The 45,840-nt window shown below is 62.4% G+C and carries 35 protein-coding genes; 29 read left to right on the plus strand and 6 right to left on the minus strand.

What is annotated here, in order from left to right; genetic code table 11:
• From VFW93_RS13720 to VFW93_RS13840, 25 genes are all read left to right on the plus strand, one after another.
• The coding region (locus VFW93_RS13720) for an alkaline phosphatase (RefSeq protein ID WP_329694549.1) at window positions 1-655 on the plus strand (655 nt) is incomplete at its 5' end.
• Between the two features lie 27 nt (window positions 656-682).
• A complete protein-coding gene (locus VFW93_RS13725) occupies window positions 683-1,363 on the plus strand; it encodes a PEP-CTERM sorting domain-containing protein (protein WP_329694550.1) in 681 nt (226 codons plus the stop codon).
• 192 nt (window positions 1,364-1,555) lie between these two features.
• Window positions 1,556-1,972 carry a type II secretion system major pseudopilin GspG gene (gene gspG, locus VFW93_RS13730; RefSeq protein ID WP_329694551.1) on the plus strand — a complete coding sequence of 139 codons (417 nt, stop codon included), beginning with the start codon at window positions 1,556-1,558 and terminating at the stop codon, window positions 1,970-1,972.
• Window positions 1,973-1,993: 21 nt separating this feature from the next.
• A complete protein-coding gene (locus VFW93_RS13735; RefSeq protein ID WP_329694552.1) occupies window positions 1,994-3,076 on the plus strand; it encodes a type II secretion system F family protein in 1,083 nt (360 codons plus the stop codon).
• A complete protein-coding gene (locus tag VFW93_RS13740; RefSeq protein ID WP_329694553.1) occupies window positions 3,073-4,635 on the plus strand; it encodes a GspE/PulE family protein in 1,563 nt (520 codons plus the stop codon). Before VFW93_RS13735 ends, VFW93_RS13740 begins: the two co-directional genes overlap by 4 nt.
• Before the next feature lie 5 nt (window positions 4,636-4,640).
• The gene (locus tag VFW93_RS13745; RefSeq protein ID WP_329694554.1) at window positions 4,641-5,393 is read left to right on the plus strand and encodes a hypothetical protein; all 753 of its coding nucleotides are present in this window, start codon (window positions 4,641-4,643) and stop codon (window positions 5,391-5,393) included.
• Entirely contained in the window at window positions 5,390-6,004 is a 615-nt protein-coding gene (locus tag VFW93_RS13750) for a hypothetical protein (protein WP_329694555.1), read from the plus strand. The genes VFW93_RS13745 and VFW93_RS13750 overlap by 4 nt, the downstream gene beginning before the upstream one ends.
• Entirely contained in the window at window positions 6,001-6,573 is a 573-nt protein-coding gene (locus VFW93_RS13755) for a hypothetical protein (protein ID WP_329694556.1), read from the plus strand. The genes VFW93_RS13750 and VFW93_RS13755 overlap by 4 nt, the downstream gene beginning before the upstream one ends.
• Window positions 6,570-7,196: a hypothetical protein gene (locus VFW93_RS13760; protein ID WP_329694557.1), complete on the plus strand. Its 627-nt coding sequence runs from the start codon at window positions 6,570-6,572 to the stop codon at window positions 7,194-7,196. Before VFW93_RS13755 ends, VFW93_RS13760 begins: the two co-directional genes overlap by 4 nt.
• Window positions 7,197-7,198: 2 nt before the next feature.
• A complete protein-coding gene (locus VFW93_RS13765; protein ID WP_329694558.1) occupies window positions 7,199-9,346 on the plus strand; it encodes a secretin N-terminal domain-containing protein in 2,148 nt (715 codons plus the stop codon).
• Between the two features lie 10 nt (window positions 9,347-9,356).
• On the plus strand, window positions 9,357-9,839 hold the full coding sequence (locus VFW93_RS13770) for a type II secretion system protein (protein ID WP_329694559.1): 483 nt from the start codon (window positions 9,357-9,359) through the stop codon (window positions 9,837-9,839).
• Window positions 9,840-9,846: 7 nt separating this feature from the next.
• On the plus strand, window positions 9,847-10,248 hold the full coding sequence (locus VFW93_RS13775; RefSeq protein WP_329694560.1) for a type II secretion system protein: 402 nt from the start codon (window positions 9,847-9,849) through the stop codon (window positions 10,246-10,248).
• The gene (locus VFW93_RS13780; RefSeq protein ID WP_329694561.1) at window positions 10,242-10,691 is read left to right on the plus strand and encodes a type II secretion system protein; all 450 of its coding nucleotides are present in this window, start codon (window positions 10,242-10,244) and stop codon (window positions 10,689-10,691) included. The genes VFW93_RS13775 and VFW93_RS13780 overlap by 7 nt, the downstream gene beginning before the upstream one ends.
• 78 nt (window positions 10,692-10,769) lie before the next feature.
• Window positions 10,770-11,597: a LuxR C-terminal-related transcriptional regulator gene (locus VFW93_RS13785; protein WP_329694562.1), complete on the plus strand. Its 828-nt coding sequence runs from the start codon at window positions 10,770-10,772 to the stop codon at window positions 11,595-11,597.
• Window positions 11,598-11,606: 9 nt separating this feature from the next.
• Window positions 11,607-12,479 (plus strand): ankyrin repeat domain-containing protein, encoded by an 873-nt coding sequence (locus tag VFW93_RS13790; RefSeq protein ID WP_329694563.1) that lies wholly within the window; start codon window positions 11,607-11,609, stop codon window positions 12,477-12,479.
• A gap of 386 nt (window positions 12,480-12,865) precedes the next feature.
• A complete protein-coding gene (locus VFW93_RS13795) occupies window positions 12,866-13,747 on the plus strand; it encodes a PEP-CTERM sorting domain-containing protein (protein ID WP_329694564.1) in 882 nt (293 codons plus the stop codon).
• A gap of 76 nt (window positions 13,748-13,823) precedes the next feature.
• The gene (locus tag VFW93_RS13800; RefSeq protein ID WP_329694565.1) at window positions 13,824-15,122 is read left to right on the plus strand and encodes a hypothetical protein; all 1,299 of its coding nucleotides are present in this window, start codon (window positions 13,824-13,826) and stop codon (window positions 15,120-15,122) included.
• A gap of 109 nt (window positions 15,123-15,231) precedes the next feature.
• Entirely contained in the window at window positions 15,232-16,857 is a 1,626-nt protein-coding gene (locus VFW93_RS13805; RefSeq protein WP_329694566.1) for a ShlB/FhaC/HecB family hemolysin secretion/activation protein, read from the plus strand.
• Between the two features lie 34 nt (window positions 16,858-16,891).
• Window positions 16,892-27,775 (plus strand): filamentous haemagglutinin family protein, encoded by a 10,884-nt coding sequence (locus VFW93_RS13810; RefSeq protein ID WP_329694567.1) that lies wholly within the window; start codon window positions 16,892-16,894, stop codon window positions 27,773-27,775.
• A 170-nt stretch (window positions 27,776-27,945) separates the two neighbouring features.
• A complete protein-coding gene (locus tag VFW93_RS13815) occupies window positions 27,946-29,652 on the plus strand; it encodes a DUF2341 domain-containing protein (protein WP_329694568.1) in 1,707 nt (568 codons plus the stop codon).
• Window positions 29,653-29,665: 13 nt separating this feature from the next.
• Window positions 29,666-30,073 (plus strand): ExbD/TolR family protein, encoded by a 408-nt coding sequence (locus VFW93_RS13820; protein ID WP_290694723.1) that lies wholly within the window; start codon window positions 29,666-29,668, stop codon window positions 30,071-30,073.
• Window positions 30,074-30,086: 13 nt separating this feature from the next.
• Window positions 30,087-30,488: a biopolymer transporter ExbD gene (locus tag VFW93_RS13825; protein ID WP_329694569.1), complete on the plus strand. Its 402-nt coding sequence runs from the start codon at window positions 30,087-30,089 to the stop codon at window positions 30,486-30,488.
• Between the two features lie 9 nt (window positions 30,489-30,497).
• Window positions 30,498-31,187: a hypothetical protein gene (locus tag VFW93_RS13830; protein ID WP_329694570.1), complete on the plus strand. Its 690-nt coding sequence runs from the start codon at window positions 30,498-30,500 to the stop codon at window positions 31,185-31,187.
• Window positions 31,188-31,212: 25 nt separating this feature from the next.
• Window positions 31,213-32,889: a putative porin gene (locus VFW93_RS13835; protein ID WP_329694571.1), complete on the plus strand. Its 1,677-nt coding sequence runs from the start codon at window positions 31,213-31,215 to the stop codon at window positions 32,887-32,889.
• Complete coding sequence (locus tag VFW93_RS13840) at window positions 32,876-33,547, plus strand: hypothetical protein (RefSeq protein WP_329694572.1); 672 nt, start codon at window positions 32,876-32,878, stop codon at window positions 33,545-33,547. Before VFW93_RS13835 ends, VFW93_RS13840 begins: the two co-directional genes overlap by 14 nt.
• A 106-nt stretch (window positions 33,548-33,653) precedes the next feature.
• Here the strand turns inward: VFW93_RS13840 and VFW93_RS13845 are convergent, their stop codons facing one another.
• Window positions 33,654-34,913, minus strand: a complete 1,260-nt coding sequence (locus tag VFW93_RS13845; RefSeq protein WP_329694573.1) for a glycosyltransferase WbuB — start codon at window positions 34,911-34,913, stop codon at window positions 33,654-33,656.
• Window positions 34,914-35,269: 356 nt separating this feature from the next.
• Between VFW93_RS13845 and VFW93_RS13850 the strand changes: the two genes are divergently transcribed.
• A complete protein-coding gene (locus tag VFW93_RS13850; RefSeq protein ID WP_329694574.1) occupies window positions 35,270-35,695 on the plus strand; it encodes a putative colanic acid biosynthesis acetyltransferase in 426 nt (141 codons plus the stop codon).
• Window positions 35,688-36,545 carry a glycosyltransferase family 2 protein gene (locus VFW93_RS13855; RefSeq protein ID WP_329694575.1) on the plus strand — a complete coding sequence of 286 codons (858 nt, stop codon included), beginning with the start codon at window positions 35,688-35,690 and terminating at the stop codon, window positions 36,543-36,545. Before VFW93_RS13850 ends, VFW93_RS13855 begins: the two co-directional genes overlap by 8 nt.
• An 11-nt stretch (window positions 36,546-36,556) precedes the next feature.
• Here the strand turns inward: VFW93_RS13855 and VFW93_RS13860 are convergent, their stop codons facing one another.
• Window positions 36,557-37,723: a glycosyltransferase gene (locus VFW93_RS13860; RefSeq protein WP_329694576.1), complete on the minus strand. Its 1,167-nt coding sequence runs from the start codon at window positions 37,721-37,723 to the stop codon at window positions 36,557-36,559.
• 386 nt (window positions 37,724-38,109) lie between these two features.
• On the opposite strand from VFW93_RS13860, the gene VFW93_RS13865 reads away from it, so the two are divergent.
• Both VFW93_RS13865 and VFW93_RS13870 read left to right on the plus strand, forming a co-directional pair.
• Window positions 38,110-39,723 (plus strand): DUF1800 domain-containing protein, encoded by a 1,614-nt coding sequence (locus VFW93_RS13865; protein WP_329694577.1) that lies wholly within the window; start codon window positions 38,110-38,112, stop codon window positions 39,721-39,723.
• 83 nt (window positions 39,724-39,806) lie between these two features.
• The gene (locus VFW93_RS13870; RefSeq protein WP_329694578.1) at window positions 39,807-41,171 is read left to right on the plus strand and encodes a DUF1501 domain-containing protein; all 1,365 of its coding nucleotides are present in this window, start codon (window positions 39,807-39,809) and stop codon (window positions 41,169-41,171) included.
• Here the strand turns inward: VFW93_RS13870 and VFW93_RS13875 are convergent.
• From VFW93_RS13875 to VFW93_RS13890, 4 genes are all read right to left on the minus strand, one after another.
• Window positions 41,151-42,761 carry a hypothetical protein gene (locus VFW93_RS13875; protein WP_329694579.1) on the minus strand — a complete coding sequence of 537 codons (1,611 nt, stop codon included), beginning with the start codon at window positions 42,759-42,761 and terminating at the stop codon, window positions 41,151-41,153. The genes VFW93_RS13870 and VFW93_RS13875 overlap by 21 nt on opposite strands.
• Window positions 42,751-43,944: a glycosyltransferase family 4 protein gene (locus VFW93_RS13880; protein WP_329694580.1), complete on the minus strand. Its 1,194-nt coding sequence runs from the start codon at window positions 43,942-43,944 to the stop codon at window positions 42,751-42,753. The genes VFW93_RS13875 and VFW93_RS13880 overlap by 11 nt, the downstream gene beginning before the upstream one ends.
• A 3-nt stretch (window positions 43,945-43,947) precedes the next feature.
• A complete protein-coding gene (locus VFW93_RS13885) occupies window positions 43,948-45,006 on the minus strand; it encodes a glycosyltransferase (RefSeq protein WP_329694581.1) in 1,059 nt (352 codons plus the stop codon).
• Window positions 44,978-45,840, minus strand: an 863-nt coding sequence (locus tag VFW93_RS13890) for a glycosyltransferase family 4 protein (protein ID WP_329694582.1), incomplete at its 5' end; no start/stop codon positions are given. The genes VFW93_RS13885 and VFW93_RS13890, both read right to left, overlap by 29 nt.

Raw genomic sequence — 45,840 nt, forward strand, 5'->3', positions numbered from 1 at the left:
GGTGGAAGGTGCTTCGATCGACAAGCAGGCTCACCTGATGGACAGCGACCGCTGGATCCTCGAGACCATCGAGTTTGACCGCGCCGTGCAGAAGGCCAAGGACTTCGCCACGGCCAACCCTGACACCATCGTCATCGTGACTGCGGACCATGAGTGTGCAGGTGCCGCGATCATCGGTGCTTCCACCGCATCGGCCGCCACCCTGAACTCGATCGCTGCGGGCACGACCCACACGACCGCTGCCCAGCGTGACGCCGTGGTTGGTACCTATGATTCGGCCAAGTTCCCCAAGTACACCATCGCGGCTGACGGCTATCCGGTTGCCACGGACATCGACGGCAAGATGTTGATTGGCTACGGTGCCAATGCTGATCGCTATGAGACCTGGTTGACCAGTGCGCAACCTACCCAGGATTCGCAGCAACCTTTCGTCGGTACGACACCATTGAACGGCTACCCGCTGAACCCGAACGTGCGCAACAGCGCCACCGGCTATCTGGTGACCGGCCAGGTTCCCGCGGACCAGGCTACCCACACGGCCACCGACATCCCGCTGTCGGCATTCGGTCGCGGCGCTTCCTTGTTCACCGGCGTGTTTGACAACACCGATGTGTTCTTCAAGCTGAGCCAGATCGTCATTGGTGGCGCCAAGTAAGCGCGCGGACCACACAGGAGCATTCTCATGAGCAAGTTTTCTCTGCGTGGTCTCGTGGCTGCTGTCGCACTGGCTTCGGCCAGTGTGGCGGCCCACGCTGACATCGCGATCAACACCGCCTTGAACTTTGATTCGGTGGCCGACGGCACCAGCGCCAACAGCTATCTCGCCAGCCTGGGCCTGGGCGGCGTGATGTCCTTTGGCAATGGTGATGTGGTCGACGACGTGGACGCCTTTGGCGATCTGACCGGCACCCATCATTGGGTTGACGCCAGCGCGACCTATGGCGACGTGCTGGTGAGCAGCAGTGCCGCAGCGGTGTCTGGCGGCAATGTGCTGTCCAATGGCTTTGCGCCCATCCTGTTGCAGTTCGCCGCTCCCGTGGACCTGGCCTTGTTCTCGGTACAGTTGGACAACAACACATGGAGCAACTTCGCCAACGTGCTGCAGTTCCTGGATGCCAGCGGTCATGCGATCAGCGGTACCGACGTGAGCTTTGGGGCGCTGAACCAGCCTGGCTACACCGTGGCCGCCACAGGCCCGGTCTACGGCGTGTCTTCGGTGTTGTTGAGCTTCGGCAGTCGCAACTTCGACAACCTGCAGGTGACGACCATGGCAGCGGTGCCCGAGCCTGAATCGTGGGTGCTCATGGCTTCCAGCATGGCCGTTCTGGGTGCCTTCGTACGTCGCCGTCAGAACCAGCGTTAAGCCGCACGTTCTTCACGTGCCAATGCCCGCCGGGCTCTGCCTGGTGGGCATCTTTCATGTCGGAGCATCCCTTCATCAAGTGCCAATGTGACAGGGATGCCGCGGCGTTGTCATAAAGCTGTCAGCACTAGCCCAATAGGATCATGCCCAGTAGCTTCGATGAAGCCTGACGAAGCTGGAAGGATCCTTTTGATGAATAAGTGGCAAGCCCAACGGGGCTTCACCTTGCTGGAACTGTTGGTGGTGCTGGTCATCATCGGCTTGCTGGCGGGCTATGTGGGCCCGCGCTTCTTCTCTCAGATCGGCAAGTCGGAAGTCAAGACGGCCATGGCGCAGGTCGATGCACTGGGCAAGGCGCTGGATCAGTACCGACTGGATACCGGGCACTACCCCAGTACCGAGCAAGGCCTCAATGCCTTGTGGGTCAAGCCCGGTGATGAGGCACGCTGGTGGGGGCCCTATCTGCGCAAGGCGCCACCCAATGACCCCTGGGGCAAGGCTTATCAATACAAGGCGCCAGGTGAGCACGGCGACTACGACCTGTTCTCGCTGGGCAAGGATGGCCGCGAGGGCGGTGACGGTGAAGACCAGGACATCACCAACTGGTGAATGAGGCGACCAGGAAGCAAGATGCGTCGTTCTGTTTCACTCGTCTCAGTCAAGCCTGCAAGCAAGCGGGCTCGTCAGGAGGCATTCCCGCGCAGGCTGTTCTGTCAGGAGCTGGCCGTGCTGCTGGATGCCGGCATACCCCTGTACGAGGCCTTGATCACCCTGCGTGAAAAGGAGTCGTCCACATCCGTGGCCCATGTGCTGGACACCTTGACCACGGCCTTGTCACAGGGCAAGACCTTGTCGCAAGGCATGCGCATGCAGCCATCGGCGTTCAGTTCATTGCTGATCGCGTCGATCGAAGCCAGTCAGCGTACCGGCCAGACGGCGCAGGCTCTGCGCCAGCACGCCGCTTACCTGGCCTGGCTGGATGGCTTGCGCGACAAGCTGATCAGTGCGGCCATCTACCCAGCGATCCTGATCGGCGCCAGTACGCTGGTGATCGCCTTCCTGACCGTGTTCGTGGTGCCGCGCTTCGCGGAGATCTATGAAGACATGGGCGGTGATCTGCCCTGGATGTCGGCGGTCTTGCTGGATGTCGGGCGGGGTGTCGGTGCACATCCCTGGCTGGCGATCGGTGGCTTGCTTGGTTTGATGGCGGGGATCTGGGCGGCATGGACCTCGCCCGTGACGCGCGCCCTGGTGTCAGCGCAACTGTGGCGTACCCCTGTGATCGGGCCACGTTTGCGGCTCATCGAATTGGCCTCGCTCTACCGTACCTTGGGCCTGTTGTTGCAGGCAGGGGTGGCTGTGGTGCCCGCGTTGGAGGCCTCGGCTGAATTGGTGGGGCCGTCGCTGCGCGGGCAACTGGAGCAGGCCACGCGCCGTGTACGTGAGGGCGTTCGGCTGTCCGAGAGTCTTCATCAGAACGACTTGAGTACGCCTGTGTCGTTGCGCATGGTGCGGGTGGGCGAACAGACAGGCGAGCTGGGCAGCATGCTGGAGCGTGCGGCTACGTTTTACGACGAAGAGCTGGCGCGTTTCACCGAGTGGGTAGGCAAGGTGGTGAGCCCGGTGTTGATGTTGATCATGGGCGTGCTCATCGGTGGCATCGTGGTGCTGATGTATCTGCCCATCTTTCAGGTGGCGGAGCAGATTCAATGAGTGCCGTGCTCAAGGCCGTGGTGGCCGCACCTGACCCCGTTTTGTCTTGTGTGCCTGACTGGACCATCTGGCCCCTGGCCAAGGCCATGCGCTTGCGTGTGGTGGTGGCACGCGATGAGCTGGCGCATTGGTGTGTGCTGACTCCCGTGATGGATGACGTGCTGCTGCGCGAGGCGGTGGCGCGGGCCGTGCCTCATGCGCTGTCGTGGCGCCAGGTCGGTGAAGAGGCGCTGTCCTTGCTGCTGGCGCAGGGCGAACAGGCATTCGAGGCGCGTGGAGCCTTGCTGTCCGGTGAAGACGGCTCTGCCTTGCAGGAGGGCACTTCGGCCCTCCATTTGCTGACGGTGGATGCCATCAGCCGCCAGAGCAGCCCCGTCATCAAGTTGCTTGACGCAACCTTGTTTGACGCCCTCAAGGCCCAGGCCAGCGACTTGCATCTTGAATCCACGGCCACGGGCATGGTGATTCGCCATCGCCTGGATGGTGTGATGCGCCATGTCGGCGATGTGGGCTCGCGTGAGATCGCCGAGCAACTGGTGTCACGCCTGAAGGTCATGGCCGAGCTGGACATTGGCGAGCGACGCCTGCCTCAGGATGGTCGGTTCAAGTTGCGCGTGCTGCAGTCGGCTGAAGAGGGGCTGCGCGAGGTGGACTTCCGTGTTTCCATCATGCCCAGCAGCTTTGGTGAAGACGCCGTGCTGCGCATCCTGGACCGCAGTCGGCTTTCGTCTCAGGCTGAAGCCTTGAGCCTCGAGGGCCTGGGCTTTGATGCCGATGATGCTGCCGTGGTGCGCCGCCTGGCTCGCAAGCCCTATGGGATGTTGCTGGTCACGGGCCCTACCGGCAGTGGCAAGACGACGACGCTGTATGCCGTCGTGCAGGAGATCAATGACGGGACGGACAAGATCATCACGATCGAGGACCCGGTCGAGTATCAGCTGGGTGGCGTGGTGCAGATCCCCGTTAATGACAAGAAGGGGCTGACCTTTGCGCGTGGCTTGCGCAGCATCCTTCGCCATGACCCGGACCGCGTGATGGTGGGCGAGATCCGCGATGCCGAAACAGCCCAGATCGCGTCACAGGCCGCATTGACCGGTCACCTGGTCTTGTCGACCATCCACGCCAACAATGTGTTCGATGTGGTGGGCCGCTTCATGCACATGGGGGTGGACCTGTACAACATGGTCTCCGCCCTCAATGGGGTGGTGGCTCAGCGCCTGATGCGCAAGCTGTGCACGCAGTGTGCGCAGCCGTGGCAGCCTGCGGCCTCCGACCTCAAGGCGGCGCAGCTGCCGCTGGACACGCACGGTCACTTTCATCGTGCCGTGGGGTGCCCGGCTTGCAGGCAGACCGGCTATCGAGGCCGCCGAGCGGTGTCCGAGGTGCTGCTGATGGACGACACCTTGCGTGACCTCATCGTGAGCCGCGCATCGCTCATCAAGATCAAGGCGCATGCTCGTGCCAGCGGCACGCGGCTGTTGCGCGAGTCCGCGCTGGCCTGTGTGCTGCGAGGCGAGTCCACCCTGGATGAGCTCAACCGCGTGACCTTGGTGGAATGAGCCGCATGATCGATGTTCAAACCATGTGGCGGCGTATACAGGGCCGCTGGACCTCCTTGCGCCAGGTGCCGGCCCTGTACCTTTTTGCACCGACGAGCGGGACTGAGGACATGGCACTGGCCTTGTCGGCGTTTGCTCAGTGGTGCGAGGCGCACCCTGGGGTGAGGTGTCGAGTCGGCTTGTCAGGGTGCTGGTTGCTTCACAGCGTGCCGGGGCCAACTGGCGATGCCCAGTCTGCGCAAGCCTTGGCCCTGCAGCAGTGGGCGCACTACCTCGATCTGGATGAATCGACGCTGCTGCGCGACTGGGTCTTGCGCGAGGTGGCCGTGTCCAAGGTGGCGCTGGTTTGTGCGGTGCCTCGAAGCCTCATCGAGGGCTTGCATGAGCAAGCAACGGCTCACGGCGTCCGGCTCGAATGGGTGGGCCCCTGGTGGGCTCAAGGCGTTCAGTTCTGGCTGGCCGATCTGGCTGCAGACGTGACTCGGCCTGAGGGCATCAGGACCTTGCATCTGGTTGAACCGGACCTGGTCACGCATGTGCAGGCCACTGGCCAACCGGGGAAGACCGCTTCCCTGCAGCGAATCTGGTCCGACAGGCATGACGCGTCGCGCCTTGCGCCTGGTGATGGCCGTGTCGTGCTTCAAGCGCCAGCCTCTGACGGCCAGGCCAATACGGCCGTCCAACACGGTCTGTGGGATCACACGGCCTTGCAGCCGGTGCTCTCGGGTGTGGACAGTTGCTGGAAGGCGCAGGCATGAACAAGGTCTGGCAATCCTGGCGCTACCCGGCCTGGGCCGATGAACTGGACTTCGTGGGGCCCCGTGTGCGCACGGCGCCATGGGCGTGGGCGATCCTCCTGTGTGGCTTGCTGGCTGCTGCCTGGACATGGACCTGTGTCTCTCGCCTGGACAATGATCTGGCCGATGCGCAACAAGTCGTCAAACGGTTGCAGCGCGCGGCGCATCAGGCGCAGGTGAACAGCATGGCGAGCCGCCAGACAGGCACGGCAGGGTCGACCGCACCGGCACTGACGCCTGATGCGGCGCGCCACGCCGCGCAACTGGCGCAGTTTCTGTCCTATCCATGGGTGAGCGTGATGGAGCGGGTGGAGCAGTCGGCCAAGGCCGAGCAGGCTGTGATGTTGTCTTTCAGCCTGGATCTGGCGCCTCTGGCAACGCAGGCACAAGCAGCGCCGGAAGTGCGCGTGGTGGCAGCCATCAAGGATGATGACGCCGCGCTTCGCTGGGCCCATGCACAGGGCACCTCTGCGCAGTTGCTCAACCGTGAGCGCCTGGCGGCGCCGTTTGTGACGGCAGTGGGCCGCTATGACTGGCGAGCCGAGGCATCCTGGCCGGGAGCGCAGCCATGATGGTGCGCACGCTGAAGCGCCTGGGATTGGCCGGTGGCATGGGCATCTCGCTGTTGGTGGGGGCGGCCTGGGTCTACCTTGCCTGGTTGCCTGCACAACAAGAAGCTGTGGACAAACTGGGCTCGCAGGCGCGGCGCATGCGCCATGAACTGCAGGCTGCTTCAGGTGGCGCGCAACAGCGTGAGCGATCGGCCGATGTCCGGTCGCCAGAGGCCGCCTGGGATGCACTGTGGCATGGCCTGCCTGTTGCCGATCAGCGTGTGCCCTTGCAGGCAGCTGTCCTGGCTGCAGCGCGCGACAACGAGGTGATGGTGAGCAGCGTGCAGTACCAGGGCCGCCGTGCGCCTTGGTCGGCGCGAGAGGGCGCCGTGTTGTGGCGCCAGCGCATGGTCATGCCGGTCAGCGGCAGCTACCCTGCCTTGAAGGCCTGGATGGCACAGATGCTCAAGGAGCCCGCACTCACCATTGACGAGGTGGCCATGCAGCGCAGCGATCCCGCCCTAGACCAGTTGCAGGCGAGGGTGACCGTGTCGCTGTGGTGGCGCAAGCCGGAAAAGGCGCAGCCATGAACCGACCCTTGTTGATCGTGTTGGCCTTGGTGGCCGGCCTGGCGGTGTATCTGGGCAGCCAGGGCGATGACGAATTGCTGGCATCGCCCAAGGCTGGTCAGGCACAACGCAAGCGGGGGAAGGACACTGCACCCGGCGGGCCATCGACCGAACGCAGGTCTGCGCCGGTTGGCGGCAAGACCGACCTCGTCGAACCATGGGTGGCGCAGGCCTTGATGGATGGCGTGAACCGATGGCAACAGCGCGAGCGCGCGTCGGCACAGGAGGGCTCAACTCATCAGACAGTTGTAGCGTGGGCCGGCGTCAATCCGCCACCGCCCCCCGCGCCTCCGAAATCTGTTGCGGAGGGGGCACCACCGCCGCCTCCGCCGCCCATGGCGCCTCGCTTTCCCCACGCGTGGGTAGGCCGGTTCAATGATGAGAGCTTGCCTCAGGCTTCTGGTGCCTCTGCGCCAGCCCTGGCGGTTGGGGCGCGCGCCGTTTTGACCAGCCCACAAAGCACCTGGGTGGTGCGCGTGGGCGACGTGATCGAGGGCCAGTGGCGCATCGATCGAATTCAGGACCGAACCATGAGTCTGACTTACCTGCCTTTGCAGCAACAGCAGACTGTTGTGATGAGATGAACATGATCGATTTGTCGGCGCTGCGTGCGCAGCTTGTACTGGCGATGATCATCATCGCGACGCTGGTGGCCGGGTGTGCCAATCCGGCGATCGAGGACGCCCATCGCCTGGCGGGCATGGGTCAACATGAGGCCGCCCTTCAAAAGCTGGATGAGGCGGCGCGCAAGGATCAGGCTGACCGCCAGCTGCGCAATGAGGTGCTCATGCAGCGCGATGCCACGGTCGGTTATCTGGTCTACCTGGCCGACGCAGCACGTGCGGCAGGCAGGCTCGATGAGGTGGCCAATGTGCTCAAGCGCATGGAGGCGGCCGCGCCGCAGCATCCGCGTGTGGCGTGGTTGCGAAGCGAGTTGAATCGGCTGGAGCGGCATCAGCGCCTGGTGGCGGATGCTCAGCAGCAGCTGGACGCGAGGGCTTTCGACAGGGCGGATGCCGCCTTGCAGACGGTGCTGTCGGAAGACCCCGGCAACGGCAAGGCGCGGGCCATGATGAACAAGTTGTCCGAGCTGCGGGAAACGCAGAGCCGCAAGCAGGCCACCTTGCAACTGGCCACGGCCACCAAGCCCGTCACGCTTGAATTCCGCGAGGCGTCGGTGCGCACGGTGTTCGAGACGCTGGCCCGGGCAGCTGACGTCAACTTCGTGTTCGACAAGGATGTGCGCAGCGATGCCAAGGTGACCTTGTTCCTCAGGAACACGACGGTGGACGAGGCCATGCGCGTGATCCTCAGCACCCAGCAGTTGAGTGCGAAGCTGCTCAACGACAACACGGTGCTGGTCTTTCCCGCGACCCAGCAGAAACAGCGTGATCTGCTGGACACGGTCACGCGAACCTTCTATCTGGTCAATGCCGACCCAAAACAAGCGTTGTCTCTCGTTCGCACCGTGGCCAAGACGCGCGACATCTTTGTGGACGAGCGTCTGAACCTGCTGGTCGTGCGCGACACGCCGGAGGTGGTGCGCCTTGTCGAGCGCCTGATCCAGAGTATCGACCTGGCCGATCCGGAAGTGATGCTGGAGCTGGAGGTGATGGAAGTGTCCAACAACCAGTTGAACTCGCTGGGGTTGTCGTGGCCCACCACGGTGTCTTATGGCGTGCCTGGATCAACTGCACCCTTGACCACGCTCACGGGCCTGCAGTCATTCACGACCAACCCGCTGGCCATTGCCACCTTGCGGGCTACGCATGACACGACCAACATCCTGGCCAATCCCAAGATCCGTGCGCGCAACAGAGAGAAGGCCAAAGTGCTGCTGGGCGAAAAGCTGCCTGTCTTCACGACCACCTCCACACCCAACAATGGCAGCATCTCGAATGCGGTGTCCATCAATTATGTGGACGTGGGGCTCAAGCTCGATGTGGAGCCTCAGGTGCAACTGGACAACGATGTGACCATCAAGGTGGCGCTGGAGGTCAGCAGCATCACCAACAAGATTACCGGCCCGAACGACTCTTTCGCCTACCAGGTCGGTACCAGGCAAGCCACCACGACGCTGCGCTTGCGTGATGGCGAGACGCAGATACTGGCCGGTTTGATCAATGACAGTGAAAGCCGCAGCTCGGCGGGCATCCCAGGCCTGCATGACATGCCGATTGCCGGGCGCCTGTTTGGTCTGACCACCAACGAGCGCAAGAAGTCCGAGATCATTCTGCTGGTGACGCCGCACATTGTGCGCAATGTGATCCAACCTGGTTCCGCTGCATCGTTCATGCCGTCTGGCACGGAGAGTCAGCCGGGTGCACCCGCCTTGATCTTGCGTGACGAAGCCAGGATGTCTGGGTTGGCTGCGGGGGGCGGCGGCCCCACGACAGCCAGGCCTGCCAAGGGAACGGGCGACGGTGTCACCATGAGCGGGCCTGAGGAGGTCAGCCCTGGTGCGAGCTTTCAGGTCACGCTGACCAACCTGAAGGCGCAGGCTGCACCTGTGATGCTGGTGATCGACCCCACTGTGCTCGAGCTGGAGGGAGGGGCGAACGGAGATGGTCGTCTGACAGTGACCTTGCCCCCCAATGGCTCACATGCCGTGAACGTCCGCATGCGTCCGGACACGCCACAAGGTGAGGCGTTGCTTGTGTTGGAGCCGTCCGGCGCTTCGTGGCGGATCAAGGTTCGCAACGAGGCGGCGTCATCGGAAGTTGAAGATCATTGAGGGGTAGAAGATGCGCCTCTCTGTTGATCGTTCAGGTGGCTTCACGCTCATCGAGATGGTGGTGGTGGTACTGATCGTCAGCATCCTGGCCAGCGCGGCCATGCCACTGGCAGCATTGCACAAGCGGCGCACGCAGGAGGTCGAGTTGCGGCAGAGCCTGCGTGTATTGCGCACCGCGCTGGATGACTACAAGCGTGCCTGGGACCAGGGGCGCATCGAGAAGAAGGCCGACGACTCTGGCTATCCGCCTTCGCTGGATGTGCTGGTCAATGGTGTCAAGGACGCCAGTTCTCCCAAAGGCTTGCGCATCTACTTCTTGCGACGCTTGCCACGAGACCCTTTTGCAGACCCCATCCTGCCCGCTGCGCAGACCTGGGGTTTGCGCAGCTATGCCAGCCCACCGGATGCGCCAGCATTTGGCGCTGACGTGTTCGACGTGTACTCCACCAGCGACGGCGTGGGGCTGGACGGTACGCCCTATCGGCAGTGGTGATCAAACCATGAGTAAAGCTGGCATGCATCCTCATCGCAATTCGGGCTTCACGCTGATCGAATTGATCGTCGTCCTGGCCATCATCGGCCTGCTGGCCAGCATCGTGGCACCGCGCTATGTGCGCACGGTGGACAACGCCCGTGAAGCATCCCTGCGCACCTCGCTCAACGTGATGCGCGATGCCATTGACAAATACGTGGGCGACAAAGGGCGTTACCCGGACTCGCTCGATGAGCTGGTCAACCAGGGGTACATTCGACAGATTCCTGAAGACCCCGTCACGGGGCGCCGGGACAGCTGGCAGATGCTGCCTCCACCTGTCGATGGCAGGGTGAACGGCAAGATGGCCGATGTGCGCAGCGGCGCAGCAGGCAAGGGGCAGAACGGTGTCCCTTTCGCATCATGGTGAGTACCCCGAGAGGTCGGCCCGTACAGGGCGGCTTCACCTATCTCATGCTCATCTGGTGGGTGGCCATATCAGGCCTGATGTTGGCAGCACTGGCTGAGAACTGGTCGCATGCGATGCGCCGCCAACGCGAAGCCGAGCTCGTTTTCCGCGCCGGGCAGATCAGGCAAGCCATCGAGGGCTATCACAAGGTGATCACGCCTGGTGGGACCGCCCAGTGGCCTACCCAACTGGAAGACCTGCTGGACGACCGACGAGGGCCGACGCCCAGGCGCCACCTGCGTCGCATCTGGCCTGATCCCATCACCGGTGATGGGAAGTGGGGCTTGATCAAGGAGGGGGCTGGCATCAAGGGGGTGTACAGCAACTCCGAGGCCCAGCCTCTGGCTGCGCCTGACGGCGTCGATCAGTACAGGCAATGGCTTTTTGTTGCGACAAACGGATAAAGGTCGTTTCATGGATGTTTCGTCAACAAACCGTCATTGACCATTCATAGACTACGGCCGCTACCCCTTCTACCCACCATGCCATATCCCAACATCGCGCCAGAGCAATCCGAGTGCTTGCTCCGTGTCGTTGAGGCTGCGCCTCAAGTTCGCCGAAGACACCAGTACTTTGTCTGGTGTCAGGGCGACTTCCAGCGCTGGCTACCTCACAAGTTCAGCGTGTGTGGCAGCTATGACCGCGATCTGCGTGAAGTGGTGTTCGACCTCTTCAACAGCATTCCGGTGCCTGAGGATATCGCCGAGCGATTGAAGAATGCGCGAGCACCGTTGATGACCGCCGCCTTGCAGTGCTGGCGACGCGCTCGCTATCAGGCTTGTCGACTGGATCTGGTCTTGTTGGACAAGGCCGATCAGGCCGTGCGCATTCTGCTGGACATGGGCTACCAGTATCTGTTGATCCATGGAGTGACCAGGCCAGGTCGCCCTGAAGAGCTGGAGAGCTTCTTCGTCTTCGGGCAGCCTCAACGTACCTATGATGACGCCGACATCCTGGCGCTCGAGATGCTGCTGCCTTGCCTGCACACGGCATACCAACGGGTGTGCGTGACCGAGCGTCAGATGGTCTCCGCCAGGTTGCCCATGGCGGGCACCAGTGCCATGCTGCCGCAGCAGCGCTCCGCGCCGATCACCGAGCGAGAGAGGGAGATCCTGCTTTGGGTGCGGGATGGGCTGAGCAATCAGCAGATCAGCGAGAAGCTGGGCATCAGTGCCCTGACAGTCAAGAACCACGTCCAGAAGATCCTGCGCAAGTTGGGTGCCGCCAATCGCGCTCAGGCCGTTGCCAAGGCCATGACCATGAATGCCTTTGGCGCGATGCCTCATGGCTCGGGTGAGGCCTATTACTGAAACGACAGCATGAACCATGTCCATTGTGGCCGCGCCCTTTGCGCGGTTTTCTTTTGCCTGCTCAGTGTGGCCAGCCGGGCCCAGGGCATCAGCAGCGCTGACCAGACGGAATGGTCATCTTTCATGCCTGCCGGCAATCAACCTGAAAGAGCAGGTCCGGTGCTGGATCAGGTCTATCAGGACGTGCGCCGCGATGGACCTTGGTCCCGTCAGTCCGAGGTGGCCTTGTCGGCCTCGGAGCGTACCTTGCTGCAGTTGCTGAGCGAGCGCAACTGGCGCGATGCCCTCGCGTGGCTCAAGCAGCATCAACCTGATCTCAATCGCCGCGATGATGCGGGGCGAACGCCCTTGACCATGGCTGTGCAGGGTGACCAGTTGGAGCTGGTCAGGGAGATGATCAAACGTGGCGCAGATCCGGATCAGGCGGGTGCCTCTGGCATGACGCCTTTGGGGGCCGCAGCCTTCTTCGGGCGGGAGACCATGGTGCGCGATCTGTTGAGAGCCGGTGCGGACATCGACAAGCCCAATAACATGGGGCAGACCGCCTTGCATCTGGCCTGCGTGAGTGGGCAGATCCGCACCGTGGCCTTTTTGCTCGAACGCGGGGCCGACTGGCGATTGACGAACAAGCAAGGGCGACACGCCTTGGCGGAGGCCGCGCATACGGGGCAGTTGCCTATCCTGCAATTGTTCAAGGCCAGGGGCATGGACTTGTCGACCCCCGACTTCTACAGACTCAATGCCGTTCATGCTGCGGCCATGGGTGAACAGAGAGAAACCGTGGCCTGGCTTCGAGCCCAAGGTGTGCCGGTGAATTCGGTGTTGACGCAGTTGATCATCGATCAACTCAACACCGAACGGGGGCTTGTCACCGGGCCTTGAAGTCAGTCGATTCGCACCATTTCAAACAACGCCACGTTCCCGAAAGGGTCGTGGCGTTGTTCCTTGCGAACGCGTTCTTTCGTGCCCACTCAAACAAGGGGGGGCAAGGCGCATGGGACCAGCTGACTTGCATGCGTCACCTCACTTGATCCTTTCGGATCACGCCTGGTGCCATGGGAAGGCGCCATCGGTGTCACGCCGACTGACTATCGTGAGCCGAGTTGAGAAGGGCGAGCAGGCGGCAGTCTGAACGGCTCATGTGTGATCAGGGTTGACCCGGAACGCCTGTCACACGTGTTTTTGACACTGCAGGCACTTCGAGGAGCAGTTCGCTCGGGGTTCCAAAAATTTTCCTTCTTATCTGACTTCCTAAACGGAGCAAGCACATGAAATTGCAAACTATCGTCGCCGCCCTGGCACTGGCTGCCACCGGCGCCGCCAACGCCAGCCTCAACGGCATGGACACTGGCACCTCCAGCTCGGTCGCCTTCATCGCTCAAGACACCGTCGGCGGCACACAAGGTTCCGTGTTCGTGGACCTGGGCTTCTCGTTCGCCGACTTCATGCCTGCCTCGCAAGGCGGCCCCGCCAACCTGTCCGCCGTGAACAACACGGTCGTGTGGAACTTCGCCAACAACACCATCACCCGCAATGGCGTGGCCGTGAATGCCACGAACGACTTCTCGGCTGTGGCGCCTTTCTTTGCCTCGGCTGGTGCCGATGCCAAGTGGGGTGTGATCGCCGGTGACACCGTCGGTGTGGACTTCATGACCCGCTACCTGACCACTGGTACGCCCACGCCTGCCAACCTGACCAACCAAGGCGACTCTTCCGCTTTGCAACTGGTTGCTCCGCTGTGGGACCTGACCGGCGCTGCCATCACCAGCTCGGCTGACAACGGTTCGTACTACGCCTCCTCCAACACCGACCCAGCCTGGACCGGCAGCAACGCCACGGGTATCGGTACCCTGGGCAAGTGGCAGAACAACATCACCTGGAACGCCCTGACCGCAGGCACGCAAACCAACTTCGTGTTCGCCAACGGCGACGGTACTGAAGAGTTCGTTGGCGCAGCACCCGTTGGTTCCACCACCACCGGCCTGCTGAACGCCCGCGGCACCTTCACCTACAGCGCTGCTGCCCAGACGCTGACCTGGCAAACCGCCACCGTGACCGTGATGCCTTCCGTTCCCGAGCCCAGCACCTACGGCCTGGGCCTGGTGGCCCTGGCCATCATGGGCCTGACCGCTCGTCGCAAGGCCAAGTAATGCGTGAAGGGCGTGGCGTGAGCCGCGCCCTTTTTATGCCCCCGCTTCAACCTTCTGCTTTAACTGGATGCCCAAAATGAAATTCTCCAAGCTGATGATCGCCACCATCGCCGTGTGCGGTGCTTCGCAAGCCATGGCCGCTGGCGTGACCCGCCTGACCGGCTCTTCCGCTTCCTCCGTCAACGTGGTTCGCGGGGCCGTGAACATGTGCGTGGCCAACGGTGGCTCCGCCCTCGTGTACAAGACTTCTTCTTCCACGAGCGCACTGGGCAACCAGTTCACCGTGACCTGCTCGACCGATTTCGACGCCAGCATCCCCGTCACTGCCAATGAACTGCGCGTGAACGTGGCCAACGGCTCTGAAACCGCCGTCACCAACGCTGCTGCTAACCCTTCGTCGACCGCTACCGGCTTCCTGGTTCCTACTGGTTCGTGCACCCCGCTGGCAGCCGGCACCGAAGCCCTGTCTTTCCTGGGCGCTGGTCAGATGCTGAATTGCGGTACCGCTCTGGCCGACACCAGCAAGTCTGATGGTGGTTTCCTGGACGTGGAAGGCCCGATCTTCAACGCCAACTACGACGCCGGTGATTTCGCTCCTGCAGGCTTCAGCCAAGTGTTCGGCATCGCCGTCAACGCCACGCTGTACAACGACCTGCAGGCCTACCAGAAGACGGTCGCTGGCGGCAGCGTCGTGCCCGCTTCCTGCGCTGTTGGTGACACCACGCCCACTTGCCAGCCCAGCCTGAGCCGCGCTCAGATCACTTCGCTGATCAACTCGTCCACGACCAACGGCGCCAAGACCGGTGGCCTGGCTTACCTGGTGGGTGCTGGCAGCCAGACTGCTGGCCTGACCAACAAGATCACCTACTGCAAGCGCCCTCAGTCTTCGGGTACGCAGCAAAGTGCTCAACTGTACTTCCTGAACTACGACGCGCTGGGTTCGCTGGGCGGCAAGGAGCCCATCATCGGCAACGTGACGCTGTCGAAGTACGCTGCAGTTGAAAACTCGAGCTCCGGTAACGTCAAGAGCTGCCTGAACGCCAGCGCCACAACTGACGGCTACAAGTTCGGCGTTCTGTCCCTGGAAAACAACCCCATCGGTGGTTCTGACACCTATCGCTTCGTTCGCCTGAACGAAGTGGCCGCAACCGAAGGCGTGGCTGGTTCTACCCAGACCAGCACGGCCATCTCTGGTCGTTATGACTTCGTGTACGAACTGTCGGCTTACTGCCCCGCCGGTACTTGCGCACCTGTCATCGACGGCATCAAGGCCAACGTGGGTGCTGGTGCTTCCAGCCCCGGCCTCTTCGTGACCGGTGTCGAGTCGAAGTTCGGCCGCGGCGGTAACTCCAACAAGCCTTACGCCTCGCGTTAATTGGTGAAGGTGCCCCCGAGCGCTGGTTCGGGGGCCGGATACCCGGGCTTTTACAGCTCTTTTGCACACAGTCCCCACTTGGGGACTGTTGCTTTGTGTGCATTCCCAAATGAAAAAACTGGCTTCCTTGTTTGTGTTGTCCGCTGTGGCTGCCTTGGCGCAGGCTCAGGCGCCCGCCACCGTCACTTTCGACGTCATGGAGTTCGTGGTCGAGGGCAACACTGTGTTGCCACCCGAGCAGGTCGAACGTGTGGTGTCTCCCTTCATGGGCCCAGGCAAGACATTCAAGGACATGGAAGCCGCCCGTACGGCGTTGGAAAAGGCCTATCAGGATGCAGGCTACCTGTCGGTGTTGGTCAACCTGCCTGATCAACGCGTGGACTCAGGCGAAGTCAAGCTGGAGGTCATCCAGTCCAGCGTCGAGAAACTCAAGGTCAGTGGTGCGCAGTACCACCGTCCCAGTCTGATTGCCGACAAAATGTCGGCGCTGGCACCTGGCCAGGTGCCCTACTTCCCCGAGGTGCAGGAGCAACTGGTTACGGTGCAGCCCCAGGAAGTGGAGGTCACGCCTCTGATCGGACCTGGGCAGGACCCTCGGAAGATTGAAGTAGACCTGAAGGTCAAGGACAGCTTGCCGGTGCGTGGATCGCTGGAGGCCAACTCCCGTCAGAGCTTCAACACCACACAGGGCCGCATCGAGGCCCTGCTCTCATACGGCAACCTGTTCCAGCGTGACCATTCCATTGGTGTGGGCTGGGTCTACGCTCCTGCGCGGCCCGCAGATGCCAACACGCTGGTAGCACTCTACAGCGTGCCGCTCACCACGGTGGACAGCGTGGATGTCTACTATGCCCGCAGCAACACCGACACGCCGACCAAGTCTGGCCTGGGCGGCTCCACCTTTACGCGTGGCCGTTACGGTGGCCTGGTCTACCACCATGATCTGCCTGCGCGCCAGTGGCCCGTGACCCACGCCTTTGACCTGGGTTTGGACTTCAAGCGCAGCAGTGACCGCAACATCGACATCGCCGGCGTCACCACCGAGAAGCCCAGCCTGCACTACGAGGTGCTGTCGGCCCGCTACAACCTGAGCTGGCGCGGCGAGAACGACAACGTCACCAACTGGCGCGCGGGCCTGTATTCATCCATCCGCTCCATCTCGGAGCGACAGGTGGACTGCAACGGCGTCAGGCTGGAGCAGTTCGCCTGCAAGCGCAGCGGTGCTTCTGCAGACTTCAGCGTGTTCAAGCTGGGCATGGGCCGCGTGCAGAACCTGCCCGATAACTGGCAAGTGAAGTTCGACATCGACGCACAACTTGCGTCAGGCCCCTTGGTGCCTGCCGAGCAATACAGCCTGGGCGGTATGGACTCCATCCGCGGTTATTACGACTACGAGCAATCGGCCGACCAGGGCTGGAACACACGCCTGGAGCTGATCTCACCGGCCTGGCTCAAGCTCAAGGATGACGAAGGTGTGCACGCCTTGCTGTTCTGGGATCGAGGCGAGCTGCGGCTGATCAAGTCGCTGGCCACAGAGATACCCAAGGTGCAGATGGGCAGCTATGGCCTGGGGCTGCGCCTGGACAACAGCAAGGGCCTGACGGCTCGCCTGGATCTGGCTTTCCCTATTTTCGACACGAGCAAACCCACCGAGTCTGGCGGCCAGGAGGCCGCAACAGGCAGTCAGAGCGCGCGCCGCTGGCGTGTGGACGCGGCCTTGCGCCAGTCCTTCTGATCTTGCCCTGTAGTGAAACCCTGGAGCAGTTGACATGAACAAGCACATCCACCGTCTGGTTTTTGATCGCAAGCGTGGCATGCGCGTGCCTGCCGCCGAGAACGTGCGTGCAGCAGGCAAGGCCGCAGGCGGACAGACTCGTGCCCGTGCCGTCGCCGGCGTCACCCTGGTGTCCATGGCCCTGACTGGCGTGGCCGGTGCGCGGGATGCGACACCCTCGGCGAATCGCAGCATCGTGGATACCATGATGCGCGCGTCGACCTTCAGCATTGCACGCGGTACCGGCCCCGTGTGGAGTGCTGCGCGCGATGCGGGCAAGGCGTCGCAGTTCAAGGTCACCAACCCAGACGGCCTCACCACGCAGATTGACCAGTACGACAACCGCGTCATCATCAACTGGGACAGCTTCAATGTGGGTGCCGACTACAGCGTGCTGTTCAACCAACCCAAGGGCGGTTCGGCCTACAACCGCATCTGGGACCTGAACCCGACCGTCATCATGGGCAAGATCACGGCCAATGGCGAGGTGATCCTGGAGAACACCCATGGCGTGATCTTTGGCGCTACAGCCCGTGTACAGACCGGTCGTTTCGTGACCACCGCCTTGAAGATGACCGAAGAGGCCATCACCAAAGGCCTGCGTGCCAACCGTGATGGCCAGGTGATGTTCGGCGGTGACGACGCCAACCCGAACGGCTTCATCACGATTGAGCGTGGCGCAGAGGTGAAGGCCCTGGCTGGTGGTGATGTGTTGATGATCGCTCCCAAGGTTTACAACGAAGGTACGATCGAGACGCCCAAGGGGCAGGCTGTATTGGCGGCTGGCAAGAAGGTCTACCTCTACAGTTCACTGGACCCGGCACAACGTGGCCTGTTGGTGGCCGTGGACCCATTTGCATCGGGCCCGGCCGGTGTCAATACCGTGGAGAACGCCACAGCGGCCGAGTACCGCACGGTGGATGGCAAGACGGTGGACCGTAGCACGCCAGACAACACGGAAGGTCTGGCCAAAAAGGTCAACCAGATCGTGGCCGAGCAAGGCTCCATCAACCTCGTTGGGCTGACTGTGCGCAACAACGGCGTCCTCACGGCCACTACGGCGGTGAAGGGGCAGAACGGGGCGATCTACCTGCAGGCACAGAAGTCGACCACTGTTTTCAGTGGTAAAGCGCCGGTTGGGGATAACGGTGCGACACCGCGTATCGCAGCGCAGTTGGGTACCGTCGAGCTGGGATCGGGCAGCGTGACCCAGGTCACACCATCTACTGCACAGGCCTATAACGAGGACACCAAGAAATTTGAAACGCCGACCCAGACGGACGCGGAAACGTTCAACCAGTCGCGCATCGAAATCAATGGCGCCAACATCCGTGTGCAAGCAGGTGCTCAGGTGCTGGCACCCTACGGCAAGATCAATTTGTTGGCCGCAGAGGATGCGTCGCAGTCGGCCTTGCTCAGCACGGCTTCAGCCACCTTGAGCAAGGACAACAGCAGCATCGTCGTGGAAGACGGTGCGCTGATCAGTGCCGCTGGTCTGCGTGACGTGTCGCTGGCGATGAGCCGCAACCAGTTGAACGGTCGCCTTTTCGCCAATGAGTTGGCCGACTCTCCCGTTCAACGGGGGGGCGTGCTGTACCGCAGTGAGGTGTCGGCAGACGCTCGCAGCCTGGTCAAGGTGGCCAATGTCACGGGTTTCTATAACCTGGTCGGCCGCACTGCTGAAGAAATTTCCACCAAGGCCGGTACCGTCAAGGTCCAGGCGCAAGGTAGCACCGTGGTGGCCGATGGCGCCAGGATCGATGTGTCCGGCGGCAGCGTGCGCTACGAGGCCGGCAGCATCACCAGCAGCCTGCTGCGCAAGGGCGACACGCTGATCAAGCTGGAGGACGCCCAGGCGGGCGTCAAGTACGACGAGCTGATATCCGGAACCGGTCGTGGCACGGCCACCCTGCAAGCGAGCTACGTGGAGGGAAAGAATGGCGGTGAGATTCAGCTGTTTGCGCCGCAGTTCTACGTTGGCGACGGCACACTCAAGGGCGATGTGGTGGTCGGCCCATATCAGCGGGGCGGCCTCGTTTCGTCCAGGGTGGACCTTTCAAAGCGGCCGGACCTGTATGGTTTGGTTCGGCCCTTGGGGGCGCGCCTGACGCTGGGCTTTTCCGATGAACTGGCGCACGCCATGGATGGCGTCACGGTGAGCGGGGCGCGTTCAAGTACGCTGGAATCGGTATCTGGTCTGGACGCCTCAGCCATGGCTCAACTGGTAGGTGCTTCATCGCTGCGCAACCAGCTCACTGCGGACACCTTGAACAAGGGCGGCTTTGCCGACCTGTCGGTGTATGCCGCCGGGTTGAACGTGGACAGGAACGCCCGCCTGGACCTGGGTCCTACCGGATCGTTCATCGCCAATAAAGCCACGCACATTCAGATTGATGGTCAGATCAAGGCAGCGGGTGGCAGCGTCAACCTGTCGTCCATCGGTGACGTGGTGTTGGGGCAGGAGGCGACGATAGATGTATCGGGCAACAAGCTCGATGAACTGGGTGTGGCCACGGGCTCCGTGCCGGTAGACGTGAACGGTGGTTCTGTGACGCTGAAAGCGGGCGGCTCGGTGCGTCTGAGCGGGGCTAGCCAGATCGATGTATCCGCAGGCGCATGGCGTGCGAGCACGGGTGGCATCACCACCGGCAAGGCCGGTTCTGTGGCCCTGGAGGCCAATGTTGATCAGACCAATACCTTGGCTGGCACGGTGACCTTGGATGGGCGCCTGAGCGGCTATGACTTCCAATCCGGCGGCAAATTGAGTGTCAAAGGTGTGCCAGGCGTGTCCATCGGGCAGGGCGGCAAGGCCGACGATTTGCAGCTGAGCACAGCCTTCTTCAGTGACAACGGCTTTGGTAGCTTTGAGTTGGCTTCGCTGGGTGATGTGGACGTGGTGGCTGGCACGATGCTGACGCCGCGCTTGAAGAATTACCAGCTTGACGCGGCGCGTGTAGGTGGCGGTAATGGCTCTGCCTTGTTCCTCACCACGGAAGTCAATGATGCACAACGCGCCCCCGTCAACCTGACGCTCTCAGCCGTCAAACCGAGCCTGGACAATCGCGAGGGCTACAAGGAAGGCGGACGCGTGCGCATCGGCGCCAGTGCCCAGCTTGATCTGGGCGCAGGTGGACGCCTCACGGTATTGGCGGGGCGCCAGATCGTTCTGGGGCAAGAGGCCGGCATCACAGCGCACGGCGGTTCAGTGGCCATGACCCTGACGGGGCGTCGCGGTAGCAGTCAGCCCGAGGAAAAGAATTCAGCCGATGCTGTGGGCTATGTGGCCGACAACGAGGTTCGCCTGAGCGCCGGCTCTCGCATCGATGTGTCAGGTGTGGCCCGTACGTTGACGCAAACCGTGGGTGGTCAGGAGCGCGTGACCGGTACCGTGTTGGGTGGAGGCACCATCAGCCTGAACTACAACCCCACTGATGAGGAAAGTGGCCAACGCGGCCGCGTGATCACGGAAGCGGCCACTGACAAGCTGGCGGCCTCGTTGATTGATGTCAGCGGGCAATCGGCGCAACTGAATCTGGGGCGTGGTTCACGTCGCACCACAGTGAGCCAGGGGGCGGGCAGTGTGAAGGTGGGCGGGGCGGACGGGTTTTCGCTCATGGGGGACATTCATGCCCAGGCACCTGATGCTTCGGTGGGTGGAGGTGAGTTCATCGCGTCGGTCAGTCGCGAGGGCAAGGGCGATGCGACCCTTAACAAATCGAAGTATCCAGGTGCCGATCGCGTGGTCCGCCTTACTGCCACGCAAGGTGAGGTGGCCTCACATGCAGCCGCCTATGGCGAAGGCGTCGTGTCGGCTCAGCAACTGGCTGATGCCGGCTTTGACCGCATCAGCCTGCGGGCCGATGACCGCGTGCTGCTGGACAAGGGTGCCAGCATCGGCACCTCCGATGGACAGAAACTGCGGGCCATCACCGTGTCTTCGCCCGTCTTGAAGGCCGAGGATGGCGGTACGCATGAGTTGCGCGCCAGCTATGTGGCGCTCGGCGATGTCAATCTGAGCAACAAGTTTGGCACCACCGTCGACAGCCGCCCGGCTTCCGCAGCCGGCAACGCCACGCTGGCGGTGAACGCTGGCCTCATTGAGGTGTACGGCAAGTCGGCCTTCCAGGGTTGGCAGTCTGTCGACCTCAATGCCACGCTGGACAAGTCCTTTGGCAACACCCGCCGTGATGGCGAGATCCGTTTCATTGGCCGCACTTTCGACAACAACAGCGTCGTTTTGACCGGCTACCTGGGCTTCGATGGTGTGCTGACCTTGCGCGCAGGCCAGAGCTATGCCAGCACCCTGTCCAACTTCACGGTGCAAGGTGTATTGGGGCATTCCACGCTCAAGACGGCACAGCCATCTGCAGGCGGATCGACCAGCGACACCCCGCTGAGTGCACTGGCCTCGCTCACGCTGAACGCCGATGAGATCGCGCACGACGGTGTCCTGCGACAGCCTTTTGGCGCGCTGACGCTCAATGCCGTCAACAAGGTGGCGCTGGGTGCTGGCAGCACACTGTCCGTGTCAGGTGATGGCGTGACGGTGCCTGTGGGTACCACGGTCAATGAGCGCAGCTGGGTCTACACGCCCAACCCTACCGATTCATCGGCGACCACGCCAGTGGTCAAAAATCTGGAGGGTCTGCCGGTGGCCAAGGGCATCGAGATCAAGGGCCAGGGCATCAGCCTGAGCAACACAAGCCTCATCCAGGCGCAGGCCGGCGGCGATCTGCAAGCCTGGGAATTCATCCGAGGTGTAGGCGGCAGCACTGACACACTGAACCGAGCCGGTTTGTTCGCGGTTCTGCCCAATTACCAGTACGACTTCGCGCCGTATGACACCGAGATTGCCAAGTCCAATGCGCTGAACGGCACGACGCTGCAAGCGGGCGACAAGATCACAATCACGACGGCCAATGGTGTGTTGGCGCAAGGAAGCTATACCTTGCTGCCCTCTCGCTATGCCTTGTTGCCGGGGGCGGTGCTGGTGTCTGCCGCCAATGTAGGTGCAGGTGGAATCTTGAGTCAGGCCATCACGCAGGATGATGGCAGTGTGTTCGTGTCGGGCCAGCGCGCTGCTGCTGGCACGGGCATAACGGGTGGTGACCCTCGTCAGACCTTCATGCTTGAATCGGCGGCCACCTTCCGTGCCAAGTCCGCCTACGCGTTGACTTCCATCAACAAACTGCTGACAGATCGCGCCGTGCAACTGGACAACTTGCTGCCCAGCCTGGCTGGTGACGCCGGCCGCATCTCCCTGAGTGCCAATGGCGCATTTGACCTGCTGGGACAGTTCAACCTGGCGGGCCGGGGTGCGTTCTCCGCTGGTCAGCTTGACATCACCATGCCATCGATGACCGTGGTTGACGATGGGGATAAAGCAGTTCTGGTGGAAGCCGGTTCGGCGCGCGTATCTGCGCAATCGCTCAATGACACACACGCAGGCAGCATCATGCTCGGCGGCACCCGCACTGGCACCGTGGAGGGGGCCACGGCCTCAGTCGCGGCCAGCACGGTGCGCGTGGCCAGCAGCGGCTTGTCCGCGGGCGAAGTGATCGCCGTGGCCACGGACACTGTCACGGTGGACGATGGCGTCAAGCTGACGGCCGCAGGTGTGGTCAGCAACAAGGCCAACCTGCTCACGATCAAGGGGCAGGGTGCGGCGGTTGTGGTCAGCCAAAATACCAATACCGACATCAGGCGTGACTTGAGCGGCGTGACCGTCAACCAGGGTACGCTCAACATCGGGCAGGCTACCCTTACGGGCCAGGCCGTTCAACTGGATGCATCCAACAGCCTGAACCTGAGCGCCAAAGCCTCGATCAACGCCAAACAGTTTGGCCTGGGTGCGCCACGTATCGTGGTGGGTGGCGCAGCGGACACGGTTGGCGCGGTGGCGCTGGATGGTGTCTTGCTGAACTCGCTCAAGGGCGCCGACAGCATGCAGCTGCGCAGCTACAGCAGCATCGATTTCAAGGGCTCGCAGGCCTTTGATGCACGTGCCTCGGATGGCAAGCCGCTGCTGCGCAAGGTGGTGCTGGATGCGCCGCAACTGCGTGGCCTGGGCCAAAACGGTGACGTGGTCAGCGTGACGGCCCAGAGCGTCGTCTTGCGCAACACATCGGGCATTGCCCCCTCGACGACTGAAACCGGTACGTCGACGCTGGCTATCCAGGCTGAGCCCGTGCTGTCAGACAAGACCACGGGTGGCATCACCATTGGCGAAGGCTCACAGCGCCTGGCCTTTGCCAACAGCAGCCTGTCATCCAAGGGCGACATCGTCTTCGACGGAAAGGGCAAGCTGGGCACGCAGGGTAACGTCACCCTGGCCGCGGCCCGCGTGACCGCTACGGGTACAGCCGACCATGGTGTCGACAGCGCTGCCACATTGACCATCACATCGACAGCCAATGCACGCACGCTGGGCGAACGTGTCGGTGCCGGCGGCGCCTTGAGTCTGAGTGGTGAGCGTGTGGTGCAGGACGGCCTGCTGGACGTGGCCTCTGGCAAGATCAACATCACAGGCAAAGGCAACAGTACGCAACGCCGTGATACCGTGACCTTGACCGAGCGGTCGGTCACCAAGGCAGCGGGCTGGACGCAACCAGTGGGCAAGACGTGGGCGGTCGATGCACCTGGTGGCGATGTCACCGTGCAAGCGGTGCAGGGTGACCTGATCTGGCGCGGCCAGATCGATGTGTCGGCACCGGTGGCCAGCAGCAAGCCTGATCAAGGGCAAGCCGCGGGCACCGTGACACTGCTGGCAAATGGATACAACCCGACCGATGGCTACCGCGGCCAGTTGGTTGTGGGTGCCGACGCCAGCCTCAAGGGCGGTGCTGGCAGCGATCGGTTGTCTGCAAGCCTGACGGTGGATGCACAAGGACTCAGGAACGAGCCCGCCTCAGGCCTGTCGGAAGCAGCACAGGCGGTGGCGATCACGCATGGCACGCTGGACCGCCTTGCCGACATCGCCAAGGCAGGCGGCGTGCACCGCGAGGTGGACTGGCGCATCCGCGAAGGTGCGCAATCGCTCAACACCGAGCTGACGGCACAGCGCGTGTTCATCAGCGCCGACGCCGGCAGCCTGTCGCTGGGCCAAAGCCGGACGCTGCAAGGCAACGGCCAGATCGCCACGCACAAGGGCACCATTGATGCCCGTGCACCACAAGGTGGCGTGGTGCAATTGGCAGCCGGGCAGGATCTGATCATTGGTGCAGACGTGCTGGCCGATTCTTCACGCATCGGTGCCAATGGTGGCGACATTCTGCTTGCCTCGTCCGAGGGACAGGTCCGCATCCAGGACGGCGTGACGCTGTCTGCCGGGGGGGATGACGACAAAGATGGCCGTGTGGTCATTCGTGCCCAGCGTAATGACGATGGCAACCTGTCCGATGAGTTGCGCGTCAACGTGGACGCCATCGGTCCCAACACAAAGGTCAGGGCCGGTGAGTTCACCGTGGAAGCCGTGCGCATCTACACCGGCACCAGATTGACGACAGGCGCGAGCTCCGGCACCACGCTGGGCCAGATCAGCCTGATGGCCGACAACGACGACTTCATGGCCAGCAAGGACGCCATCGCCAGTGCATTGGGCCTGGGTGGCTTCGCCAACGCGCACCTGCGCTCGGGCGTGGAGATTCGATCCGTTGGCAACTTCGAGGTCAGCAAGGACTGGAACCTGTGGAATGACGAGCGTGCCGGTGGCGAGCCTCTGAACCTCACCATCCGTGCAGCTGGCGACCTCAACATCAAGGGCAGCTTGAGCGATGGCTTTGCCACCGCCACGCGCATTGGAGCGGGCGACAGCGAGCCCACCGAAGTCAAGGTCGGGCCGGCCGCATCCTTCCGCCTGGTCGCAGGTGCGGACTTGACTGCAGCCAATGTGCTCAAGACTGATGCCAAGGCGGCCACAGGCAACCTGCGTATCGATGGCGGCAAGATGGTGCGCACTACCGCTGGCTCTATTGAACTGGCCGCGGCGCAGGACATTGAACTCAAGGCCGGCACGGGCACTTCACCCGTTCAGGCGGTGGTGTATGTGGCGGGGCAACGCGCCGAGATGCCATCCGGGCAGTCATTCTCAGCCAACAAATGGGCACAGTTCACGGATCATGGTGGGCGTGTGTCGCTGGTGGCTGGCCGCAACATCGTGGCGCCAGCAGCAGCGCAAGTGATCAACAACTGGTTCGAGCACACGGGGGCCAGCGAGGATGCTGGTGGTTCGTGGTTCAGCTTCTTTGACAGCTTCAAGCAGGGCGTGGGCTCATTTGGTGGCGGCAACATCGACGTGCGCGCTACCCAATCCATCAGAAACCTTGGCGTGGTGGCACCCACCTCCATGAGGCAGGTAACGGACGATGCAACGGGGCAACGCATCACGCTGGTTGACAACGGCGGCGACATCAACGTGCGCGCTGGACAGGACATCGCTGGCGGTGTGTACTTTCTGGGACGCGGCAATGCGCTGGTTCAGGCAGGTGGGGCCATTACCAGAGGTGACAGCCTCAACGCCAAGGTACCGCAGGTCGGTACCCTGGTTGGCCTGATAGATGGTCATGTGGCCTTGCAGGCGAGCAAGGATGTGACGATGGCGGCCGCATACAACCCGACGATTCTGCCTGCATCCAGCCGCATGGAAGCGGATCAGTCGGCCTACTTCAGCTATGGTTCAGACGCCGGCTTGTCCGTCACCAGCATCGCGGGTGACGTGAAATGGACACCTGAAAACGACGGCTACAAGGAGTACCTGAATCAACTCGACAAGATCGCGGGGCTGGACAAGCTGCCAACGGCATTCGGCGTCAACTACAGGCTGACCATGATCGCGCCCCCTTCGCTGGCTCTGTCTGCCTTGTCGAAGGACGTGATCTTCAGCATGCCCTCCGGCGGTCTGATGTTGACCTTGTTCCCGTCACCGCAAGGTCAACTGGAGGTGTACGCGGGGCGCGATGTGAAGATGAGCGAGAAAGCCCGCGTGACGATGGCCGACGGCAGTCTGGATCTGTGGCCGAGCTTGCAGTCAGCGGTCGACGTACAAAAGCTGAATACTTTGTCAGACACAGCGGGACAGTTTGCGAGCTATCGAGTTGGCGGCGCACCCAACGCTTCCTCTGGCGCGGGTGGGTTGACATCGTCCACGCTGCACGAAGCTGACACAACCGTGGTGCACGTTCATGCCGATCGTGACATCGGCAGCACGGAGTCGGGTTGGGCCGGCGCTGCGTTCAACCTGCCGAAAGCTGCTCAGATCACGGCAGGCCGCGACATCAACCAGCTGACCTATGTGGGCCAGCAATACCACGCTGGCGATATCACGGTGATTGAAGCGGGGCGCAATATCATCGGCAAGAACACGGGCTCGTTCTCTTCGAGCCTGGGGGGCGTCGCTGGTCTGATCGCCCTCGCAGGCCCTGGCGCGCTGCACGTCACGGCGGGCCGCCAGCTTGATCTGGGTGACGCCGGTGGCGTGCGTACCGTTGGCAACAAGTACAACACCGAGCTGTCGGCAGATTCGGCCAGGATCATGCTGGCCGCAGGCATGGCCAAGACACTGGATGTGGACACCTTCACCCAGCGATTCATGCCGGTTGGAGATTCAGCCCGAGCCGAGCTGGTGACCTATGTGAAACAGGTGCTCAAGCTGACTGATGTTGATCTGCCGGCTGACCAGGCTGCGGCGTATGACCAGGCTTTGAGCTACTACAAGGCCTTCAGCCGAGACCATCAGGTGGCCTTCGCCGATGCTGTGGTCAACAAGGCGTTTGTCCAATCCTATCTGGGCAGCGGCAGTGATTACGCCAAGGCCTGGCAAGCCAAGGCAGCGAGCCTGGGCGTAGCCGACACCGCCTATGACAGCACCGCCTTTGCCCAATTCAAGACCGACGTGCTCATGAACGAGCTCAAGGTCTGGGGCAAGGCCGCGGCCGATGTGGCGTTGTCAGCAGACCCGGTCGCCAACGCATTGGCCACGGCCAAGCGCCAGGCGCTTTACGACAAGGCCTTCGCCGCCATTGACCTGGCTGGCCTGGGCAAAGGCTTCCAGTTTGTGGGTGACATGCAGATCGCCGGCAGTGGCGTGCAGACCCAGGGCAAGGGTGACTTGAACACTGGCGGCATCGACATGCTGACCCCCGGTGGTGGTGTGCTGGTGGGCCTTAACGCCTTGACGCAAAAGCAAAAGGACGAGGCCAAGGACCATGGTCTGGTCACCTATGGTGGCGGCAGCATCCGTGCCATGTCGGCTGGCGACTTTCTGGTCAACGCCCAGAAGACCTTCGTGGTCGGCAATGGCGACATCATGCTGTGGTCCTCATATGGCAGCCTGGATGCCGGCCGCGGTGCCAATACTGATGTGACCGTGCCGCCGCCGGTGGCCGTTCGCAACAAAGATGGCAGCGTGAGTTTCGAGTTGCCGCCGCTCACAACGGGTAGTGGCATCGGCCGACTCAAGTCGTCTGAAGGTAGCTCTGTGGGGCAGGTTTATCTCAATGCGCCCAACGGCGAAATCCGCGCACTGGACGCGCAGATTCGCAATGAGGGTGGCGGCGACATCAACCTGGGTGGGAAGGGTGTGCTCGGTGGTGACAACATCTCCGGCAAGGTCAACGGCGCACCGCCTGCGGTCTCCGTGAACGTGGCCATCAACGTCAACACCAGCGTCCCAAGCCAGACAGCAGCCGGCGCGCAAGCCGCAGCCGCCAGTCAGGAGGGCAAGCCCAAGGATCCCTCATCCCTGGTGACGGTCGACCTGCTGGGCATGGGCGATGACGCGAACGCGCCTGCCGCAGGCAACCCGTCTCCCGCAAAGGGAGAAGAGGTTTGCGAAGACGACGACACGAAGAAGGACAAGGCCAAAGCCTGCACCAGGCGCTGAGCCAGGCTCGCCTCCCAACCGACACCCCCGTCTGCGGGGTGTCGGTCCTTTATGACCAAGCTGTGACACCACCTCGTCGTGAATGGTGGTCCTGATGGATCATGCGTTTTCCCGAGGGCGACACATGCGTTTTTCACAATAGCCGTTTGTATTAAGACGGACTGATCCCCATGAACACTGTCAGATCCTTGATGCTGGGTGCAGCCCTGATGGGCGGCCTTTTCTCCACCTCTGCTCACGCCTGGTGGAATGGCGACTGGAAGGCCCGGGCCAAGATCACCTTGAACACCACAGCGCAAGGCGTGGAGACCAAGGAAGCCCTGTCGGGTGTGGTGGTGCCCGTGCGCCTGCATTCCGGCAATTTCGATTTCCTGTCGGCCAAGGCTGATGGTGCGGACCTGCGCGTGGTCGCCGCAGACGACAAGACCCTCTTGAAGTACTGGGTCGAGCGTTTTGACGGCACCAACGAACTGGCCGTGATCTGGGTGCAGGTGCCCAGCGTGGCGCCTGGTACCGACAAGAACGTCGTGTACGTCTACGCCGGCAATGAAAAGGCTGCAGCCGAGTCAACGTCGACCGCCGTGTACGACGGCAGCATGAGCGCCGCCTTCTCGTTCGCAGGCAAGGATGGCGAACCTGCGCAAGATGCGGTCAGTCAGATCGCCACGTCGGCTGCCGTGGTCCGTGAAACCAATGGCCTTATTGGCCCTGCTGCCAAGCTGGATGGTCAACGTGCGCTGGTGATTCCCTCCAGCGAAAAACTCAAGGCCTCGGCTTCCGGCCCCTACACCGTCAGCATGTGGGTCAAGCCCACCACTTTGACGGGGATCATCTTCAAGCAGTCACCATTGACGATTGCACTGAACGCGGGCAAGTTGCAGGCCGACCTGGGCAAGGTGCAAGCCATTGGCGGTGAATTGCCGGCCTCGGCCTGGGCCCATGTGGCCGTGGTGGTAGGCAACAGCAAGCTGACCTTGTTCCTCAATGGCGAGCAAGCCGCACAAGCCGACCTGGCAGCGTCCACCACGCCGATCGAGGGCGACATCAGCCTGGGCCAGGAGTTGACCGCGCAAATCGACGAACTGGAAATCGCCAACACGGTGCGCAGCACGGACTGGCTCAAGTTCGCACACGCCGCACAAAGCGCCGATGCCAAGCTGGTGGTCGGTGTCAGCCAGACCCCGGATACCGCCAAGGATGGTGGCGGGGAGCCGGGCTACTTCGGCATCCTGGTGGGCAACCTCACGGTGGACGCCTGGGTGGTGATCGGCATCCTCGGCGTGATGTTTGCCGTTGCTGCCTGGGTCATGTATGCCAAGGCCGTGTTCGTGGGCCGTGCGGACAAGGCCAACCGGGACTTCCTGAAGCGCTTCCGCGATGCACGTGATGTGATGCAGATCGAGGTCAAGGCGCTCAAGCACTCGTCGCTGCAACGCCTGTACGAAGCCGGCCTTCGTGAACTGAACAAGCGAGATGTAGGCAAGACGGGTGCGAAGGCCTTGTCTGGTGCCTCCATCGATGCAGTCAAGGCGGCCATTGACGCCGACCTCGTACGCGAAAGCCACGAGCTCAATTCGAAGATGGTGCTGCTGACCATCGCCATCTCCGGTGGCCCCTTCCTCGGCCTGTTGGGAACCGTGGTGGGCGTGATGATCACCTTCGCGGCCATTGCGGCAGCGGGCGACGTCAACGTCAATGCCATTGCGCCAGGTATCGCGGCAGCCCTGCTGGCTACGGTGGCGGGTCTGGGCGTGGCCATCCCTGCGCTGTTTGGCTACAACTATCTGGCCGCACGCATCAAGAACATTTCGTCGGACATGCAGATCTTCGTCGACGAGTTCGTGACGCGCGTGGCCGAAACCTACGGCGCACGCTGAGCAGGGGCACGAGATGGCCGGCGACGTCAAAGCGGATAACCAGCCTTACGACGACATCAACATCACCCCGATGTTGGACCTGGCGTATGTGCTGCTGGTGACCTTCATCATCATGACCACGGCCTCCGTTCAGGGCGTGAAGGTTCAGCCGCCCCTGACCCAGGCCACCAACAACCTCGCCAAGCCGCAAACACGTGGCATCACGATCACGGCCGATGGCCAGGTTTACCTTGATGCCTACCCTGTGAGCCTGGATCAGCTCCAGTCCTCGCTGGCGCAGTACAAGGCGGCCAACCCCGCTTTGCCTGTGGTGCTCAAGGCTGATGCAGCCACTCAATACGACAAGGTGATGGCGGTGCTGGAGATTGCCAAGAAGCTCGACATCACCGAGATCGGCCTGGCGACCAAGCGCCTGCAATAAGGCACAACACCCCATGCAAGTTCAAGACGACGCCAAACCCTACGACACCATCAACGTGACGCCCATGCTGGACCTCGCGTATGTGTTGCTTGTGGTGTTCATCCTGATGACGACCGCGTCTGTGCAGGGGCTGAGTGTCAGCATGCCCAAGCCCAGCAACAAGCCCAGCACCGAGAAGCACCCGCTCAAGATCGTGCAGGTGCTGCCCGAGGGCACGCTGGCACTCAATGGGGTGCCTGTCAGCATGGCCGAACTGGAGACGCGTCTGCAGCAGGCCAAGGCCGAGGATGCCAAGATGAGCGTGGCCATCAAGGGTGATTCGCGCACGCAGTACGCGAAGGTGGTGGCCGTCATCGACCTGTGCAACAAGCTGGAAGTGTCGATGGGGCTGGTCACGGCCCGCATCGGCACATGAGGAGCACTCATGGCAGTGGCCGATGACGTTCAAGACGACGAGAGCACCGGCTGGGGTGGCAAGCTGGCCTTGCTGGGAGGCGGGCTTGCGCTGGCCGGGGGTATCTATTGGGCCGTGACATCGTTTCACGCCGAGAGCGGTGGCCCCAAGCGCCAGACCGTGAAGATCGCGGTGTTGCCGGATACGCCTCCGCCGCTCCCTCCGCCTGTTGTGGAAAAGAAGCCTGAGCCTGAGATCAAGGAGCAAAAGCCCCAGCCCCAGCAGGAAGAACAAAAGCCGCTGGACAAGGCGCCCGAGCCCGAGCCGATCAAGATGGACGGCGAAGCCGGGAATGGTCCGAGCGCCTTCTCTGCTGGCCAGGTCAACAAGGAATATCAGAAGGGCGAGATCGGTACAGGTCAGGGCGGCGCTGGCGATCGCCTGCAGGAAGCCCTGTTCGGCCGCCGCCTTCAAAAACACATCCAGCAGGCCTTGGCCCGCGACAAGTCCATCAAGCTGGGTGACTACCGCGTGAAAGTCAGTGTCTGGCTCGATGAACGCGGTGTGATCCAGCGTGTGCAGCTCGACGAGCCGACCGGCGACGACAAGATCGACCGCGCCTTGCGGGAGTCGTTCGCGCGCCTGCCCACTGTTTCAGACATGCCTGCGGGCATCCGCCAGCCGGTGCGGCTGGCCATCTCCAACCGCATGACGGGTTGACCTTTGAAGTGAAGCTATGAAATCCATGAAGACAAGCTGGTGGCCCAAGCTGACGGCCTTGAGTCTGGCGCTGTGTGCGGGCCTGGCCCATGCCGACGAACGCGAATCGCTTGAAGCATTGCGTCAAACCACGCTGGGCCTGATCAATGCCCTGGTGGAAAAAGGCGTGATCAGCCGCGATGCGGCGGACGCCATGGTCAAGCAGGCGCAAGCCAAGCATGCCTCACCAGCGCAGGCTGCGGCGACAACGACAGCGCCCACGGCCGAAGCCAAGCCCGTTCAGCGCATCCCCTACGTGTCGGATGCCATGAAGGCCCAGATCCGCAACGAGGTCAAGGAAGAAGTCCTGACGCAAGCGCGCGCCGAACGCTGGGGGGTACCCAATGCCTCCGCAGCCTGGACGGACCGCATCAAGGTGGACGGTGACTTCCGCTTCCGCTACCAGTCCGACCATGCCGGCAGCAAGAACACCCCGGCCTATAACTACCTGGCCAGCGAAGACCTCAATGACGGCACCATCCGTGCGGCCGATTTCGCCAGCTACCTGTCGGGCAACTCGGGCGTGGCCACCGGCTCCACCACCGACAACCGCAACCGCGAACGCATTCGTCTGCGTCTGGGCATCACGGCCAAGGTGGCCGACGAAGTGGGTGTGGGTGTACGCCTGGCCACCGGGAGCACAGCAGACCGTGTCTCCACCAACCAGACACTGGGCCAGAGCTTCAACAAATACCCCTTGCTGGTGGACCGCGCCTTCGTGCGTTTGACCCCTGTTGACGGCGTGGACGTGCTGGCCGGCCGCTTCCCCAACCCCTGGTTCAGCACCGACATGGTCTGGAGCGAGAACCTCAACTTCGAAGGCCTGGCCACCACGGCGCGTTGGGAGGAGCCCGAAGCCAGCTTTGTGCCCTTTGCCACCGTGGGCGCCTTCCCCTTGCGTGAAGAGTCTCCGCCCACCCGCGGAGGACGCTGGTTGTATGGCGCCCAGGCTGGTGCCAGTTGGGTGCCTGCCGAGCGCACACGCCTGAAGTTCGGGGTGGCCTACTACCAGTACAAGAACCTGGCAGGCCGTCAGGATCAGGACTACAGCCTGTCGGGATCGACCTTCTCGCCCGGTGCGACGTATGGCCAGTATGAATACGGAGCGGGCCTGCGTCAGAAGGGCAACACCCTGTTCGAAACCAACCCCGCGTCGCCGTCCAACCTGGCGCCCGTGTGGGGCCTGGCCTACCAGTTCAAGCCCCTGGTGTTGACTGCTTCGGCCGAGTTCACGCACTTCAGCCCCTACAGCCTGTTGTTGTCGGCCGAGTTCGTGAAGAACACGGGCTTTGACAAGGCCGACTTCCAGCGTCGCTCCGGCCTCAACCTCGATCCAGGTGGCAAGGACAAGGGTTACCAGCTCAAGGCAGCCTTCGGCGCCGCGGAAGTGCGAGAGCCGGGGCAGTGGCAGGGTGTCGTGTCCTACCGCTATCTGGGCTCGGACGCCGTGCTGGATGCATTCAATGACAGCGATCTGGGCCTGGGCGGTACCAACGTGCAGGGCTACACGATCGGGTTCACTTACGGCTTGTTCCGCAACACCAGCCTGGGCATGCGTTATCTGTCGTCGCGCACGATTGACTCGCCCATCAACGACCAGTTCGAACCCAATGCGCAATACCGCGTGAACTCACTGCAGGTGGACCTCAATGTGCGCTTCTGACAAACAGCTACGCCCAGTCGGCATGCGCCCCGTGATCACGGCCGTGCTGGCCTTGTTCATGGCCACCCATGCCCTGGCTGACTCCGGCGACCGCGAGCAAGAGCAGCTTCGTCGCCTCAAGTTGCAGCTACGTCAGCAACAGCAAGAGAAGGACGCGGCGATTCAGGATGCGCAGGCCAAGGCCAGCGCTGACAAGGCCGCCCTGGCGGCTACCTTGCAGTCCGTGCAGGTTGACGTTCAAGCTCAGCGGCGTGCCGCCAGCGCAGCGACGCGCCGCGTGCAGACGCTCGAGTCCGAGCTGAATACGCTCAAGCAGGACAAGGAACAGCTCGTTCAGCAGGTCGCGCTACTGCAAAAGACCCTGGAAGACAGCAAGGCCCAAGCCGCTCGTCAAGGCCAACAGGCAGCGGCAGCGCTGGCCAGCAGCCAGTCACGCCTCCAGAACGTGAGTGATCAGCATGAGCAGTGCCGCACTCAGAATGCAGCGCTGTACGAGTTGGGGCAGGATCTGCTGGGCCGCTACGAGCGCAAAGGCCTGGTCGAGGTTCTGACCAGCCAGGAGCCCTTCATTCAGACGGCACGTGTCACGCTCGAGAACACCAAGGCTCAGTATCAGGACAAGCTGGATGCGGCACGCCTGAAACCCTCCGCTCCTTGACGAGAGCACCTCAAATGAAAACGGCGACTCAACCTGCACGTTGAGTCGCCGTTTTCATTGGTGCGCCGCTTCCGTGCCTTGAGGAGTGGGCGCTGCCCTCCCGAGTTCAGTTCGCTTCGTTTTCCGTATAGACACCGACCGCAGCAGGCAGCCTTGCCATTTCGAACTGGCCCATCCAGCGCGCCAGGATGCTCTCCTTGGCAAAGCTGTGCTCGGCGTAGGTGCGCGCGTGGGCGCCCAACTCCTGGCGGCGTGCCGGTGCATCAGCCAGCACCTGAACGGCCTGAGCCAGCGAACTGACACAACCTGGCCGCGCGATGATGCCGCAGTGGGTCAGCACGTTGGCCAACTCGGTGTGGGCGTGGCAGGTGGCCACGACAGGGCGGCCACTCGACAGCATGCCCGTCAACTTGGAAGGCAACACCAGGTCCTCGGCTTCGGCGCTCTGCGTGAGCAGGTGGATGTCGGCCATGCCCAGCAGCTCGCTGAGCTCTTCCTTGGGCTGTAGTGGCAGCAGGCGAACATTGGGCAGATCCGCGCAAGCGGCCTCGATGGCGGGCCGCATCACGCCGTCACCACAGATCACGAACACGATGTCCTTGCGGTGGGCCAGCAAGCGCGCCGCAGCTGGGATGGCGGGCAGATCCTGCTTGCTGCCCCAAGTACCAGAGAACATGGCCACGATCTGATCGGGCTTGATGCCCAGTCTCTCGCGATAGCTGCTGGGTTTGTCCAGCGGGTTGACGCCGGCGGTGTCAACCCAGTTGGGGAACAGTTCGATGGCATCGGGCTGAACGCCCTTGCTGCGAAGCTTCTCCATCATCTTGCTCGAGATGGTAGAGACCTTGTCAAAGCGGCGCAGCAGATGGCGCTCGCACCACAGTGTGGCGTTCTTGAGAATTCGACCCTTGAGCATGCTCATCTGGAAGGCCACGTCGACTTCGAAGTCCTGCACGTGCAACCAGGCGGTGGCGCCACACAGGCGCGCGGTCAGCCAGCCCATGGGGGCACAGGCCAGGGCGGGTGCCACGGTCAACACCACATCGGGGTTCCAGGCCAGTTGACGCAGCATCACCGGGGCGGAGCTGATGGCAAAACTGAGCGTATGCAGAATGCGCTTGAGGCCGTTCGGCCTGGCCGGTACCCACAAGGGGGCACGCCAGACATCCACGTTCTGGATGCGCTCGCGGCGATACATCGGCCAACGGTAGCCTTCGGCGATCTTCCAGTTCGGGTAGTAGGGCGGCGCAGCGACGACGCGGACGTCGTGGCCTTGCGCGGCCAGCCACTCGGCCATCTCGCCAGAGTATTTGCCGATGCCGGTTGGCTCGGGGGCGTAGTTCGCGCTGTAGATCAGGATTTTCATCGTTGGCCTCTTGGCTGCGGATGATTCAAAAAGCGTGTAACGCCACCAAGTCGCGGGGAATAGTCCGAACGGCGAAGGTGTTGCTGACCGGTGTCTGTGGTTCGTGTGAGGGGCGAGGAGATTCAGTTGATGTGATCCGAATGGCTCATGTCTGGACATGTCTGCGTTAAGCCCTTCACGCATCATCAGCGTCTTGACAAGATTCACCACACAGGAGCTCGCTCGTGATCCTTCAGGGGACTGATTCCCGCGCCGGCCCATCGTTTTCCTTGGGCAACCGTGTAGCGCGTGCTCTCTGGGGGCTTGCCTGGGCCTTGCTGTTTCGCCCGTCCCCGAGGCCGCTGCATGCCTGGCGCGTGAGCCTCTTGAGGTTGTTTGGTGCGCGCATTGGTCAGCAGGTGCATATCCATGCCTCCTGCAAGGTATGGGCACCATGGCAGCTGGAGATTGAAGACCGGGTGGGCGTCGGTGAGCGTGCGATCTTCTACAACATGGGCAGGCTGCACATCGCCAGGGAGGCCGTGATCTCTCAAGGCGCCCACCTTTGCGGCGGCACGCATGACTACAACGATCCCCTCTTTCAACTGCAGGCGGCAGACATCCACATTGGCGAGCAGGCCTGGGTCTGCACCGAAGCCTTCGTTGGCCCGGGTGTATCGGTGCCGAAGGGGTGTGTCGTTGGTGCACGCGCTGTGCTCACGAGAACGCCAGTGGACGGGGAGTGGGGCGTGTACGCAGGCAATCCAGCCCGACGAATCAAGACGCGGAGGCTACGTGGCTGAGAACCCGATCAAAGTGTCGGTGTTGATCCTGACCAAGAATGAGCGCGCCGATCTGCCCGGCTGCCTGCGCAGCGTCTCCTGGTGCGACGATGTGCATGTCTATGACTCCGGCAGCACGGACGACACCGTGGAGATCGCGCAGCGCATGGGCGCCCACGTGACGCAGCGGACTTACACCAACTCGGATGCGCCCTTCGGGGGCGATGAGGCCGGGCATCGAAACTGGGGACTTCGGCACATTCCCTTCAAGCACGAATGGGTGCTGGCGCTGGATGCCGACGAGCGCGCGACAGACAGCCTCGTGAAGGCCTTGCGCAACTTGTCGAGCAGCCAGACCAGCCTGGTGGGCTTTCGCTTGCTGCGCAAGGATTACTTTCTGGGGACCTGGATCCGCCACGTCACGGTGACGCCCTATCAGGTGCGCATCTTCAAGCCTGCGCACGTGTCATACGAACGTGTGATCAACCCGGTCACGCACATTGATGGCGAGGTGGGGGATCTGGATGCGCACTTTGACCACTATCCTTTCAGCAAGGGCATCAGCCACTGGTTCAGCAAGCACAACGGTTACAGCAGTGAAGAGGCCCGTCACATCGTGAGTGCGGCCGATGCGAACGCGTCCTTCAGCCTGATCAAGGCTGTCTTCTCGCGCGACATCAGCGTGCGCCGCCGGCACCAGAAGGGCCTGTACTACCGATTGCCATTGCGCCCGCTCGTGATGTTCATGGGGCTCTATATCGGCAAGCGCGGTTTTCTCGATGGCCGCGCCGGCCTGGTGTATGCGATTTTGCGCGCCATCTACGAGTACATGATCGTGCTCAAGGCCGAGGAGCTTCGGCAACAGGGCTAGAGGGCTGGCAGTCAGGCCTGGTCCAGGATGGCCTGATAAATGCGCTCGTAAGCATCGATGGCATGTTGGCGCGTGAACTGTGCTGCCCATTCCATGCGGCGCTGGATCAGCTCACTGTCTGACGCGGCACCCGTGGCGATCAGTTCGTCGACGAGGGCGGCGCCATCCCGCGCCCACGCATCCTTGTCCATGCCGGGGCGCAGCACGGGCAAATAGTGCGCCAGCGGCCCGCCGATTTCGTTCATGGGGGCATCATCGCTGGTGATGACCGGGCATCCGCATGCCTGGGCCTCGATGATGGGCCAGCCAAAGCCTTCAGCCAGGCTGGGAAAGAGAAACACCTGCGCCAGCGAATAGGCCGCCTGGATGGCCTCGTTGCCCAATCCCTGCGTGAACGTGACCTGGCCTTGCGAGGGTACCTCAGCCAGTGCCTTCAGGACGTCAGATGAGTTGGGTTCAGGGCTCACCATCAGCAGGGGGAGGGGCGTGGCGTGCCTTGCCGCGTAGCGCGCATAGAGTCGAATGACGCCCGCTGTGTTCTTGTACCACTGGCCTCCGCCGATGTGCAGGACGTGCCCACGCTCATCAGCCGGTACGCCTGCTTGCCGCAAGGCCTCCATGGCTTGAGTCTGTGCCATCCGCTGGTAGGGGTGGTTCAAGCCGTTGTACACGACTTCAGAAGTCAGGCCGCGAACGCCTCCAAACTCCGCCAGATCACGTTTGGTACGTTGGGACACGCTGATGAAGTGCGAGGCTTTGCTGAAGCCTCGGCGTATGTAGCGCTGGTAGACCTGCCCGGTCAGCGAAGTGGGGTTCTCGGCGATCAGACCCAATGCGGATCGCAGTGCCAGCAGATCATGCGCGTGAACCACGTGCGGCCTTTGATGCACGAGCGGAACCCAGGGGCCCAGCGCCTGATCGCAAAAGACATACAAGGTGCGGGCCGACTGTGAGCGAAGGCGCCACCGAACCTCCAGTGGAAAGAGGATGTACTGGTCCACATAGCCAGCCCATTTGGCCAGTCGCGTACCTTCCAGTCGGCGGTGGCAACGATCTTGGGGCGACCAGTACTCGATCTGATGGCCTTTGTCCTTCATGGCTTCACCAATCATTCGGGCGAATCGCGGCATGCTTTGGGACCGCATGAATGGCGGGTGGCAGAAGAAGACCAGGTGCATGCAAGGCTCGACAGCGATATGGCAATCTGCAGTGTGCAGAACCTGTGCGACGTCCTCATGACAAGACGATCGAGTGACAGCCGTAATCGGATGTAAGAGCTACCAAAAGGCCGCAGTTATCCGCGCGACAACACGCCCTGGAATGCCGATGATGACGCGTTGTTGACCAATTCGGCTTGTTGATCTTCAGGCCATGATCCGTTCGGACTATGTTGTTTTGTACATCGCGTTGGCGTATGCCACTGAGTGCCGCAGTCATCTGTCTTGCCATGCTGCCATTGGGGGCTTGCAATGGCAGTGAGGCATCCCCGGAGACCGGTTCTCCTTCGACCAATTTGTCTCAAGGCGCAAGGTTGCAGGGGGCCGGACTGAATGCGACCGCCGGCTTGACTCGTCAGCAGGCCACACGCTTTCTCACGCAGGCCACGTTCGGTCCTACTGCATCCGATGTGAACCACCTCATGTCGACGGGCTATGCCGGGTGGATCGACGAGCAGATGGCCATGCCCATGAACGGGCTGTCTCACGTCGCTCATTGGGATGCTGCGGACGCCAGGCTGCTTGCGGTCACCGACGGGCAGCGGGCCAGCAGTGGCGAAACCACCGGCAGTTTCTGGCGGCGGGCGTTGTCCGGTCAGGACCAGCTTCGGCAGCGCGTGGCTTTTGCCCTGTCGGAGATCTTCGTGGTCTCCATGCGAGACAGTTGCGGGGACAACGCCTACAGCCGAGGCGTGGCCGACTATCTCGACATGCTGGGACGGCAGGCCTTTGGCAGTTATCGTGATCTGATCGAGAGCGTCGCGCTGCATCCCGTCATGGGTTGCTACCTGTCGCACATGAAGAACCAGCCCGCCGATTCACGGACGGGTCGCGTGCCGGATGAAAATTTTGCACGTGAGCTGATGCAGCTGTTTTCGATTGGCCTGTACGAACTTCAAATGGATGGCACGCTGCGCACCGATGGCAGTGGCGCACCGGTGGAGACCTATGGCCCTTCAGACATCTCCGGGTTGGCATCGGTCTTTACAGGGTGGAGCTGGCGTTGCCCTCAGGGGCTCACGTCAGCCTGTTTCTACTCCGATCCGGGTATGCCGGTGCAATACACAGGTCGCATGGCGGCCTATTCGAAGTACCACAGCACGGATGAGAAGGTGTTCCTGGGTACGCGCATCGGTGCCAGCATGTGGGCTACGCCCCAGGGTAGCTTGAAGGCCGCACTGGATCGCATCTCGGCACATCCCAACGTCGGGCCATTCCTGAGCAAACAGCTCATCCAGCGCCTGGTGACCAGTAATCCCTCTGCCGCCTATGTGGGGCGCGTGAGCCAGGCCTTTGTCAGCAGCGGGTCCAACCTGGGGGCCATGGTGCGCGCCATCTTGCTGGACCCGGAGGCGCGTGACGATAGCAAGGTGAACAGTGATCAGTTCGGCAAGGTGCGTGAGCCCATCTTGCGCTTCACGGCCTTGCTGCGTGCCACCGGCGTGCATTCGGACAGCGGCTTCTATCAGCTCACCAATACGACGGACGAAGGCCAGTCCCTGGGGCAGTCGCCTTTGTCTGCGCCGTCCGTGTTCAACTTCTTCCGGCCGGGTTTCAAAAGCCCAGGTAGTCAGTCGGCCTCGGTGGGGCTGTTGACGCCGGAACTGCAGATTGCCAACGAGACCACCGTAGCGGGCTACGTGAACTTCATGGCTGGGCTTGTGCACCATGGCGTGGGGCGTTCCGGCTTTGATGGCAAGGCGTCGCGCCAGGACATTCAACTTGACATCAACACCCGTGATCAGCATCCCTGGCTGGCATTGGCAGATCACCCCACCGAACTGGTCAATGAGATCGATCAGGCCCTGATGTACGGCACGATGCCTGTTGGCTTGGCGCAGAAGATCGCCGACACCTTGGCGTCCATCCAGGGGCTGGATACGTTGACCACGCGGCGCGATCGGGTTCGCGCTGCCTTGTTGCTCACGGTAGCTTCGCCTGACTTCGAGGTGCAAAAATGAAAAGCGGGATATCAATGCCAGTTGGCGAACGTCGGGGCTTTTTGAAACACTTGCTCCTGAGCCCTGCGGCTTGTTCGCCCTTGATGGCTTCCCTGGCCGCAGTCAGCGCTCAGGCCGCCACGTCTTCGGATGACTACAAGGCGCTGGTGTGCGTGTATCTGCATGGTGGCAATGACAGCTTCAACACGGTGCTGGGCACCAGTGAGAGCGACTGGCGGGCCTATACCAGCGTGCGCAATCAATCGCCTGCGCCCATCGCCTTGAGCAATGTGTTGCCACTGCAGAGTGTGGATACGGGCTCACCCGCGCTGGCGCTGCATCCCATGCTGGCGCCTGTGCTGCCGCTCTACAACGCGCAGAGAAGGTTGGCCATCGCGGCCAATGTCGGCACCTTGATTGGCCCGTTGAGCAAGGCGGCTTACACAGCAGGCACGGCGGCGCGCCCACGCAAGCTGTTCTCTCACAACGATCAGCAGAGTACCTGGCAGTCCCTGGCACCAGAGGGCGCAACGCAAGGTTGGGGCGGCCGCATGATGGACGCCCTCATGGCAGGGCAGGATCGCAGCCTGTTCACCGCCATCACCGTCAGCGGCAACGCCTTGTGGCTCTCAGGGCGCGACGTTCGTGCCTATCAGGTGGCTTCTGGTGGCCCGGTGCGAATGGGGGCGGCCCAGGGCATGGATGCGCTCAGTCAGGCCTTGCACGACGTGGTGGCAAGCAGCCATAGCCGTCATGTGATGGCCATGGACCTCGCGGACGTGAACCAGCGCAGCCTTCAGGCAGAGAGACAACTCAGCGCAGCGATCCCTGGCAATGGGCTTGCGCCCTTCGGGCCGGATGACACCGTGCTGCGCCTTCGGCAAGGCAGTGGCATGGTGATCAATCCGCTGGCCAAGGCCTTGCAAACGGCCGGTCGCATCATTGCCAGTCACCAGACGCTGGGCTTGCGTCGCCAGATCTTCTTTGTATCGCTGGGTGGCTTCGATACCCACTCGGGGCAAAGCGCGCAGCATGCCTGGCTCATGGCGCAACTTGGACATGGCCTGGCCTACTTCGACAACCTGATGCAGAGCCTGGGCCTGGGTGACAAGGTCACCACCTTCACGGCCTCGGACTTTGGTCGGTCGTTCACCAGCAATGGCGATGGCACTGATCATGGGTGGGGCGCGCACCATTTCATCATGGGCGGCGCCGTGCAGGGCGGTCGCCTGTTTGGCACCTGGCCCAGGTTGAGCGTCAAGAACACGCGGAACAACGAATTTGACGGCAGTGACGATCAACTGCTCAATGGTGTGCTGCTGCCCAGCTTGTCCGTCGAGCAATACGGTGCCGCGCTGGGTGCCTGGCTGGGTGTATCTAGCAGCAGCCTGAGCGATGTCTTTCCCAATCTCGGGCGCTTTGATCGATCGCCCTTCGGCAGTGGCGGCTCAGGTCTGTGGCGCGCCTGACCAGTTCTTGCGCCCCACGCCGAACAGGCCCAGCATGGTGCTGACCAGGGCCAGTGCCAGGGCGTACAGCAAGGCCTTCTGCGGGATGTCACGCAGCAGCATGGAGGCTTTGAAGGCCAGTGATTCGCCCCCCATGCCATACACAAAAATGGGCCAGGTGGCGCAGAGGGTGGCGGGCGAGATGAAGTGACCGCTGTCCAGCCTGGTCAGGCTGTCGAGCACCATGAAGGTCAGCAACATCAGGGCCGCGGATACAAAGGGCATGAAAGGCCCCGTGAGGGCGTAGACATCTGCCCACATCGAGCCTGTGACATAGGAACCCATGTCGGCGCCGGTCATGAGGTTCAGGTGCACGTCGCCCATGGAGAACATGTTGTCGTTCTTGTCCAGCGGGATGTCGAGCAGGTCCAGCGCGTTCTGAGGCAGCATCGCCAGGGTATGGCGCCAGATTGCATTGCGCAGCTCCTTCACCTCCATGTCGCTGAGATCCTGTGACAGGAAGAACATGTTGTCGTGGAACTTGGTCTCGGAAAAGCGTGCCAGTGCGGGGTTGCTCAGATAGGTCTCATCGTAGGGAAAGATGATGGCGTCCAGAATGCGCTCGTCTCGTGCGCGCTGGATGCCTGTCTTGTCGAAATAGGCCTCAGCGGTACCCCGCAGCATCTCCATCGGCGTCGACTTGTCGCGCTTCTCGCGCATCATCGACATGGCGGTGACCAGGTCGGACACGATCCAGACGCCGGCGGCCAGGATCACCGTGCTGGCAAGCAGGCGCCACACGGTCTTGCTCGTCGCCGGGGTGTCGTCACGTGCGACGTACAGCAGATAGACGAACAAGGCCTGAATCGGGCCGATGAACATGATCTGCCGGAAGTTGCGTACCACCGCTACCGCCGTGATCAACAAGGCGTACACCACGATCACCGGGATGTGCCGTCCAAGCTGGCAATACTGACCGTCCTGCAGTTTCTGGTAGAACGGAATCATGAAAGGCAACCACATCAGGAAGCCCGCCGCCGCGATGAACTTGCCGCCCACGTCACCTGTGGCACCCCCGCCCATCACGTAGGCCAGAAACCCGATGATGGACAGCAGCCAGATCACATGCACGGGCGGCACCTTGAGGATGCCCAACGGCGACCAGACATGCCGCGCCACGCCATGAGTGACATTCTGGATGGACGTCAGGTGCCGGTAAGCCCAGTGCGTGGCGATGGCCACCACATGCAACATGGCCAGCAGGGTGAAGGTGAGAACGGGGGCGCGCAGCCAGCGGATGAAGCTGCTCATGTCCATGGTCTGTATGAGCAGGGACGCCAGCTGGCTCGTCACCGTCATGCCCAGCAGCGCGAGCGCCGACATGGGGTGGGTGACCAGGGCCTGGCTGCGCCAGATGTACAGCAACATCAGGCTGGAGCTCACAGCCGTGCTGGCGACGCAGATCACGTTGTCGGTGTCGCGGCCCAGTTTGAGCACCTGGAGTGCGGCAGCGAGCCACAGCACGCACAGCAGCAGGACGAAGAAGACGTCGATGGGACGCCACTGGCGCTGTCTTTGTGCCATGTGGCTTGCTGGCAGATCAAGTTGCATGGACGAACTCCCTCATCACCTTGACCATGGCCTGCGCGGCCGCTTCGGTCGTATAGGCGTTCATGCCTTCCGTGGCCCAATCGAAATCGCGGGGCAGGTCCATCACGGATGCCAATGCATGGGCCAGTGAGGCGGCACTGCCTTCGGGAAAGACGCGGGCGCGGTCCCAGTGCCCGAATTCGTACTTGCAGCCCACCGTGTCGCTCATGACCACGGCGCAGCCGGCGTGCAGAGCTTCGTTGATGACCAGCCCCCATGCTTCACGCCGCGAGGGCAGCACGACCACATCGCAGGCCAGGTAGTAGTCAGGCAGGCCGGACTGGTTGACAAAGCCGCAGAAGGTGCTGGCCGTGCCAGAAGACGTCTGCAAGCGCAGGGCCTGGGCCGCCAGTGAGGACTGCAATCGCCCTGCGCCTACCCACATGAGGTGCAACTTCTGCTGCGCCGCACGGGGCATCTGGGCCACGGCGTCCATGATCAGGCCGGGGTTCTTGATGTCGATCAGCTTGCCAAAAAAGCCGATCACGACGGTGTCGGGCGCCAGGCCGAGGCGGGCTCGCAGGGCTTCACGTCGGCGCTGCTTCTCAGCGGTTGACATGTGGGAGACGGCATCCACCACCGAGAAATGGGCCGTACTCAGTTGCCGATCCGAGAAGCCGTGTCGACGCAGGTGTTCGCGGTTGAGATGCCCGAAGGAGAAGGCATGCTTCACGGGCGCATACATGGCGCGATAGGCCAGATGGCGCGCGGCGGCTTTCAGGCGGCCTCGTGTGCCGGCCTGCATGGCATCCTGCGTTTCCTGGCGGATCAGAATGGGCACCCGCAGGCACAAGGCCGACAGATAGGCAGCGTGATCGAAGCGGTAGTACGCCTGGGTGAGCAAGACAGCCTTGGGTTTGTCCCTGCGCATCAGCGACCACACGCCGCGCCCTGTCAGGCTGCGAGGGCCGCTCAATGGCACACCGTGCTCCGTGTTCAGGATCCTGAAGTCATAGCCTTGCAGCAAGGGCGTGTCCCAGGCAACAGCCTGGCCGAACTCGCGGTCCACATGCCCGGATCGCACGGAGGCGTCCGTGGCGTAGATGACTTCGAAGGTCCCGGGTGCCATGCGTGCCATGGCCTGGTACACGGGCGCCTTGTACTGAACGGGGTGGCTGTCGAAGATGTAGACCTTGTTCACCATGTGTCAGGCCCTTTGTTGAACAGGTGTGCGCATGCCCAGGCGTGCCCACGCACGACGTACGAGGTCTTCGTTGCCACATTGGTTGCGCAGCAGGCGTGCGCGGCCGGCTGCGCGGATGTGTTCTCTGCGCTCGGCATCGGCCAGCAGTTCCCGGCAGCGCTGGATGCACTCTTGCGGATCCGACCAGAACACGGCTTCTTCACCTTCCCGGTACAAGGCCTGGTGCTCATCGGTGCGTTGGCCACACAGCAAGCCGCCCGCAGCGGGGATCTCCATGGTGCGGGTGGTGTGTTGATCGCGGTTGGCGCGTGACAACAAGCCCAGGCAAAGCTTGGCACCGCGCAAGGCGTCGACGTAGTCCTGACCGGCTACGGAAGGGCCACGCCAGTGCGGACGAAGTCGATCCCAATGAACCGAGCGTTCCCATCCGTCGCCCCAGATGGCGGGGTTCAAGCCAGCGTCGATCAACTGCAGGAGAAACAAGTCTCGCCCTTCGCGCTTGTGGTTGCCGCCGATGAAGGCGACGTCGCTCTGAAGATGGGTGGGTACCGGTCGGTTCGCGATGTCGACCTGGTGTCTGACCTCGTCATACGTCATCCAGCTGCGCAGCACGTCGCGGGCCTGGTGGTGCTTGTATTCCGCCACATTGGCCTCTCGCACCACGATGCACAGGTCATAGAAGGGGATGGCCTGGCGCAGCCCCATGAAGCGCAGCCTGTCGCGGGTGCCGGTGGGGTCGTCGTGGTTGAACAGCACGATGGGCACGCCCACGCGTCGCAGCAACTGCAAGGTGGCTGCCGACAGGAGTTCGCCGCTGTCGACCCAGATCAGATCGAGCGACGGCGTGCGCTGCAGTTCGGCCTGAAGCCATGCCTGCACGGCAGGAGCCAGCAACAGATAACCGCTGCGGTAGTGCAGCCGGCCTGCCCAGCCATGCAGGCGTTGCCCCATGGCCTGCAAAGGATCCAGGTGGATCACCTCCGCGCCCAGTCGCCGCATGGCGTCCGCGCGATGCCGGGTGGTGGAGGCAGGGTCACTGACGCCGATGTAAAGCACGCGCATGGGGTGTTGCTGCCACAAGAGATTGATAGAGGGTATAGGCCTGGTCGCCATAACGCTGCCAGCCGCCGACACCTTGCACGGCGCGCAATGCTTCCTCGCGCAAGGCCTGTCGCCATTCGGGTTGATCGGCCAGACGCTGCAGTTGCGCGGCCAGGGCATCCGCGTCGCCTGCCTGAAAGATCAGGCCACTGCGGCCGTCCTCGAACGCATCCCAGGCGCCGGTGTGGGTGCTGGCCACCGGTACGCAGCCACAAGCCATGGCCTGGGACAGCACCATGCCAAATCCGTCCTGCATGCTGGGCAGCACCAGCGCGTGTGACCTCGACATGCGCCGTGCCAGTTCGTGTTGTGGCAGATGCCCGAGCAGTTGTACTTCTTCGGGCCACAACTTCAGGGTCTTCATCCTGGCGATGAAGCCTTCATCTGGCGTCCCGGCCAGCCACAGGCGCTTGCGAGGGTGTGCCAGCGCGCGAAACGCCTGAAGCAAGTAGGGCACGCCCTTGTTGAGCGTCATGCTGCCGGCGTACAGGACGTCGAAGCCATGCGGATCAGGCTCGCCTTCAGGCTGGAAACGGCTCACATCGACACCATAAGGCAGCAGGTGGATGCGGCTGGCATCCACGCCTCGTTCGATGAAGCTGCGCTTGCTGAAGGTGGAGGGCACCGTGATGGCGTCCGCCTGGGCGTACTCCTGCTCCTCCTGATCCATCACGCGAGGGTCGATGCCATCGAAGGGCAGGCCCCAGCGCTCGGCCTCTGATCGCATGAGCTGATCCTGTGTGCGGATGTGCGCGGAGCCGCGGTCGCACACGTAGATGGCGCCGCGGGCTTGTG

The organism is Aquabacterium sp. (assembly GCF_036279675.1).
GTDB lineage: Bacteria > Pseudomonadota > Gammaproteobacteria > Burkholderiales > Burkholderiaceae_C > Aquabacterium.

Coding starts and splice junctions, on each gene's coding strand:
- VFW93_RS13785 (WP_329694562.1), top strand. CDS start 10,770: ATGCCATATCCCAACATCGCGCCAGAGCAATCCGAGTGCTTGCTCCGT.
- VFW93_RS13875 (WP_329694579.1), bottom strand. CDS start 42,761: ATGCAACTTGATCTGCCAGCAAGCCACATGGCACAAAGACAGCGCCAG.
- VFW93_RS13815 (WP_329694568.1), top strand. CDS start 27,946: ATGAACACTGTCAGATCCTTGATGCTGGGTGCAGCCCTGATGGGCGGC.
- VFW93_RS13840 (WP_329694572.1), top strand. CDS start 32,876: ATGTGCGCTTCTGACAAACAGCTACGCCCAGTCGGCATGCGCCCCGTG.
- VFW93_RS13795 (WP_329694564.1), top strand. CDS start 12,866: ATGAAATTGCAAACTATCGTCGCCGCCCTGGCACTGGCTGCCACCGGC.
- VFW93_RS13880 (WP_329694580.1), bottom strand. CDS start 43,944: ATGGTGAACAAGGTCTACATCTTCGACAGCCACCCCGTTCAGTACAAG.
- VFW93_RS13835 (WP_329694571.1), top strand. CDS start 31,213: ATGAAGACAAGCTGGTGGCCCAAGCTGACGGCCTTGAGTCTGGCGCTG.
- VFW93_RS13745 (WP_329694554.1), top strand. CDS start 4,641: ATGATCGATGTTCAAACCATGTGGCGGCGTATACAGGGCCGCTGGACC.
- VFW93_RS13765 (WP_329694558.1), top strand. CDS start 7,199: ATGATCGATTTGTCGGCGCTGCGTGCGCAGCTTGTACTGGCGATGATC.
- VFW93_RS13805 (WP_329694566.1), top strand. CDS start 15,232: ATGAAAAAACTGGCTTCCTTGTTTGTGTTGTCCGCTGTGGCTGCCTTG.
- VFW93_RS13870 (WP_329694578.1), top strand. CDS start 39,807: ATGGCTTCCCTGGCCGCAGTCAGCGCTCAGGCCGCCACGTCTTCGGAT.
- VFW93_RS13845 (WP_329694573.1), bottom strand. CDS start 34,913: ATGAAAATCCTGATCTACAGCGCGAACTACGCCCCCGAGCCAACCGGC.
- VFW93_RS13800 (WP_329694565.1), top strand. CDS start 13,824: ATGAAATTCTCCAAGCTGATGATCGCCACCATCGCCGTGTGCGGTGCT.
- VFW93_RS13885 (WP_329694581.1), bottom strand. CDS start 45,006: ATGCGCGTGCTTTACATCGGCGTCAGTGACCCTGCCTCCACCACCCGG.
- VFW93_RS13755 (WP_329694556.1), top strand. CDS start 6,001: ATGATGGTGCGCACGCTGAAGCGCCTGGGATTGGCCGGTGGCATGGGC.
- VFW93_RS13830 (WP_329694570.1), top strand. CDS start 30,498: ATGGCAGTGGCCGATGACGTTCAAGACGACGAGAGCACCGGCTGGGGT.
- VFW93_RS13735 (WP_329694552.1), top strand. CDS start 1,994: ATGCGTCGTTCTGTTTCACTCGTCTCAGTCAAGCCTGCAAGCAAGCGG.
- VFW93_RS13790 (WP_329694563.1), top strand. CDS start 11,607: ATGAACCATGTCCATTGTGGCCGCGCCCTTTGCGCGGTTTTCTTTTGC.
- VFW93_RS13825 (WP_329694569.1), top strand. CDS start 30,087: ATGCAAGTTCAAGACGACGCCAAACCCTACGACACCATCAACGTGACG.
- VFW93_RS13820 (WP_290694723.1), top strand. CDS start 29,666: ATGGCCGGCGACGTCAAAGCGGATAACCAGCCTTACGACGACATCAAC.
- VFW93_RS13775 (WP_329694560.1), top strand. CDS start 9,847: ATGAGTAAAGCTGGCATGCATCCTCATCGCAATTCGGGCTTCACGCTG.
- VFW93_RS13760 (WP_329694557.1), top strand. CDS start 6,570: ATGAACCGACCCTTGTTGATCGTGTTGGCCTTGGTGGCCGGCCTGGCG.
- VFW93_RS13725 (WP_329694550.1), top strand. CDS start 683: ATGAGCAAGTTTTCTCTGCGTGGTCTCGTGGCTGCTGTCGCACTGGCT.
- VFW93_RS13780 (WP_329694561.1), top strand. CDS start 10,242: ATGGTGAGTACCCCGAGAGGTCGGCCCGTACAGGGCGGCTTCACCTAT.
- VFW93_RS13860 (WP_329694576.1), bottom strand. CDS start 37,723: ATGCACCTGGTCTTCTTCTGCCACCCGCCATTCATGCGGTCCCAAAGC.
- VFW93_RS13740 (WP_329694553.1), top strand. CDS start 3,073: ATGAGTGCCGTGCTCAAGGCCGTGGTGGCCGCACCTGACCCCGTTTTG.
- VFW93_RS13750 (WP_329694555.1), top strand. CDS start 5,390: ATGAACAAGGTCTGGCAATCCTGGCGCTACCCGGCCTGGGCCGATGAA.
- gspG (WP_329694551.1), top strand. CDS start 1,556: ATGAATAAGTGGCAAGCCCAACGGGGCTTCACCTTGCTGGAACTGTTG.
- VFW93_RS13810 (WP_329694567.1), top strand. CDS start 16,892: ATGAACAAGCACATCCACCGTCTGGTTTTTGATCGCAAGCGTGGCATG.
- VFW93_RS13770 (WP_329694559.1), top strand. CDS start 9,357: ATGCGCCTCTCTGTTGATCGTTCAGGTGGCTTCACGCTCATCGAGATG.